The organism is Streptomyces sp. NPDC006872 (genome assembly GCF_040635845.1).
Taxonomy (GTDB): Bacteria; Actinomycetota; Actinomycetes; order Streptomycetales; family Streptomycetaceae; genus Streptomyces.
In genome coordinates, this window is record NZ_JBEYIL010000036.1 from 1 (window position 1) to 45187 (window position 45187).

Sequence of the window (45187 nt, forward strand, 5' to 3'; positions counted from 1 at the left end):
CTCCTCGTCCACGGCCGGGGCTCTCGGACCGCTCCACCGGTGTGTGGAGTCGGCTGCCCCGCGCTTGCTCTTCGATCCTGCTCCCGAACCTCCCTTCCAGGCCACGGCTCATCTGCCAGTGTTCGCATTTTTTGGGCCAGAATGGGTCGGGTGGGACCTTGCTTTCCGGTCACACGATTAGCGTCTTGATCAGGGGATTCATGCCGAGGACATCCCTGGGTCAGGGTGTGGCGACCCGCTGGCCCTCCCTGCGGTGTGGGTGTCGGACGTAATATTGCAGCCATGAACAAGCATCGGGTCATGGTCCTGGCGGTCGACGGCGTCCTGCCCATGGATCTGGGGATCCCCACGCAGATCTTCAACGCCCGTCCGAACACTCCCTACGAGCTCACCGTGTGCGGAGACACCGAGGAGGCCGTGACCACGAGCTCCGGGTTCACTCTCGGGCTGACCGCGGGTCTCGAAGCGCTCGCCGAAGCGGACACGATCATCGTCCCGGGCTTCGAGGACTTCCGTCGCCCTCCGCGCCCGCGGGTGAGGGCCGCTCTCAAGCTCGCCGGCCGCGCCGGGATACGTATCGCTTCCATCTGTACCGGTGCCTTCGCCGTCTCATCGGCCGGACTGCTCGACGGGCGCACCGTCACCACCCACTGGGCCATGGCGGATGACCTCGAAGAGCTCTACCCCCGGCTGCGCGTCGACCGCAACGTCCTCTACATCGACAACGACACCATCCTGACCTCCGCGGGATTTACGGCCGGCATCGACCTGTGTCTGCACCTGGTCCGCAAAGACCTCGGCGCAGCCGTCGCGAACGACATCGCCAGGGACATCGTCGCCGCCCCACACCGCGACGGCGGACAGGCCCAATACATCAACAGGACCCTCCCCACCCCCCAGGCCACCACGCTCGCCGACACCCGTGAACGGGCCCTGCTCCACCTCGAAGAAGAGCTCACCATCCCCCACCTCGCCGACCATGCCGGCGTCTCCCCGCGCACCCTGACCCGCCTATGGCGCCAGGAAACCGGCGTCAGCCCCCACCAATGGCTCCTGACCGCCCGTATCAACCGCGCGCGAGAACTCCTGGAGACCACCGACCTCCAGGTGGAACAGATCGCCGTCCGGTGCGGCCTCGGCAGCGGCGCAAACATGCGCGCCCGATTCCGTGGCGCCCTCGGTGTCACGCCCACGGCCTATCGCCGCACATTCCACCACCAGGTCCCTGACGGCGCGGGCCGGGCGGGCGCCGCAGGGAGGTGGTAGTCGGGGAGGCGACGCGCCGTCTCGCTCGCCATCCTGGGCTCGCTGTCCAGGACCACGGCCACCGCGGGAGCCAGGAGCGGTGCGTCGCTCAAGATGTGGCCGGGCTTGCTCGATGTATTCAGGCGTGACCGGGTAAGGGTGGACGCCGACGGCCCGGTCGCGGGCATGGCCCAGCATCCTCGGCCCGCTGCCGAGATCCGGCCCAAGGAGTACTCGGACTGCGCAAGAGGTACGGCGACACCAGACTCGAAGCCGCATACCGCCAAGGCGGTCGCGATCGGTGACGCGTCCTACCGCACCGTCAAGGGCATCCTGGTCGCCGGCGCCGAGACCGACCCGGAACCGGAGACCGGCGACGCTGGAGCCTCGGCTTTCCTGCACGGCCCCGAGGACTCGTTCGCCACCGCCGTCCCCATACGGATCCCGGCGAGGTTCATGACGGTCAGGGGTACGCCGACGCCGAGGAGGCCGACCGGTGAGCGTGTTCCCGCCAGGCATGCCAGTCCTCCTCGGTTCCGCACCGCACTGTGCATGCCTTCTCACCGTGCAGGAACCATCCGGGCGCCAGGGCCCACTACAGGGCACCATGCCTGCCGGACGCGTCACAGCATGACCCGCAAGGTCGGAGGCAAGCCGAAGGCCAGAACCAGGCGGTCCTGGCCTCGAATCTCTCTTATGAGGTCCTAACCGAGGCGTTGGACGTGGCGGTGGGTGATGAGGCAGGTGGCGAGGCCGAGGAAGGCTTCGTGGATGTCGTCGCGTCGTTCCCAGCGGATCCGCAGGCGGCGGACGCCGTGCACTCAGGCGATCGTGCGCTCGACCACATAGTGGAAGACGCCCAGGCCGCTGCCGTGTGCCTGTCCTCGTTCGGCGATGACCGGGCGAATGCCACGGGCCCAGAGCAGTCGGCGGTATTTGTCGTGGTCGGCGAGGAGCGCGTCGGGTCCGTGTCTGGGCCGGCCGACGATGCCTGCGACTGCCGGGATCTTGTCCAGCGGGGGCAGCAGCTGCGTGACGTCGTTGCGGTTGCCACCCGTCGGTGACACGGCGAGCGCGATGCCCTGGCCGTCGGTGAGGACGTGGTGCTTGCTGCCCGGTCGTGCACGGTCGACCGGGCTGGGCCCGCTTTTGGGCCCCGTCGAGCGGCCCGCACGTGGGAGGGGTCGATCACCGCCCGCGACCAGTCCAGCTTCTTCGCGGCCCGCAGCTGCTTCAGCAGCGCGAGGTGCAGTTCGTCCCGGACGCCGGCCTCGTTCCACGCGGCCAGGCGCCGCCAGCAGGTCACGCCGGAGCCGAAGGCCAGCGCCTGGGGCAGGTACTCCCACTGGATGCCGGTGTGCAGCACGAACAGAATGCCGCACAAGGCCTGCCGGTCCGGAACCCGAGGCCGGCCCTCCACCAGCTTCGGTCCCGGCTCGGGCAGCAACGGCTCGATGAGCGACCACAGTTCGTCCGACACGATCCGTGGCCGAGACTGTCGTTTCCCGCGACCAGACCAACGAGTATCCAAGCGGAACCTGGCTGTCGAGGGCGGAGTCGTGTAGCCGTGGTCGGCCAGGAGGGGTTGAACTTGTTGGACGGCCCTGGTGAGGGTGCTGCCGTTGTCTCCGACGAGCTGGGCGAGCAAGTTTCGGGTGCCGAGTTTGCGCAGGTAGAGCACGGTGGCCAACACTCTGTCGGCGGTGGTCAGCTTGTCCTTGGCCCCTGCACCGCGAGCGCGGAGGCGCTCTGCGCCTCGCTGCTGGAGCCGTCGTTGCGGGGTGACCTGAAGGATGCCGAGTGGGAACGGCTTCGGCCCTTCCTACCGGTCAGCGCCGACCCGCCGTCGGCTCCCGCCTCAAAGGGGGACGCAGCGACGCCTGTTCCAAGGTCATGCGCCGCTACCGCGAGGAAGCCGACGGGTTCAACGAGAACGCCCTGTACGGCGTGCTGTAGGACTCCGGCCGCCCGTAGACGCCCTGCAGCAGCCCGTCGAGCGGGCGCGGGTTCCCGCGCCGGGAGAGGGGCCCAACTCCTCTGCCCTGCACGGCTACTGCGAGGCCTTCGGACGGGGGAGGCGGCCAGGTCAGGACGAACGTTCCTGACCCGGCGGGGTGTTCACAACACTGCCCCTCCACATCGTCGCGTGCCGCATGGCCTGCGACCTGCATCACTCGGCCTGGGTGAGGGCCTGCCGTCTCGGTCCCGGGAGGTCACGGTGGGGTGGCCGGGGGTTCGGCCGGCGGCTGGGCCTGCGTCGCTGGGTCCGGAGCGGGAGGTGGGGGAGGGGCGGGCTGCTGGAGGAGGGCGATGTGTTCCAGGCCTGCTCTGTTGCCGGTCGGGTCGGTGAGGAAGGCGTCCTCGTGCCGCCGTCGCATGGCGCTGGTCCGGGCGTCGGAGCAGGCGGTGAGCAGGGTGGCGATGGCCGAGGCCGCGGCGGGGAGGGCGTACAGCAGGAGCGGGATCACGATCCACCACGGGGCGCCTGCCGCGGCTGCGCCTGCGGCGGCGAGGCCGGGGAGAAGGCCGGGGAGTGTCGGGGTGTTCATGGTCGGCTCCTGGAGGGGTGCGGCGAGCAGGGCGCGGGCAAGTGCCGCGGCCGGAGACTGGGGCGGCGGTGTGGGCGGTGCGGGGTGTGGCAGGCATGGTGACGGGGGCGGCGGTTAGCCGCGCAACCCCGCTGGAGGGGCAGCGCTCTTGCCTGCGGCCCGGGCGTGTTCGAGGCCTGCGAGCTGCAACTTCCTGCTCGCGCGAAGCCTTGAATCCGTATTGCCCGCATGAGTCAGAGGGTTGGCCGCCAGCCGGGCGGCCGGGTCGAAGCGTGTGGGCGAGGCGCCGGCTCGGAAACGCGCGTCCTGCCTCATCGCACTGCTCGCTCCGCAACCCCTCACCGGCCCGCCCGTGTCCTGTGCCGGCCAGTCTTGAGCGGGTGTCATCGAAAGCTGAGCAGGATCCACGGCCGGGGCGCCCCGGGTCACCGGTCCTCCATCAGGAGGTGCAGCAGCGTCACCACACCGACTCCGACCAAGCGCGACGCCGAACGGGGGGTGCTTGAAGGCCGCATGCACGGCGCCGCGACGAACGAGCAAGAGCAGCACTGTCCGCTGATCCAGCTGACCGTTCATGGACAAGGACCTCCGCAAGTCGTGACATCCGCGCAAGCTTCGGCGCGTCTGCGGATGTAGTGCGGAACGGGCCCAATGGTCAGTCGGATTGCACACCTCGCGGAAATCACACATGCGGGTGGTTTCCGCAGGTCAGACGTGCCGTAGCCGGTGAGTTGGCCACCGTCGACGGGGTGAATGAACGTGCGCCCCCTCGATGTGGCAATCACGGGCATTCCGCACGTCAGGCGGCTCATCGGCTCAGGGCTGGGGAGCGCACAACGGCTCCGGGGCTTCGTCGGCGAGTGCTGACAATCGTTCACTGCCCAAAGCGGACGACACGCGGTCAGGCTTCGATGGCACAGGACAGCCCGGACCGGGCTGTCCTCGAAGGGGGCCGCTTGGCAAGAAAATCGAACAAGCGATCTAATGCCGGTATGGACGGCATCGACTTCCCCGACGACCTGATGCAGACGCAGCACGCCTGGAACGCCACCTACCGCGCGCTCGCCGCGCCCCGGCCCCGCAACGTCACAGCGCTGCGCCGCCGCCTGCTCCGGCTTTCCGCACGCTTGTGGTGGCACCCGTACTGGACGCAGGCATCGGCGGCGGCACCGGCCGGACGGGAAGAACTGCGCCGCCGGAGCCGCGCACTGGAGCGGTAGCGGTGAACCGCGGCCGGAACACCTGACGGCACGGGAGGAGGAGATCCTCCGTGCGATCCGCCACTCCCCTCCAGCCGGGCGGCGATGCGCTTCGACATCGCAGGCCGCCAGGGCGGCCTCGTCGCAGCGGGCATCGGCGGCAGCCTCACTGGCGAGGGCGCCACCATCGCCCTCGTCGACGACCCCGTGCAGGACATGGCCTCAGCCGACTCGCCCAGCATGCGCCGCAGAACCTGGGAATGGTGGCAGTCCTCCTGCAGACCCGCCTCGAACCCGACGGCGCGATCTGCGTCATCCAGACCCGCTGGAACGAAGACGACCTCGCCGGGCGCATCCTCGCCGACGCGCAGGCTGACGAGTGGAAGATCATCGACCTTCCCGCGCTCGCGGACAGCGACACCGACCCGCTCGGCCGCAGACTCGGTGAACCGCTGTGGCCCGAACGCTTCGACGTCGAGCACCACGCCACCACCCGCCGCCGCGTCGGCGAACGCGTCTGGGCCGCGCTCTACCAACAGAAACCGCGCCCGCCGGAGGGAGGAGTGTGGCAGCGGGCCTGGATCACCGACCACCGGCTCACCACCATCGAGTTCGGCGGCCTCGACATGGCGCGCGTCATCGTCGCCGTCGACCCAGCCGGCGGAGAATCCGCGATCGGTGACGAGACTGGCATCATCGGCGCCGCGCGCGGATACGACGGCCACCTCTACGTCCTCGAGGATCGCTCCGGAAGCATGGGCGCGAACGACTGGGGCCGCACGGCCTGCCTCCTCGCACTCGCCCTCAAAGCCGACGCGATCGTGGTCGAGTCGAACTACGGCGGAGACATGGCCCGGCAGGTCCTCGCCCAGGCATGGGAGCAGCTGCGCCGCGAGGGCTCCGCCAACGGCGCTCTCATGCCCCGTGTCCTCGAAGTCACCGCCAAGGTCGGCAAGCGGCTGCGGGCCGAACCGATCGCCCAGCTGTACGAGCAGGGCCTGGTCCACCACGTCGGGGCGCACGTAGCCCTGGAGGACCAGATGGTCACCTGGGTCGTCGGCATGGACAGCCCCGACCGCATGGACGCCGCAGTCCACGGCCTGACGGAACTCGCCGACCCCGACCAGCTCGCCGCCGTCGCCGGCCACATCCACGACGACCGCCTCGGCGGACGCCGATAACCCCCGGAAAACGGCCCCATATAGGACAACGGCCCAGCCGGGGCACCCGATCGGCCTCGGCTGATGGCCTTCCGGGCCATGGGGATCATCCCCGCAAGCGCGGGGAGCAGGGCGCGAGCCAGGCCCGCCGCTATCAGGGCAAGGGATCATCCCCGCGGGCGCGGGGAGCAGTCCTCCGGTTCAGGGTCGTAACGGTCGGGCCCGGGATCATCCCCGCGGGCGTGGGGAGCAGTCTTGTGTTCCGGCGAGGCCCCCGCCGATCTCGGGACCATCCCCGCGGGTGCGGGGAGCAGGAGACGCGCCTGTCCGAGCTGGCGGTGAAGGTGGGACCATCCCCGCGGGTGCGGGGAGCAGGGTGCCTACCAACGGATGCTGACCGACCCGGCGGGACCATCCCCGCAGGTGCGGGGAGCAGGACCAGCCAGCAAAGGAGGTGCCTCGCATGAAGGGACCATCCCCGCAGGTGCGGGGAGCAGGTGACCGTCTCCCGTGACAGCGCCGGGCGCTGGGGACCATCCCCGCAGGTGCGGGGAGCAGACTGTCTGACCTGCGCCTCTATCGCTTGGAGCGCAGGGGTTCAGCCACTTTCACAAATTCCGGCAAGTGGAACATAGGAGACCTTTACCCTTGGGGCAGCGACAGCGAACTGGACACCGTACGACTTGAGCGTGCCTGGTGGAAGTTGTACGGCTGGCTGAGCTGCGGATCAGGCTTGTTTCTTCGATTTGGCCTGCTGGGTGCCGGTTTGCGTGTAGGCATATTGCATGACGAGTGGGGGAGATTCCCTCTCTGGCCTGCTGGCGCGGCTTGGGGCTGCGGCGCGGTCGGTGTGGGCGAAGCATGATCGTGATGCGGACGGCTGGCTGCCGTTGTGGCGGCACATGGAGGACAGCGCTGCCGTCGCCGGCCTTCTGTGGGACGAGTGGCTGCCTTTGGGTGTACGGCGGTTCATCGCCGCGGCGTTGCCCGATGGCGATACGGATGGTCGCAGGCTCGTTGTGTGGCTGGCTGGTGTGCATGACATCGGTAAGGCGACGCCGGCGTTCGCCTGTCAGGTCGATCAACTCGCCGATGTCATGCGGGACAAGGGTCTGGAAATGCGGTCGCGTCAGGCGATGGGGCCGGACCGGCGCCTGGCGCCGCACGGGCTGGCCGGTCAGGTGCTGCTGGGTGAGTGGCTGGAGGAGCGGCACGGGTGGGCTCCCAAGCAGACGGGGCAGTTCGCCGTCGCGGTGGGTGGGCATCACGGGGTGCCGCCGGAGAACGGTCAGATCAAGGCCCTGTACGACCATGAGGAGTTGCTGCGTACTCCTGGCCGTAGCGGCGGGGTGTGGCGGCAGGTGCAGACGGAGCTGCTCGACGCGTGCGCGGCGCACTTCGCTGTGGCGGAGCGGCTGGAGGCGTGGCGGGCAGTGAAACTGCCGCAGCCCGTCCAGGTGTTGCTGACCGCCCTGGTCATCGTCTCCGACTGGATCGCCAGTAATCCCGATCTCTTCCCGTACTTCCCGGAGGCCGGATCCCGTAGCAGTGAGGAGCGGCTGGCGGCGGCGTGGCGGGGGCTGGACCTCCCGGCCCCGTGGCGGGCGGCGGAGCCTGTCGGGGATGCGCAGGAGTTGTTCGCCTCGCGCTTCGGGCTTCCGGCGGGGGCGAAGGTCCGTCCTGTCCAGGAGGCGGCCGTCGCGTTGGCCCGGGAGATGGAGGCGCCCGGGCTGATGGTCATCGAAGCTCCGATGGGGGAAGGGAAGACGGAGGCCGCGCTGGCTGCGGCGGAGATCTTCGCGGCACGTTCCGGTGCGGGCGGCGTGTTCTTCGCGCTGCCGACGATGGCGACGGGCAACGCGATGTTCCCGCGTCTGCTGGAGTGGCTGAAACGACTGCCGAACGACGGGAGTTACCGGCACTCTGTGCACCTCGCCCACTCCAAGGCGGCTCTGAACGAGGACTTCGCCGGGCTGCTGGCCCGTGCCGGGCGGGTGGCGGCGGTCGACGTCGATGCAGCCGCACCCGCGCCGCGGCGGCTGGGGGATCCGGCGCGGTCCGCGGGCGCCGAGCTGGTGGCGCACACCTGGCTGCGGGGCCGTAAGCGGGCGATGCTGGCCTCGTTCGTGGCCGGCACCGTCGACCAGTTGCTGTTCGCCGGACTGAAGAGCCGGCACCTGGCCCTTCGTCACCTGGCGGTGGCGGGCAAAGTCGTCGTGATCGACGAGGCGCACGCCTACGACGCCTACATGAGCGTCTACCTGGACCGGGTGCTGGCCTGGCTGGGCGCCTACCGCGTGCCTGTGGTCGTGCTCTCTGCGACTCTGCCTGCTGCGCGTCGGCGTCAGCTGGTCGAGGCGTACTCCGGGGTCATCGGAGCCCAGGCCGACAGCGCTGAGGAAGAGGCGGTGTATCCGCTGCTCACCGCCGTCGCGCCGGGCGGCAGGCCCGTCGTGCGTCATCCGGCCGCTTCGGCCCGGCGCACGGACGTCCGGGTGGACCGGCTTGCCGACGGTCTGGATGTGCTGGCCGACCGGCTGGAGACAGAGCTGGCGGACGGCGGGTGTGTGCTCGTCGTCCGCAACACGGTCAAGCGGGTGCTGGAGACGGCCCGGGTGCTGCGGGCCAGGTTCGGCGACGGGGACGTCACCGTGGCGCACTCGTGTTTCGTGGACGTCGACCGGGCGGCCAAGGACAGTGACCTGCTGAGGCGGTTCGGGCCTCCTGGCAAGGCGACGGGGCGACCGACCGGGCGGCACATCGTGGTGGCCAGTCAGGTGGCCGAGCAGTCCCTCGACGTGGACTTCGATCTCCTGGTCAGCGACCTGTGCCCGGTGGACTTGCTGCTACAGCGCATGGGCCGGCTGCACCGTCACCAGCGCGGTGAGGATCAGAGCGAGCGGCCCGCGCGGCTGCGTGCGGCCCGGTGTCTGCTGACCGGTGCCGACTGGGAGGCCGACGTGCCCGTCCCGGTGCGCGGGTCGGTCGCGGTGTACGGGGCGTATGCGCTGCTGCGGTCGGCGGCGGTGCTGCTGCCCCATCTCGACGGCGGCCCGCAGCGGCCCGTGCGGCTGCCCGCTGACATCAGCCTCCTCGTCCAGGGCGCGTACGCCGAGGCTGCGGTGGGGCCGGAGCACTGGGCTCCGGTGCTGGAAGAGGCGAGGGGGCGGTTCGAGCGGCACCGGGCCGACCAGGCCGACAGGGCAACCGTGTTCCGCCTCGGCGAAGTCGGCCGCGCCGGCAGGCCGTTGTTCGGCTGGGTGGCAGCCGGCGTCGGCGACGCCGACGACACCCGTGCGGGGCGGGCCCAGGTCCGCGACAGCCGGGAGAGCGTGGAAGTCGTCGTCGTGCAGCGGCGTGCCGACGGCGCTCTCCTCACCCTGCCGTGGCTGGACCCCGACAAGAAAGGCCGCCCGCGCGGGGGACTCGAGCTGCCCCAGGACCAAGCCCCCACGGCGTTCGCCGCCCGTACAGCGGCAAGCTGCGGACTGCGGCTGCCCATCCAGTTCTCCTACGCCGAGACCCTCGACAAAGCCATCGCAGAACTGGAGCAGCTGTACGTGCCCGCCTGGCAGGGCAAGGACAGCCCCTGGCTGGCTGACCAGCTGATCCTCGCGCTCGATGAGGATTGTCAGACCCGGCTGGCAGGCTATGGGCTCCAGTACAGCCCATCCGACGGCCTGGAGGTGACCCGTGGCTGAGCGCGCTGGGAGCGGCTCGGTACGTACTTCGTTCCAAAGATCCCCGCTGACGCGGGGAGCAATGCGCTATGCCCCTGGAATCGGGACCATCCCCACGCTGATGGGGAGCAAGGCGTGCGTGTCAAAACGGCCGCCTGGTGCGGCATCAGTCCGCTGTGGGAGCTTATCCGACTCGGCCTATGACAGTTCGTGTGGCTTGTGGGGTCACGCTTCCTGCGACGAGCCAGGCTTCGCCTCTGCCCAGCGCGCCATGGGCAGGCCGGCAACCGTACTGACGACACTTGCGAGGGTTGTTGCGATCCCCCATCTGACCGCGTCGTCCCCTGGTCCTCCGAAGGGCAGCCATCTGCCCAGTAGGAGAGTCAGCCAGAAAGTGACGATGACTCCGATGATCACGGCTCCCCACCGCATCCATCCCGACACAGCTTGATGTCCTCCCCTTGAATCGTTGCCGCGAGTACGTCGATACTGTGGAGGGGCGCGTTGGGATCTGTCAAACCTCCGTTTCGGCAACCAAGTTGATGTTGTGTCACACGCTCGCCGTTGCGAGCCGTGTGACCAGCGGCAGAAGGCATCCCGTTCATGATTCCTTGTAGGTTTGGAGACGTTGCATGGTGGAGCCGCCTCAAATCGCACCGGCAGTCCGCTCCTTCGACCTGACGAACCAGCCGTGGATTGTGGTGCTCAGACGCGACGGCTCGATGGCGGAGCTGTCGCTGCGCGAGGTGTTCGCCCAATCAGATGAAGTGCGGCGTCTGGTGGGGGATCTGCCGACGCAGGAGTTCGCGCTGCTGCGGCTGCTGCTCGCGCTCGCGCATGACGCCCTGGAGGGGCCTGGCGACGTGGAGGCGTGGGCGGACCTGTGGTCCGACTCCCAGTGCTTCTCGCCGGTCACGGCCTATCTGGACGCGCATCATGAGCGCTTCGACCTTCTCCATCCGGCCACCCCGTTCTTCCAGACTGCCGGGCTGCGGACGGCGAAGGACGAGGTGTTCTCCCTCAACCGGATCGTGGCCGATGTGCCCAACGGGGAGCCGTTCTTCACCGCGCGGATGCCTACCGTGGACCGGTTGTCGTTCGCGGAGGCGGCCCGCTGGGTCGTGCACGCCCACGCCTATGACACCTCCGGTATCAAGTCCGGCATGGTGGGCGACGAGCGGGTCAAGGGCGGCAAGGTGTACCCGCGCGGCACGGGGTGGGCGGGCGGCCTCGGCGGGGTCTTCGTGGAAGGAGACAGCCTGCGCGAGACGCTGCTGCTGAATCTGGTGGCGGCCGACACCGACGCTCTGGACTTCACCGCAGACGACCTGCCCGCCTGGCGGCGGGAGCCGAGTCCTCCCGGCGGCACCGAACGCACCCCGACCGGGGTACGCGATCTGTACACGTGGCAGTCGCGCCGGCTGCGCCTGCACCACGACGCCGACGGCGTCACCGGCGTCGTCCTCGGCTACGGCGATCCGCTCACCGCACGCAACATGCACCGCCGCGAGCCGATGACCGCGTGGCGGCGCAGCCCGGCTCAGGAGAAGAAGCTGCGCCAGCCGCTGATCTACCTGCCGAGAGACCATGACCCGGCGCGAGCCGCCTGGCGGGGCGTCGCCTCCCTGGTCTCCGACCGGTCGGAGACCGCCCAAGGCGCGGAGGCCGCCCCGTACCTGCGGCCGGGGATCCTGGAGTGGGTGGCCCGGTTGGTCACCGAGGGGGAGCTGCCGCGGGACTTCTTGATCCGGGCCCGGGTCATCGGCGCCAAGTACGGGACGCAGCAGTCCGTGATCGACGAGGTCGTCGACGACCGTCTCGTCATGCCGGTCGTGCTGCTGCACCGTCAGGACCGCACGTGCGCCCGGCAGGCGATAGGAGCCGCCGAGAACGCCGATCAGGCGGTGCGGGCGCTCGGGGATCTGGCCACCGACCTGGCCCGCGCGGCCGGCTCCGAAGGGGAGCAGCGGCGATCGGCAGCGCGTGAGCTCGGTTTCACCGCGCTGGAGAATCCCTACCGCACCTGGCTCGCAGACCTCGCGGACGCCGGGGAGGCATTCGAACAGCGCCGCCTGTGGCAGCGCGAGGTACACGGCCTGGTCAGCCGCCTCGGCGACCGCCTCATCCAGGACGCAGGGGACGCGGCTTGGCAGGGCAGGACCGTCTCCGCCGCCAAGGGCGGCACGCAGTGGCTCAACGCCGGCCTGGCCGACCGGTGGTTCCGCAGCCGTCTGACCAAGGCGCTGGGAGAGCTGTCCGTATCTGACCCGCAGCCACAGGTAGGGCTGCAACGGTCCGCCATGGTCTCCCCGGACGACTCCGATCAGCCCCAGCCCGGCTCTTTCACGACCGACCCGAAGGTGCCCGCATGACCACCGCAACAGCCGCGCCGACCGTCCGCTCGCGGGTCGCCGAGCTCGCCGCAGCGCAGATCAAGAGATCGCAGGAGGGCTACCTGCGCGACAGTCCCCAGGACGTTGCCGCGCTGGCCCGCCTGCGCCGCGGCGCGGGCCGAGACGCCGCCGACCTGCCCGACCTGTGGACGCTCGTTGACACGTCGCCTCTGCACGCGCGCCTCGACGGCGTGCGTCCGCTCAGCGAGGAGGAACTCGTGCGGGCGGAGAACGCCCTGCATTCGGCTCTCACCCTGTGGGCCATGCACCAGCAGTCCCGGGGCACGCGCATGCACCGCCCCCACACCCGCGGCCGGCCGACTGGACTGGGGGCGGCCGTGCGGCGTCTGATGCCGCCGGACGGCGTGGACGAGCCAGTCCGCAAGCGTCTGGTGCGGGCCGGCACCGCGCCCGATCTGACCAGTCTGTCCCAGCGGCTGCGCGACCTGATCGTGCTGCTGCGCCGCGCGGACATCCCTCTCGACTACGGCCTGCTCGCCGGGCAGCTCTACACCTGGCAGCGGCCGGGTGGCGCCGACGCCGTCCGCCGTGAGTGGGGCCGCTCGTTCCACTCCTGGCAGGAACCGGCCGCACCAGCCCCAGCCCGGAGCACCGCCGGCACGGCCGCCCGCTCCGACGACAGCGACAAGGACGCCTCGTGAACCGCATCTTCCTGGACGTGCACGCCCTGCAGACCGTCCCGCCCAGCAACCTCAACCGTGACGACACGGGCGCGCCGAAAACGGCCGTGTACGGCGGTGTGCCGCGTGCCCGCGTCTCCAGCCAGGCGTGGAAGCGGGCCACCCGCACCTACTTCGACGACGAGCGGCTGCTCGATCCGAGCGAACTCGGCGTGCGGACCAAGAAGGTCGTGGAACTGCTCGCCAAGCGCATCACCGCGCTCGACGAATCCATCGCCGACGACACGGCCCTCGCTCTGGCCGACGAGACGGTCAGGGCCACCGGGCTGAGGACCGAGGTGCCCAAGCGGAAAGCCGACGCCGCGAAGGAGTCCGGGGAAACCCCGGCGCCCGAGGCGAAGTACCTGGTGTTCCTCAGCTCCCGCCAGCTCGACGGCCTGGCCCGCCTCGCCGTCGACGGCGCCGCCGACATCACGTCGTACCTCAAGGAGAAGGCGAACAAGGAGAAGGCCAAGGAGATTGCGGACAGTCGTCACTCCGTCGACATCGCGCTCTTCGGTCGGATGGTCGCCGACGCGGCCGACTTCAACGTCGACGCCGCCGTCCAGGTCGCCCACGCCATCAGCGTGCACCGGGTGGAGAACGAGTCCGACTACTACACGGCCGTGGACGACGAGAACACCGAGGTGGAGACCGGCGCCGGGATGATCGGCACCGTCGACTTCAACTCCGCCACGCTCTACCGCTACGCCGCCCTGAGCGTCCACAAGCTCGCCGACAACCTCGGCCAGGGCCTGCGCGACGACGAGCCGCGGACCGATCCGGTACGGCGTGCGGTCGAGGCGTTCGTGCACAGCTTCGTCGCCTCGCTGCCGACCGGGAAGATCAACACCTTCGGGCACCACACCCTGCCCGACGCCGTCGTCGTCAAGCTGCGCACCACCCGCCCGATCAGCTTCGTCGCCGCCTTCGAAGAGCCCGTCCGGGGCGACCAGGGCGGTCATGTCCGGGAGGCGTCCGACCGCCTCGCCGCCTACGTCCCCGACATCGAACGCGCCTACGGCGACCAGGACTCCACCCTCAGCTGGGTTCTGCGCGTCGGCCCCAACACCCTCAAACTCGCCGACCTCGGCACCGAGTCCGACACCTTGGGCGGCCTCGTCACGGCCGTCGGCCGAGCCGTCGCCGAACGGCTGGAGACGCCCGCATGAGCGGCGTGCTGGCCCTGCGGCTGGCCGGTCCCCTGCAGTCCTGGGGGGCCTCCTCCCGCTTCACCCGCCGCACCACCGAATCCGCCCCCACCAAGAGCGGCGTCATCGGCCTGCTCGCGGCCGCGGCTGGCATCGAACGCGGCGACGACATCGCGCTCGCGCCCCTCGCGGCGCTGCGGTTCGGCGTCCGCATCGACCAACCCGGCACCCGCATCCGCGACTTCCACACCGCGCACCACGGCGTCACCGGCAAGTCCATGCCGCTGTCGGAGCGTTACTACCTCGCGGACGCCGTCTTCGTCGCCGCCGTCGAAGGCGAGCACGCGCTGCTCGCCGAGCTGCATGCCGCGCTGAAGTCCCCCGTCTACCTGCCGTTCCTCGGCCGCCGCTCCTGCCCGCCGGCCGAACCCGTAGAGCTGGGCCTGTTCAACAACGCCCGCCTGGAGCACGTGCTCCAGGCGGTGCCGTGGCAGGCGTCCGCCTGGTATCGCAGACAGCACCGCTCCCGCATCCCGGAAGCGCTGCCCGTACTGGTGGAGGCGGCAGCCGGCGACGAGCACAGTCGCGCCGACACCCTGCGCGACCAGCCGCTCAGCTTCGCCGCCGCACACCGCCGTCACGCCCTGCGCACCGTCGTCACCACCGCGGTGCCCATGCCGCGCGTCGCGGCCGGCGCTCCGGCGCACGACCCGTTCGATGCTCTGGAGGATGAGAGCAGCTGATGTTCCTTTCCCGCTTCCGCGTGAACACCGCCCGTCCCGGCGCACGCCGCCTGCTGTCCTCGCCGCAGGTCCTGCACGCCGCTGTGATGTCGTCGTTCCCCGGCCTGCTGCCCACGGACGTCCCCGCCCCGGACGGGCCGAGGGTGCTGTGGCGCCTGGACCACACGGCTCCCGCCGAGGTGGTCCTGTACATCGTCAGCCCCGACCGCCCGGACCTGACCCACCTGGTCGAGCAGGCCGGCTGGCCGGCGGCAGCCGCGGCCGATCCCGCGACGCCCGGCTGGCAGAGCAGGCCCTACGCCCCCTTCCTCGACAAACTCTCCACCGGCGACCGCTGGGCGTTCCGGCTGACCGCCAACCCGGTCCACACCATCCGCCGCAACCCGGACGAGCCCCGCAAGATCACCGCCCACCTCACCCCCGTCCACCAGACGGCCTGGCTGATCGAGCGCCAGGAGCGCAGCGGCTTCCGCATCCTGGAGAAGGCCGACGGCACACGCCTGCTGCCCGGCGGCACGACGCACCGGGGCAAACACGAGCACCACGGCGACCGCTACGAGCTGTCCGTCCGCGACCACAACAGCCGCTCCTTCGACAAACGGCGCACGGACGACGGCAGGAAGGGCAAACCCGTCACCCTGGTCGCCGTCACCTTCGACGGCCGCCTCGAAGTCACCGACCCCGAAGCCCTGCGCCGCACCCTCACCCAGGGAATCGGCCGCGCCAAGGCCTACGGCTGCGGCCTGCTCACCCTGGCGCCCCTCGCCCCGCCCGCCCGGCAGAGACCATGACGACGATCTCCCAGCGCACCGCACTGACCCCGCGGCAGCTCACCCGCACCGCCGAGCGCACCTCCTTCGTCTACCTGGAGCGGTGCACCGTCCACCGGGACGCCAACGCCATCACCGCCCAGGACGCCGAAGGCACCACCCACATCCCGTCGGCGACCATCGGCACCCTCCTTCTGGGCCCCGGCACCCGCATCACCCACCAGGCGATGTCCGTCCTGGGAGAGACCGGCGCGGCCGTCTGCTGGGTCGGAGAACGCGGCGTGCGCTACTACGCCTCCGGACGCGCCCTCACCCGCTCCTCAGCCCTCATGGAAGCCCAGGCCCGGCAATGGGCCAACCCGCGCAGCCGTCTCGCCGTCGCCCGCGCCATGTACCGGCTGCGCTTCCCCGACGAAGACCCCGCCGGCCTCACCCGCCACGAACTCCTGGGCCGGGAAGGACGCCGCGTTAAAGACTGCTACCGCGCTCAGGCCGCCCGCACCGGCATCCCCTGGCGCGGCCGCCAGTACACCCCCGGCGACTTCACCGCCGCAGACCCCGTCAACCAGGGCATCACCGCAGCAGCCCAGTGCATGTACGGCATCGCCCACGCCGTCGTCACCTCGCTGGGGTGCAGCCCGGCCCTCGGCTTCGTCCACTCCGGACACGAACTGTCCTTCGTCCTCGACATCGCTGACCTGTACAAAACCGAGATCGGCATCCCCCTCGCGTTCGACGTCGCCGCGCAGGACGAGGAGGACGTCGGCCCCCGCACCCGCCGCGCACTGCGCGACCGCATCAACGAAACGTCCCTGCTGGAGCGATGCGTCAACGACGTCAAGCACCTGCTGCTGGCAGGAACGAGCCCGGTCGCCTCCGGCGACGACCGGGACGTCGTCACCCTCCACAGCGACGGCGGCCGCGAAGTCCCCTCCGGCTTCAACCACGACACCACCAGCGATGACGAACAGGTGAGCTGGTGACCGTCATCGTTCTCACCAACTGCCCTGCAGGCCTCCGTGGCTTCCTGACCCGCTGACTGCTGGAAATCTCCGCAGGCGTGTTCGTGGGCAACCCGTCAGCCCGCATTCGCGACGCACTCTGGCACGAGGTCCAGCAATACGCCGGCCAAGGACGCGCTCTGCTCGCCCACACCACCAACAACGAACAGGGCTTCACCTTCCGCACCCACGACCACGCGTGGCACCCCGTCGACCACGAGGGCGTCACCCTCATCCACCGCCCCGACACGAAACTCCCACCGTCAGAGGCCGCCCCGCCGACCACGGCTCCGACGGGATGGAGCAAGGCGGCCAAACGCCGACGCTTCGGAAGAACGTGAGGCGCATTGCGATGATTAGTGACGCATTGCCAGATTCAGTGAAAGTACTCAGAAACCCGTCGTCTCCGCGCTAAAGCGCCAGGTCAAACAGTCTGCTCCCCGCGCCCGCGGGGATGATCCCTGCCCAGCGACGTGATCGCGGTCCACGCCATCCTGCTCCCCGCGCCCGCGGGGATGATCCACATCACCATCGACCTCGACCCCTTCGGCGACGCTGCTCCCCGCGCCCGCGGGGATGATCCCTCGCCGAGGCCGAAAAGATCGTCGCCAAACAGCTGCTCCCCGCGCCCGCGGGGATGATCCCTCCCCGCTGATCGCGGACGATCCGGTCGTCACCTGCTCCCCGCGCCCGCGGGGATGATCCCCTTTCGGCGGAGGACGACCCTTCGAGGACGCTCTGCTCCCCGCGCCCGCGGGGATGATCCCTGGACTCACCGCGCCCGCACTGCGATCACGGCCTGCTCCCCGCGCCCGCGGGGATGATCCCGCAGCTGGCGAAGCTCCGACGTCGCTCCTGGGCTGCTCCCCGCGCCCGCGGGGATGATCCCAGGCCCGGCCGCTATGCGGCGGCGGAAGCGGACTGCTCCCCGCGCCCGCGGGGATGATCCCGACGTCCAACTCCCGTCTGGCCTCTCGCCCATCTGCTCCCCGCGCCCGCGGGGATGATCCCGCCGCCTACCGCCGCGGCCTGCGCGAGCGCGCCTGCTCCCCGCGCCCGCGGGGATGATCCCTGCCGCGGTCACCGCCGTGCAGGACGGCGCGCCTGCTCCCCGCGCCCGCGGGGATGATCCCGAGCGTCTTCGGCAGGCGGCCGACGGCGCGACCTGCTCCCCGCGCCCGCGGGGATGATCCCCACTCGCCGCACCTCGCGCACTGCCAGGTGAACTGCTCCCCGCGCACGCGGGGATGATCCCGTCAACCTCGATGCCGCCTACTGGATCGGCCTCTGCTCCCCGCGCCCGCGGGGATGATCCCGACCCGGAGATGTGCATCCTGCGCCTGGTGAACTGCTCCCCGCGCCCGCGGGGATGATCCCTGGACCGGCTGGTAACCGTGGCCGGCGGGGCGCTGCTCCCCGCGCCCGCGGGGATGATCCCGGCTCGCCCACCTGCGGGAAAGCTCCGATTCCCTGCTCCCCGCGCCCGCGGGGATGATCCCGTCTACGTGGACGCTCAGGGCGACACGGTCGACTGCTCCCCGCGCCCGCGGGGATGATCCCGCTCAGGTGTCGGCCGTGGCCGTGGCTGATGCCTGCTCCCCGCGCCCGCGGGGATGATCCCGTCTACGTGGACGCTCAGGGCGACACGGTCGACTGCTCCCCGCGCCCGCGGGGATGATCCCCGTTGCGAAGGATGCGGCGAGCCCTGCAACAACTGCTCCCCGCGCCCGCGGGGATGATCCCGGAACATCAACAACATCAAGTTCCGCACCAGCCTGCTCCCCGCGCCCGCGGGGATGATCCTGACGCCGAGGGTCCGGCTCGCCATGGTGATGCTGCTCCCCGCGCCCGCGGGGATGATCCCAGCGCTTCGTACCCGTCCGGGTCAGCGCCGCTCTGCTCCCCGCGCCCGCGGGGATGATCCCGTCGACCAGAACAGGGCATTCTGGGGCGAGCTCTGCTCCCCGCGCCCGCGGGGATGATCCCGGTGCCGTGCAGCACTGCTACTCGGCCGATGGCTGCTCCCCGCGCCCGCGGGGATGATCCCCCGCGCCCAGAAGCAGTTGCTGCCGCCGATTGCTGCTCCCCGCGCCCGCGGGGATGATCCCCGCGGGGCCCCGAGGAGAGGAGGGGAGATGTCCTGCTCCCCGCGCCCGCGGGGATGATCCCGACGCCAGGGGATCGATGCTCACGGCGTGTTCCTGCTCCCCGCGCCCGCGGGGATGATCCCTTTCCGGCGGGGCTTTTCCATGCCTGTGGCTACTGCTCCCCGCGCCCGCGGGGATGATCCCTGGGGAAGGGACGCCCCCTGATGCACTGGGAGCTGCTCCCCGCGCCCGCGGGGATGATCCCGGCCTGCCAGATGTCCCGTAAAGAACGGAGCACTGCTCCCCGCGCCCGCGGGGATGATCCCTCCGGCTACCGCAAGCACATCCGGGACAAGACCTGCTCCCCGCGCCCGCGGGGATGATCCCGATCAGCGCCTTGAGGTTCGCCGGGGTACGGACTGCTCCCCGCGCCCGCGGGGATGATCCCGACGTCAACGCCACCGCGAGGACCTTGACGCACTGCTCCCCGCGCCCGCGGGGATGATCCCCCGCGCTGCCCATGCCGTAGAGGCCGCTGAGCACTGCTCCCCGCGCCCGCGGGGATGATCCCGCGTGCTTCTCGTCGTTGCCCGTCGGCCGGCGCTGCTCCCCGCGCCCGCGGGGATGATCCCCCGCTGCCGTTCCCGGAGCGCGCGCCCAAGTCCTGCTCCCCGCGCCCGCGGGGATGATCCCCTCCCGGGGGCGTGATCCCGATGTCCTTCAGCCTGCTCCCCGCGCCCGCGGGGATGATCCCCGCGCCCAGTCCCGGGGGAGTCGTGACCGTGGCTGCTCCCCGCGCCCGCGGGGATGATCCCCGGCGCGCGCTCGAAGTCTTCGCCGAGTGCACCTGCTCCCCGCGCCCGCGGGGATGATCCCGCGCGGCACGTCGCGCTGACGCTGGCTCACTACTGCTCCCCGCGCCCGCGGGGATGATCCCATCAACGGCATGAGCAACCTCTTCTGGGCTGCCTGCTCCCCGCGCCCGCGGGGATGATCCCGGCACCGCCCCCGGCCACAGCGACATGGTGGACTGCTCCCCGCGCCCGCGGGGATGATCCCGTCCGCACGGCCGTGATGCCGTGCCCCGTCGTCTGCTCCCCGCGCCCGCGGGGATGATCCCAGCCGCGATAATCCCTTCAGACACGACAGTTACTGCTCCCCGCGCCCGCGGGGATGATCCCGGCGTGCTGGCGCGCGGCGAGAACACGGCTGACTGCTCCCCGCGCCCGCGGGGATGATCCCAGCGTCAGCGTCGCCGCCGCCCCCAACCCGCCCTGCTCCCCGCGCCCGCGGGGATGATCCCAGCGTCAGCGTCGCCGCCGCCCCCAACCCGCCCTGCTCCCCGCGCCCGCGGGGATGATCCCGGCAATCCCGGCAAGGGAGAGCAGTACGGACGCTGCTCCCCGCGCCCGCGGGGATGATCCCGTGGTGGACGTGTCGACGGTCACGGTGCCGGCCTGCTCCCCGCGCCCGCGGGGATGATCCCGGCGTCGACAAGGGCGTCATGTCCCTGGAGACCTGCTCCCCGCGCCCGCGGGGATGATCCCGGCACCGCCCAGGTACGCAAGAGGGACGACCGCTGCTCCCCGCGCCCGCGGGGATGATCCCACGACGCTGAAACCCGGGATGACACGCTGGCCCTGCTCCCCGCGCCCGCGGGGATGATCCCCTGGGTCTCTCGGCCCGCGACACCTGGGAACCCTGCTCCCCGCGCCCGCGGGGATGATCCCCGGTCTGGATCGCAGCGCCCTTGATCGCTGCGCTGCTCCCCGCGCCCGCGGGGATGATCCCCGCAAGGAGCTGAAGGAGGCCCTCGACACTGCCTGCTCCCCGCGCCCGCGGGGATGATCCCACCGAGGCGTAGGCCTCGACGGTGCGGCCGTCCTGCTCCCCGCGCCCGCGGGGATGATCCCGGGGCCTGGACGTGCGACTCGGAGTACTGGGTCTGCTCCCCGCGCCCGCGGGGATGATCCCTGGAACCAGGACCCAATCCACCTGCGGGTAGCCTGCTCCCCGCGCCCGCGGGGATGATCCCATCTCGTACGTGGCGGTCGAGCCCTGGGCAGGCTGCTCCCCGCGCCCGCGGGGATGATCCCTACTTCGACATCCACTACAACGACCCGCCCGGCTGCTCCCCGCGCCCGCGGGGATGATCCCCGCCGAGCCGCTTGTGCAGCTCATGCAGCCCCCTGCTCCCCGCGCCCGCGGGGATGATCCCGTCGCCAACACCCTCGGCCGGTACGTCCCGGACTGCTCCCCGCGTCCGCGGGGATGATCCCGTGCGCAGCGTCGTGCAGCATCATCTCCAGGACTGCTCCCCGCGCCCGCGGGGATGATCCCCCCGTCCAGTACAACGACGGCGCTTTCCCGACCTGCTCCCCGTGCCCGCGGGGATGATCCCCCGTTCTCCGAGATGCGCCGCCACAAGAAGGGCTGCTCCCCGCGCCCGCGGGATGATCCCATGGGCACGGACGAAGCCCCGGACTGGCAGCTCTGCTCCCCGCGCCCGCGGGGATGATCCGGTACCGCGCAGGGCCCCCTGTCACCTAGGACCTGCTCCCCGCGCCCGCGGGGATGATCCCCGCACGTTGAACGCGACCGCGCTGGTGAACTGCTGCTCCCCGCGCCCGCGGGGATGATCCCATCCCGCTCCGGGTCAAGCGCGACGGCCACTGCTGCTCCCCGCGCCCGCGGGGATGATCCCGGTTCAAGCGCTACTCCGAGGTCGCCCGGACCCTGCTCCCCGCGCCCGCGGGGATGATCCCGGAGGGACGTCGTTCCAGCCGCCGGGCTGGTTCTGCTCCCCGCGCCCGCGGGGATGATCCCAGGGTCTGCGGCGCGATCGCGGCGACCATGAACTGCTCCCCGCACCCGCGGGGATGATCCCAGGCCGAGCTCGCGGCCGCCGGCCGTGTTGACCTGCTCCCCGCGCCCGCGGGGATGATCCCGGACGCGCTGCCACCCGGTGACCCGGGATCCGCTGCTCCCCGCGCCCGCGGGGATGATCCCAACACGGACGACGTCAGGAACTACTGCAACCACTGCTCCCCGCGCCCGCGGGGATGATCCCGTGGACGTACGCACGACGCCCGGATTCGATGCCTGCTCCCCGCGCCCGCGGAGATGATCCCGACAACGCCGCCGCCGCGCTGACGGAGTTCAACTGCTCCCCGCGCCCGCGGGGATGATCCCGGCACCACCGACTACGTCGAGACGCAGTGCTACTGCTCCCCGAGCCCGCGGGGATGCTCCCTCCCGGTCTGGGGACCCCTGGAGACTGTCGCCCTGCTCCCCGCACCCGCGGGGATGGTCCCGGCTGGAACCACGGCTACCCGCCCTACCCCTACTGCTCCCTGCACCAGCGGGGATGGTCCCACGCAGGCCCTGAAGACCGCGCTCCGCAGACTCTGTCACTGCCCAGACCACATCGGTGGATCAAGGCCTAAGCTGGCTGCGGGCGCGGGGCCCGGTCGCCTGGAGGGGCACCCGTGAGGCACCTGCGTGAACTGCTCATCGACGCCTGGTCGTGGCTCAACTACAAGCAGACGATGGCCCACCCCAGTCGGCCGGGCCACCATGCGTTCCCCGAGCTGAACACTTCGTGGGTGCCCGCCGAGGACCTGCGCCGTCTGGCCGCCTACAAGTTCTTGGCCGCCTACGACTCCAACCAGGCCGGACAGCTCGCCTCCGTCACCGGTGACGACCACCACGGCGCAGAACGCCGCGAGTTGGGCGACCCGTCCAAACTTATCGACACCACGCTCGGCTACCTGCTGGGCACGGAGCAGACCATCGTGGTGCCCGGGGCCGAGCATCCCGGCCGGGCAGACGAAAAACCCAGCCCCGGGGCCAAAGCGGCGGCCGACCTGCAGGACAGGCTGCGCTCGTGGGCGGACAAGGAGCTGCTGCCGCTGCGTGTGCAGCAGGCCGAACGGTGCGCGGTGCGCAGCGGCGACGGCGTCTACACGCTGGCGTGGGAGCCTTCCAAGCGGCGGGTGTTGCTGCGCACCTACGACCCCGGCTGGTACTTCCCCGAGTGGGACGAGGGTGAGCAGGACGCCCAGGAGTACCCGCAGCGGGTGCACTTCGCGTGGGAGCTGCCCGCCGACCCGGTGCGCGGCCTCAAGGACCGCGTGCGGCGCATCACCTACGAGCTCGGTCCGATCGGGCCCGCCACCGCGTCCGGCCAGACCAGCGACGGCCGTGCGGTCCGTGAACAGGTGGCCGGCGCGGACGGCGACCCGGTGCTGACCGTCGGCGACGCCCTCGACCCGCTCACCGGCACGGTGACCCGCATCTACCCGTGGGCGCCGGGCAGGCCGTCGTCGACGACGTGCTATCTGATGGACGCCGAATGGCTGCTGGAGGACCTCGGCTCCGCACACGACGTGTTCAGCCTGCCCGCAGACAAGGCCGCCCACCGAGTGCGCTCCGACGGCCAGGTCCTCGACCGGCTCGACCTCATGGTGGACTTCATCCCGGTCGTGCACGTCCCGAACTCGATCCCCGACGCCGGCGAGCACTGGGGCAAGCCCACGCTGGCGACCGTGCTGCAACTGCTGGACGAGCTGCAGGCCACCGACACCGACAGCGCGTCCGCGTCATCGACCACAGGCACGCCGATCGTGGCTCTCGCCGGGGCGCGGCTGCCCATCGACCGCTCCACCGGCCAGCCGCTCCCGGTGCGTGTGGAGGCCGGAACGGTGTGGCAGCTGGCCGACAACGGCCGCATGGACACCCTGGACACGTCCGCGCAGCTCGCCGAACTCCGCAGCCGCGTCGATCACTTGCTCGACCGGCTGGCCTCCAACACCCGCCTGACGACGGCCGGGCTCGGCACCCTCGACGTGGCCAAGGTGCCGTCCGGGTACGCGCTGCAACTCGCCCTCGGCCCGCTCGACTCCCTGGTCGGCGCGATGCGTCTGGCCCGCGACCACAAGTACCAGCTGCTGCTGCGCCTGGTGCAGCGGCTGCACCAGGCCGGGCAGGAGTGGCCCGCCGGCGAGTCGCTGCCCGCCCGCTTGGTGTGGGGCGCGCACACCCCCACCGACCGCACCACCGTCCTCAACGACGTCACGGCGGGCTACGACGCCGGTGTGTTCTCCCTGGAGACCGCGGTCCGCATGCTGAAGGAAGCCGGATATCCCGTCGACGATGTCACCGAGGAGATCGAACGCCTTCAAAAGCGGGCCTTCGACCAGGCCTCCCGCCTCGCGGATGCGACCGGCGACAACAAGGCGGTGCGCGAATACCTGGGCCTGCCTGAAGCCGACCCAGTCCCTACGGTGCCGCTCGTTCAGCCGGGTCAGCTTGCGCAGGATGGGCGCTGACCAGCCCGCCCTCGGCCAAGTCACTGCGGCTGCCCGGAACTACCGGGGTCACCGGCGAGGCCGGTACACCCGGTTCCCGCTCGCCGGCCGCGCGCAGGGCTGTGGCTACACTGATCGACGGCGCGGGGGCGCTGCCGCTGGAGGACTCGATCCGCATGGACAGGCAACTCCCGACCCCCGTACGCCCGTCGGCTACCGGCGCGACGGTGCCCCCATCTTCCCCATCCTGGGCGCGGACCCCACCGACCCGTCCAACCAGCAGCTGCCGCCCACCTCGAACCAGGATCCTGCCGGGTCGCCCCCGCCGACGCTGGACCAGGAGGCGCTGAACCGGCTGCTGGCCCGCGAGAAGCAGCAGGGCGAACGCGCCGCAGTCCGCCGTCTCGTCGAGCAGCTGGGCTTCACCAAGGCCGAGGACCTGACCGCGTTCGTGACGCAGCAGCGCGACGCCCAGACGGCCGCCATGTCCGAACTGGAGCGGCGTGAGCAGGCTGCCGCCGAGGCCACGGCCGCCGCGGCGCAGCGCGAGGCGCAGGCCCTGACGCGTGAGCGCGCCGCGGTGCGCCGCGCCGTCCTCGTCGGACTCGGCGCCACCGGTGACGACCTCGCCGACGCGGAACGGCTCCTCGTCCTCGTCGACGACGCCGACGAGGACGCCGTCGCCGAGGCCGCCCAGGCCCTCAAGGACCGCCGCCCCGAGTTGTTCGGCACCACCGCCCAGGCACCGCCCGCAGCCCCTGGCGGTTCCCCGGCCGGCGGGCCGCCGCCGCGCGGTGCCAACGTGCCCAAGCCCGGTCAGGCCGGGGCCGACATGGCCCGCCAACGCGGGTTTGTGACCAGCAGCTGAACCTCCCACCGGCGGGACAAAGGCCGGATGCGCGGGGACCACGCCCCGATCTCCTTTCGTGGACGACGCCACCAGCCGGTGAGCGGACGATCACCCGCTTCGTCGCGTCCCCGGGAGGACTCATGACCGTTCAGCCGGTCACCACCACCCAGAACCTGACGGCCGACCGGTCCTGGCTCGCCAGCCTGCACGGCACCGACTCGGTCGACTCCGTCACCCTCGACATGTCCACCTTCACATCCGGCACGCACTACTCCCCGTCCACCGACACGGACATCCCCTACTCGCGGCTCCTGTCCGGCCTCCCTCTCGGGAGGATCACCGCGAGCGGCCTGTACGGGCTCTACTCCACGGCCGCCCCCGACGGCCGACAGACCCTTACCGGGTTCGTGTTCGCAGAGGTGCTGTTCGCGCCGACGCAGATCAAGGTCCCGGCCGCGCTGCTGTGGCACGGCTCGGTGAGGACCGCGAAGCTGCCGGTCGCCGTCGCCGCCGTGGCCCCGTCCGCCGTCTGCCAGATCCGGTTCGTGTAAGGGAGCCCTGTCGATGACTGTTCAGGACCTGATCAAGGACGTCACCACGGCGGACCTGACGACGTTCGCCCGCTACATCCCCTCCCCGGCCGACTTCCTGCTCACCCAGACCGTGTTCGCCAAGGTGTCGGTGCAGGACGTCATGTGGCGGATCAAGAACACCGGCCGCTACGTCAACGCTGCGAAGTACCGCAGCTTCGACGCCTCGGTGCCGTTCGCGGACCGGCAGGCGTGGCAGACGTCCACGCAGGGCATGCTGCCTGCCCTGGGCGAGAAGCTCATGGTCGGCGAAGTCGAGCTGCTGCTGCAGGAGGCGGCCCGCGGCGCTGACGCGTCCCGTCTGGAGCAGCTGCTGTACGACGACGTGGAGCGGCACGTCGAGGCCGTCAACTCCCGACTGGAGCTGGCCGCCGGCGACGTCCTCACGGACGGCAGGTTCTCCCTGTCGTCGGAGAACGGGCTCACCCTCGACGTCGACTTCGGCGTCCCGGCCGCGAACATGCCGACCGCGCCGAAGGCGTGGTCGGACCCGACCGCCGACGCCATCGGGGACGAGCTCGGCTGGATCGCCTACCTCGACTCCATCGGCGCGCCCGTGCCCGTGCTGGTCGTCACCTCGCGGCGCGTCTACTCCTACCTGGCGGGAAACAACGCCTACCGGGCCGCCTACTACGGGTCGGTGAACCCGTCGACGACCCCCACCGCATCTCTGACGCCGCAGCAGATCAACGTGGTCCGCGACAACTACGGTCTGCCGCCGATCACCCTGTACCGGGCGCAGGTCCGCGTGGACGGCACCTCCACCAAGTGTCTGCCGGACGACCGGTGGGTGATGCTGCCGCCGGACCGGGCGAAGTGGGGGCAGACCCTGTACGGCACCACAGCCGAGTCGCTGGTCCTGTCGCGGGGAAGCAACCCGCAGATCACCCGCGAGGACGCCCCCGGCCTGATCATCACCCGCGGCGGCCAGGACGACCCGGTGCAGATCTGGACCAAGGGCGCGGCCGTGGCCATGCCCGTGCTGTACGCCCCGGACTGCCACATCACTGCGAAGGTGCTGTGACATGGGGCGGCGACTGGCGGCAGCGGTGCACGTGCGGCACCCCAAGACGAACGAGCAGCTGATCCTGCAGCCCGGCGACGAACCCGACGACGACCTGGCCGGGGCCATCACGCACCCGGACGCCTGGGAACCGGAAGAGGACGACGACGCGAGCGAAGGCGAGGAGGACGCCGGCGACGGCGGCACCGAACCCGACCCCGCACCCACCCCGGACCTCGAACCGGAGGCAAAGCCCACGCGGTCCCGGACCCGCAAGCAGGCCGACGAGCAGTAACCGAGACCGGCGCGGCCCGACACCCCTGTGCGCCGGGGCTGCCGGGCCGCGCCACCATTCCGGAAGGACACCGCCCGTGGACCCCGCCGTCCTCGCCTGGCTCCTGGCACAGCTCGGCCCCGACACCGACCAGACCGACCTGCAGACCCGCTACGCACGACTCGGCTCGGCCAGAGCCGTGGCCCTGGAAGTGCTCAACGAGCGGAGGGCCAAGCTGCTTTCCGAGCCCCTGCAGCTGACCGTCAACGGCGTGGCCACCCTCGACCAGTCCAACAACCTCACCGGCCTCGAACGACAGATCGCCTCCGTGGAGGACGCGACCGGCCCCGACGAGCCGAACGGCGCGGACACCCTCGTCATCGCCCCGCTGCACTCCGCCCGTCGCCGCCGCCACGACTGGTGGCGGTAGTGGCGCACGAGTTCCAGCCGCTCACGCCCGGCGACGCCGAGACCGTGGCCGCGCGCGTCGCCGCGGTACTGGAGGACGCCTGGCAACGCCTCGCGGACCATCAGACCGCCGTCCTCGCCGCGATCGGCGACAACGCCCGCTCCCGGACAGTCGCCGACCGGCTCGCACAGTTCCAGGCCGCCATCGCCGACTTCCAACAGCGCGCCGACACCGAGGCCCGCGCGTTCGTCACCCGCCAACTGCCCCACCTGTACGAAGAAGCGGCGCGGGCCGCAGCCGCGACGGTCGGCGGGCACTTCTCGTGGACGCTCATCCACACCCAGGCCCTGCAGTCACTGGCCTCCGACTCCTACGCCGACTTCCTGCGCCGCTCCGAGGAGGAGAAACGCATGGCCGCCGCGTTCTACCGTGCCGTACGAGACGCCGCCCGCCGCGAAGTCCCGCTGCTGGCAGCCGGCCACACCACCGCCCTGCAGGCCGCGAAGGCCCTCGCCGACCGGCTTGCCGCCGAACACCAGTTCACATACGTGATCTACCGCAACGGTGCGCGCATGCCAGTGCGGGCGTGGGCCGAGGCGGCGACACTCGCCAAGTCGGCCGTCGCCTACAACGCCGGCACTCTCAACCGGGCCCGCCAGGAAGGCGTCACCATTCTCGAGGTCTTCGACGGAGCCGACTGCGGCTGGACTACCCATCGGGATCCCGACAAGGCCAACCGAACCGTGCGCACCGTCGAAGAGGCGGCCGAGTGGCCGATCTCCCATCCACGCTGCCGACGCGGGTTCGGACCCCGCCCGGATCTCGTGAAAGCGGCGCGCAACTGAGATAACGGGAGCCTCGCCGCGCTGGTGCGGCCGGGCTTGTTCAGCCTGCCCAACCCATGTCGTACACCTCGACCCCGTCGGAGTACGCGGCGAACGCGACCCACGACTGCGGCCTCCAGCAGAGTGCGCCGTGCCGACCGCCGGGCGGTGGCCAAGAGTCCGGCCGGACGAGAACCGCCGCGATCATCTCGAAGATCTCCTGCTGGCTTTTGCCTGGGAGGCTGGCCAGCGTCTCCTCCACCCCAAATGCCAGTGCTGTGACCGCATTAGGTTCGCAGGGTTGGTGGTCATGGCGGTTGGATGTGCGGTGACATCCGATCCGATCACTGGAGCTGCGGTGGCCGAGCCTGTCCAGACTCAGGACGGTGATGCTGTGGTGGTGCCCAGCCTGCCCGTGGTCGGCACGCAGTCCGTCAGGGCGCACCCGGCCCTGGTGTGCAGCTTTTCGGACACGGTGACCGCGCTCACCCGGCTGGTCGGGACAAGTACGAGCTGCGGCGGGAGCGCATTGTCGTGCTCGTCGAAGCTGTACTCGCCCAGATATACCCAGTCGCTGGCTGCGCCGATGATGCGGGCCTCCAGCTCGTAACCCGATCCGCAGGCCCGTGCGTACTGCAGCGGCAGGCCCCCTGCGCCGACCACGGCCCCCGGGATGGCCGCCAACATCACGGCCATGGTGACCACCGCGATCCAGAGGCCAGGACGTGCCTCGCGGAACTTCTGCATTTGCTGCACTGCGGACCCGATCATCAAAGCGAAGCCGACCACAGCGATCACCGCCAGGCAGATCAGCCCCGCCTCGGGGATGTAGCTGTCCCACTGAAGCCACAAGATGACGCCTGGCACCATGAGCAGCACAGTCAACAGGAGGAACGCCGACCTGGGGAATTTGTCTAAGAACTGGCCGAGTCGGCGGGGCAACCACGAATTGGTTGGCAGGAGAATCCGTGGGACCAGATAGCCGAACAAGGCGAGCAACGCGGCAGGGAGGAAAACCGACGAGGCCGCGATCTCCTGCAGCACCGGGCGAGGCATCTGACTGAGCACCAGCGCGGACCGGAAGCCGCTCGCCTCCATACGGAGCGCGAGAACTACCGCGCCGGCGAAGTAGATCAATACGGCGGATACAGTAAACACTGCTGCTGCTCCGCCCAGTAGCTCCTTCGCGGTGGCCGTCACTCCTTCGGTCGGGCCGACCTTGCTCTGGTCGAGGTTTTCCATACCTCATCTGTGTGTTGTCATGAGTGGTCGCACACGTCCCGATTTGATATGCACCCGATTGGCGAGGTAACGGTCGTTATCGGATGGCGGAGGGTGGTGGTGCTGCCTCCGGTCGCCCACCTGCCCAGCCTCGCGATGCGGCGGATCGCCGACGCGGCCCGGACGATGCCTCACACGCTGCGCTCGCTGAAGCGGGCAACAAAGACAAGAGGGCTTCCGGGAACCACTCGGAACGGGATCGCACCCCCGAGCCACCAGGAGGCCCTGCTTTCACGTGCGGAAACCGCCGCGGTCACCCGATCGAGACTCCCGTTCGATCGACAGCCTTCGAGATCGGTACGGGCAACAACCGCTTACGCGTCGGGGTGCTCCGGCAGGGCGAGCCAGTCCGACCAGGAGATCTCACGGCCGAGGAAGCGCGGCTGCTGGAACGGCCAGTCGGCGGCGATCCACTGCGGCACCAGCGCGTCGAGGTCCTGCTCGACCTTGCTGCCCACCAGCTCGTCCACCACCCACCAGGAGATCTCGCCGTCCGCGCCGGCCTTCTCCGGTGGGTCGATGTAGACACAGCCGAGCAGAGCTGTCTCCGCCGCGTCGAACAGCGCGTAGTTGAAGGACTGGTGCGCGGCGATCTCCTTCTCGTGCCGCAACAGGTCCGCCTGGTCGGCCTCGTAGGTCATGGTGGCCGCGGGCCAGCCCCAGGCCGGGCCGAAGATGGTCCACAGCCGCTCGCGCGAACCCATCACAGCCGGATAGTCGAGCGGGGTGTCCGCCTCCCGGATCGGCCGCAGGTGATGACCACCGCCCGGCAGCGGTACCCGGACGGGGTGGACGAAGTCATCGGGAAGCCAGCTCATGGCGCCCGACCGTAGCAGCGCGTGGCCGTCCGCTCCCCTGGATTCTCCCCGCATACCGCCAGGCCCTGCTCTCGTGCCGGGCAGGGCCCGCGATCACCCGATCGAGACTCCCGTTCGATCGACAGACTCCATGATCGGTATGGCAATGGCTTCTGATCCCAGGGCGGATACCTGCCGCAGTTGCTCATCGTCGGCACTCAAATCGATGGCACACGCTCAAGGTTCGCTGTCACAGGACACTGGTTGTGCCAGAAGTCTGATCAGTGCCGGAGTTCGCGTGCATCCCCAGGTCCATTAGGGCCTGGGCAGCGGTAGGTCGGGCAGCTGTGGGTGGCGCAGGTGCTGCCCGCCGTCGTAGACGTGCAGGGTGAACGTCTCCGGCTTGGGTCGGCCCGCCTCGTCGTACGCGTTCAGCACGTTCTCGATCCGCTCCCACAGTTTCACCGGGCCGCCTTCGCGCACCTCCCAACGGCCCTCGACGGGGGTGAGGGTGGCGGCGGAGCCGGTGACGACGTCGACCAGGTGCACCACCTCGCCCACGGTCGTCATCTGCGCGTTGGGCACCGCGCTCTGGGCGAGGAACCGCAGGTGGAATGCTTCCTCGGTCGCGTCCGTGATGCGCCCTGGGTCGTGCGGGGTGGTCCGTGCCTTGTCCGGTAGGCACGCGGCCCAGTGGGCGGGGTTCCCGAAGGCCGGCGCGGCGTGGGTGCGGGCGGACATGAACGACACGGTGCCGCCCAGCAGCCGGCCATCGGCGGTGCCATCGCCGTTTACGGTGAGCAGGACGCGGGCGTATCCGTAGAGCCAGCCGGAAAGGGTGAGGAGGATCTTCCCGCCCCGCCGGGTCTGCGCGAGCAGGGCCGGGGGCACGGCGCGGAAGGAGCAGGCGGCCACAATCCGGTCGAAGGACGCCTCGGGCCAGTAGCCGTACAGTCCGTCCGCCACCGCCAGGGTCGGCGTATAGCCGCAGGCGTGGAGCGCGCTCGCGGCCGTCTCCAGTCGGCGGCCGTCCACCTCGATGCTGGTGACGTCGGCGGAGCCGAGCCGTTCGCACGCGAGCGCGGTCGAGTATCCGGTGCCGGTGCCGATTTCCAGCACGGTGTGCCCCTCGGTGACCTCGGCGTCCGCCCACATCCGCACGACCAGCGACGGCAGCGTGGACGATGAGGTCGGGGCGCCGCCGTGCCGAACCTGCGGGTTCTTCCAGTCGGGCTCGTCGCCGTCGAACTGCGTGATGAGCGTGGTGTCGGAGTACGCGGCGGCCAGCCAGCGGCCGTAGTCGAGCCCGGCGGTGACCGGCTCCCACACCGTCAGCCCCTGCCCGTCGCGCTCTCCGGGCAGGTAGAAGCCGGGCACGAACCGGTGCCGCGGCACCGTCTCCACCGCCTGCCGCCAGGCCGGATCTGCGAGGACGCCGTCCGCGGCGAGGGCCTTCGTCATCGCCGCGCGCAGCCGTACGGCGTCTGTCTCAAGGTCGGCGGGCATGGTCATGGCCTGCCGCCTCCTTCCGTGCTCAGGATGTCGGCGAACGCCTCGGTGATGGCCGGCGCGTCCGGGAGCCAGCCCCACTGGCCGTTCGGATTGCACTCGATCGCGGTCCAGTGCTCCAGGCGGTCCCCGTCGCCCGTCAGGGCGAAGTCGAAGCAGCCGAAGACCAGGCCGAATGACGCCAGATAGCTGTGGAGCGCGGCCTCGATCGCGGCCGGGACCGTGATGGGGGTGTGGATCAGCTCGTCCCAGTCGCCCCGACGCCAGTCCAACGCGCCGTCCGGGGCGGCGATCTGCTGGGCGAACACCTTCTCGCCGACCACGCTCACCCGCACGTCGCCGGTCTTGGGGACCTCGGCCTGGAACAGGTGCGCGGTCACCGCGAGCGCGTCGTCGAAGGACTCCGGACCGACACGCTGGGCCCAGATCGCCCCGGTGTGACCGTCCTCGGAGCGAGGCAGGCCGCGGAACGTCTTGTAGATCACGTGTTCGTGGTCGGCGGCGAACTTCCGTGCTGCCTCGATGTCGTTGGTGACCAGAGTCGGCGGGATCGCAAGGCCCAGCTCGGCGAACCGCTGGAGCTGAGCGGGCTTGAAGTCGGCGCGGGTCACTGCGGCGGGGTGGTTGACGTACAGCGCGCCGTGCAGGTGGTTCAGGACGCCGCCGAGCCCGTGTCTGGCCTCGGCGGCGGCGAACTCGCGCTGCTGCTGGGGCAGGTGCTCGAACCGGGCGGCGTAGGGGGTGGGGCGGCGGTAGTACACCGCCGCCACCTCCCCCAGCTCCACGTCCCGGCTCGCCGTACGCAGCCGTCCGCCCCATGCCTGGCTGTCCGCACCGATGCGGAACGCGAAGGTCAGGGAGGGCCCGACGTCGGCAGGATCGACGCGTACGACGGGCACCTCACGCTCGTTCAGCGCGGCGATGACCCAGTCCGCGGTGACGTCTTCCAGCGCGGTGACGACCAGGACGGTGGAGGCCACCGGTCAGTCCGACTCGTAGTCGGTTGTCGTCCTGCGACTGCGGCTGCGGGTTCTGCCCGTCCCCGCCCCCCGACATCGATGCGGTGCCCTTCGTCCTCGACGAGCCGTGCTTGCCCATTTCGATGATCTGGCCGGCGGCGTCGGTGTAGCGGGCGGTCTGCGCGGACGCGTCCAGCGTCACCGTCGCGTACGACGGCGGACCGACCGGCAGCCGGTCCGTCACCAGCCGCATCGCCCACGGAGCCTCGGGTGCAAACGTCGCCATACGTTGTCCCTTCCCCTCAACCAGTAGCGGCCGGACGGCCGCCTGAGCAGAATCAGTGCCCACCCAGGGCCCTGACCAGTACCGTAGGGGTCGCGAACGGTGGCGGAAAGGCCACGCTCCGTATACGGAGAGCAGGGAGGGCGAGGCGCCGATGGCCAGCGGATCCGGCAACCCGCACCTGGCGCTGTGGATCGCCGCGAGTGGCCTGTCCCACGGCGAGGTCGCCCGACGGATCGCCGTGACGGGCAAAGCCCGAGGCCACAACCAGATCGCCCCGGACACGACCCGCGTACGGCGCTGGACCGACGGGGAAAGGCCCCGTCCGCCGGTCCCGGCACTGCTCGCCGACGTGCTCTCCCAGGCGGTCGGCCAGCCGCTCACGCCCGGTGATCTCGGCCTGACTGCCACCGGTCCGGTACTGGATGGCATCCAGCTCCCGCTGCTGACCGAGGCGGCCGCCCACGCCCTGGCCGGATGGACGCAGATGGATCTGTTCATGAACCGCCGCGACACCCTCAAGCTCGCCCTCGGCACCCCGCTGATCCTTGCCGTCGAACGGATGCTCGGCGGCACCGCCCGCGCGCTGAACCGCCAGGCCAAGGGCTTCGACACGGACACCGTCGCGGCACTGAAAGAAGCACCTGAACCTCACGATCAAAACCGTCGCCAGGCCAAAGGACACCTCCGGATTCGTCCTCCTGCCCCGCCGCTGGGGCGTCGAACGGTCCCTGGCCTGGATCATGAACGCCCGCCGGCATGCCCGCGACTACGAACGGCTCATCCAGCACTCAGAAACCCTCATCACCTGGGCCGCCATCACCCTGATGACACGCCGCATCACCCGCTCCAGCAGCATGAAAAGCGTTAAGACCGTCACTTTGAGCGCATGAGACTCGTCAAGAGATCCTCCTCGATGGGCACACCCTCCGTATCTCCGTGTGAAGCCTGACGCAGATGCCGACTCACCGCACGGGACACGGAAAGACATGAGCCAGAAATCCTTTAGCGAAAATATCCTTGAAGCGAGCATTGAAGGCCTCCCCTACGTTCTTCAGGGTGCTGGCACCATCGCAAAGAACCTCAAAGTCTACGGAACCGGAGTTGCGATAGCCGGAACGGTGGGCCTTAAGCAAGTTGCCGACGAAGCCCACCGCTACCTGCAAATATATTGGGACCCGGACCACATTCACCCGAAACCCAACTATTACAAGGCCGGAAGTGGCCTAGCCTCAATACCGGTAACTTAGGGCTTTGGTATCCGTTTGACCCGTTTGGGTTTGGTGGCGCCAACGATGGTGACAGCCGCAGCACATGGGCGGTCTGCAACGCGGTGGGCGGCGCGTTTGAGGGGCCAGTTGGCGACTTTGCGTTTGATGACGCGGGGGTTGGCCCGGCGGCGTCGCCGTGGCAGGAGGCGTTCGAGGAGTTCAGCGTGGGTGGCTTTGACCGCGCGGGCGAGTCGGCCGGGGGGAAAATGCCGCCTGGTCGGTGACCTGGCGGCGCACGACGCGCAGTGAGCGGGTGAAGGAGATCCGGTCGGGGTCCCGGTCGGCTTGTCGTGCGGCCTGGTGCATCAGGTGCCGGATGGCGTGGTGGACGAGCAGGAAGCCGTAAAGTTCCTGCTCGGCACCGTCAGGGTGCTACGTGTCCTTGAAGCGGTCGTCGACGGCCATCTGCTGCTCGATCTCCCGGGCAGCCCTCATCAGTTCGAGGGCCTCGCGGCGCAGGTCCTTGGCGCGTTCCCGCAGCTGCCGGACGCGCCGGCGCTGCTGCTGCGGGCTGAACTCGTTGACGTACTGCCCGCGCGGCCCCACCAGGACCCCTTCGGTCACCAACTGGCGCACCGCGGCCGCAGCCTCCTTCGTACCGATGTCGAGGCTCTGGGCGATGTCGAAGCGGGTCATGAACCGCTCGCCTGGCAGGTAGCTTCGGTGGATCACGGTTCGGATGAGCCGATAGGCGCGCTCGGTCGGGGTCATCGTGCCGACGCTGTAGAGCCGGTAGCCGTCGTGGAGGGTCACCAGCCCCTCGGTGGCGAGCTGCTCCAGGGCGGAACGGACCATGGGCGCGGACAGCTGGAGCTGCCTCGCGATCGTGGTCAGCGCGGGCAGGTGGGTGCCCGGCTCGGTGCACGAGAGCCGTACCCACCGGCGTACCGAATGCACGTCTTCGTCGCTCGCCACCACGCTGTCCGCAGCTGTCATGCCTGTGCTCCCTGTCCCCGGTGTTCCGATGCGGGATCCAGCCTGACGGGCCGCGTGACGTGGGCACCACGAAGTTGCAGGGCATTGCGTGCACCGGGCCCGGACAGGCCGGATACGTGCGGGTCCGTCGGGGTCAGCGGGCCTTGATGATCCGGCTGATCCCGTACGGAACCTCCTCCGCCACCACGAGTAGCGGTTCCAGGATCCCCTGGTATACCGGGTCCGTGTACGACGGGCTGTGCTCGGTCATCAAGCAGCCCGCCGCCTCCTCCCTGGTCCGGGGATAGGCCGCTCCCTCGTCGTCGGCGATCCCGACAACAATCCCGATCGCGGTGTCCACGCCGTCGCGCAGATCTGCCCACCGCTCCGCCATTTCCTTCCGCTCGTCACGGAAGCTGCGCTCGCGGTCGGGCAGGAAGTCGGCCGCCGACACCGACAGCGCATCGCGCAGCCGGCCAAGGGTCGGCTCCTGACACAGCTCTTCCACGGTGGAGGCCGTCAGCGACGGTTTCGCTCGGGCCACGCGTTCCAGCACGGTGATGCCCAGGACGGCCGCCGAGGCCGCGTACCGCCAGGTGAGCAGTGCCGTGTGCCGCTCGTAGTCGGAGGCGTCGCTTGCGATCTCCTCGACGGCTTCCTCGTAGTACCGGAACGGGGGCTGCTCCGTTGCGCGCAGGTCGGCCAGGTCGCGAGCGGTGTAGAGGCGGTCCCAGACTGCGACGGCCGACTGCCACTCGTACCGTGCGGTCATGTACGCCGCGTGCAACGACCGCAGCGCCTCCAACTCGATCGTCGTCAGCGTCCCCTGGTCGTCGAACGGCGGAAACCGCATGTCACTCCCCCACCTCCGCAGCACGGACAGTGATCGGCACCGTACTACCCGGCGCTGGCGCACGAGGGCCGGGCGGGAATCTCCGCAGCCTCCGACCGACACTCTGGCCGGAACACGGCGGACCGCACCGGATCCAGGGCGGCGGTTCGTGTGAGTACCTTCACCGCAGTCCGCCGACTCACTACAGTCACGTATGCCGCGCCCTGGGGGCCCTCCTCGGGGATCGGCTCCACGTCGGTCAGGAACGGGGCGTGGCCGATGCCGCCCGCGTCCCGGAACCAGACGGCCTTGTCGCCGGGCGAGGCGTCGTCGATGCTGCGGATGTGCGGGCTGCGGCGCAGCGCTTCGGCGATGCGGACGATGTCGTGTTCGGCGGCAAGTAACGGGCCCTTGTCGCGGTCGATAGCAGGATGCGCCTGAGTGCTTCAGTTGGCGATCTGAGTGATCGGATGTTCGGCTCAGCTAGGGTGTGACACTGCTCAATCGGCTGTGCCGAGGCGGGGCGCGAGGGCATCCCACAGGATCGGGCCGTCGAGGGTGTGGCTGAAGTGTGCACGGCTCCGCTGCCATGGGGTGCCGTCCATCCACGACTCCAGCCACTCGGCCAGGCTCTCGGACTCCACGAGCCAGGTGTCAGCCGCCCCGGCTGTACCGGGGGAATAGCGCAACACCAGTTCCTGCGGGCTGGTGCAGTCCACAGCGGTGTACTGCCCGGCTCCCCAGTGGAGAACCGGCAGCACGCCGCGCGGCCACCATGGCCGCCCGCCAGACCGAGAGCTGATTCGTGCCGGATAGCCGTCGACGGCTCCGAACCCGACGTTGAAGAGCGGCATCAGCCCGTGTCCCGGTCCGAATCCCCCGTCCGAGATCTCTCCGTACAGGCGGCGAAGCAGCGGAGACAGAGGCAGCCCGAAAATCTCGACGGCACGCTCCATCGCCGTGTCCGTGACCGTCAGCGCAAGCCGACCATGTGCAGCGTGCTCCGCCCATGCGACAAGCCGCCGGAGCAGGTTGTCCTCATCAGCAGGTCGGGGTAGCTCAGGCATGCGGAACATCATTTCCGGGCCTCTCGGCCTCGGTCCAGAGAGTTTCCGCCTCACCGCTGTCATCGACAGGCAGCGCTCAGTCCGCCAACCCAACCACTCAATCGCTAACTGGAGCGCTCCTTACCGTGTTGGCGGGTTGATTCCGGTCCTTCGTACGATCGGGAGACCCAGGGGCCTGGGTGTGGCTTTGGAGCGCTCATGCCGTGGTTGTGGCTTTGACTGATTGGTCGCCCAGTGCCCCGCGACGACACGGCCACTCATTGGGATAAGCGAATAGAGATCGCTTTGTAAGGACACGTCGGCGTGGTCGTCTGCAGGGACCAGTCAACCGATCGACGAGGGAGGCTCGGGTGCCCGAGCTCTGGGCGGGGACGGATGCCGGCAAGGCCGCGCATCACTGCACGGTGATCGACACGGATGGGTCGAAGGTGCTCTCGCGCCGGGTTCCCAACAACGAGCCCGAGCTCCTGGAGCTGATAGGCGACGTCCTCGCACTGGCCGAGGACAGCCCGGTGACCTGGGCGGTTGACCTGAATGCCGGCGGCGGCGCTCTGCTTATCGCTCTCCTGGCCAGCCATGGTCAGCGGCTCCTCTACATTCCTGGCCGAACCATCCACCACGCCTCCCGTGGCTACCGCGGAGACGGCAAGACCGATGCGAAGGACGCCTACGTCATCGCTGACCAGGCACGGATGCGCCGGGATCTGCAGCCTCTGCAGGAGTGGGACGAGATCGCGGTGGACTTGAAGATCCTCACCGCTCGCCGCTACGACCTCGCCGCCGACCGCACCCGCGCCATCAACCGGATGCGAGCACAGCTCCTGGAGTACTTCCCTGCCTTGGAACGGACCTTCGACTACGCCGCATCCAAAGCCGCCCTCATCCTGCTGACCGGTTACCAAACACCGGCCGGCCTGCGCCGGATTGGACCGAGTCGGCTCGCGGCCTGGCTGAAGAACCGCAAAGTCCGTGGCGAGGCCATGGCCGATGCGGCGGTCGCCGCGGCGCAGGCCCAGCACACCGCCGTGGCCGGGGAGAGCACAGCCGCCACCGTGGTGAACACCCTGGCCCGGTCGGTCCTGGCTCTGGACGAAGAGATTGCCGCCATCGACGCACGCATCGCGGCCCGTTTCCGAGAGCACCGGGATGCCAAGGTGATCCTCAGCGTGCCTGGCATGGGCCCGTTGCTGGGGGCGGAGTTCATCGCCTGCACCGGCGGGGACATGGACGCCTTCGGCAGCGCGGGCCGCCTCGCCGGAGTCGCCGGTCTCGCACCGGTCCCGCGGGACTCCGGCCGCATCAGCGGCAACATGCGTCGGCCACACCGCTACCACCGTCGGCTCTTGCGGGTCCTCTACCTCTCCGCCCAGATCGCCGCCCGCTTCTGCCCTATCTCGACGGCCTTCTACGACCGCAAGCGAGCCGAGGGCAAGAGCCACAAGCAGGCGATTCTTGCCCTCGCCCGCCGCCGCCTCGACGTCCTATGGGCACTCATCCGCGACCAACGCCAATGGACAGCCCAGCCACCAGTACCGGCACTGGCCGCCGCATGAAGCGCATGCCTCCCTCACGGTGATGCGGATCCCGAATCTTCCCCAGGGCCGCTCGTCGTGCCGCGGAGGGGCTTGTGCTGACGGGCCTCGGTTGCCTGGTCACGAACGTACGGGTCGGCGTCCGCTGCCAGCTGGTCGAGCACGGACGAGGTCGCGGGGTCTGCGGGCTCCAGGGCGGAAAAGTGGCCCAAGGCGATCGCGACCCAGGCTCGGACACGGGGGTTGTCGTCGTTCGCGAGCAGGCGGATTTTCCGCAGTGTTCTGGGTTGCTGGAGGAAGCCGAGGGAACTGAGGGCGGAGATTCGCACCTGCGGGGAGGGATCGTCCAGCAGGTTCAACAGCAGGTCGATGGCTGCCGGCTCTGTTCCGTGACTGCCGAGTGTGCCCACGACCGCGCTGCGGATTCCTTCGTCTGAGTCCTGCGCAGCGTGGGCCAGCAGATTGAGATCAGAGGGTTCGGGGACGAAACCGAGCAGCCAGATCGCCGACCTGCGAAGGTCCTCATCGTTGCCAACGGCGCAGGGCAGGAGGATTTCGCGCGCGGTGGCTGGATCTTCCTGCGCGAGTACGTAGAGCGTCGTTGAGAGCGAGTCCTGGTCGTCACCCAGATTGCGGGAATAGGCCCGCAACAGGGCGGCTAGGGACGTGCGGCCGGCAGTCTCGGCAAGAATCCGAGCGAGGACATGACGGGCGTACCAGTTGCCTGCTTCCACGGCTGCCGCGAGATGCCCCTCCACGTGCGGAATCAGCTCCCGCCGCTGGGCAGCTACGAGCTCCTCTTCGATTCCTGCAAGGTCATCGAGGTCGCAGTCCGGATCCATGAGGCCGGCCGCCAGCTCATCAAGGCGCAGGGTGAGATCGCACGCTGCCCGTTGGTCTTCCAATCCGTCCTCCTCGTAATCCTTCAGACCGTACCGAGCTGCCCCAGCGGGCCTCCAGCGGGGCCCCTGCTTCTGCCGAACGAATTGTCCAACAGGCCTCTGACAACAGCGTTCGGGGCGGCCGACTCACCCAGCCGCCCAGACCCTCCCTACGTCTCCACAGGACTCCGTGACCTTGACAAGAACGATTGGGAATCAGTCACACAAGCGGGTGCCGGGCTCGCGGTCGGCGTCAAATCAGTAGTCGAGGTCGAGGTAGTCGATGTCGTTGAGGGTGACGTCGGAGAGTCCTGTGGCGCGGCTTCCGCCGTCTTGGAAGTACACGTCTTTGAAGCCTTCGGCGATGATCGCGCGCATCTCCTGGTCGCCGGCGCCCGATTCGCGGGCGTCGAAGAGGCGTTGTGCGTAGGCCGGGGGGAGGTGCACGGTGAGTCGCCGGAAGCGTCCGTCGTCGGTCGTGCCGACCGGTGCGGTGTACCCGAAGCGGGCCCTCGTCTCCACCGTGATCCCGGTCGCGGTGGCGGCCTGCTTCTGCCGGCGCTTGCGGACCTGCGGCTGCCACCGCTGCCGGACTGCGTCGTCGATCCGGTCCGTGATCGCCTTGGGCGGGTGCTTGCGTTCGCCCTTGCGGTAGCGCTCCACCGACCGCTGGCTGACACCGAGCTCCGCCGCGACGGCCTTGGTCGTCTTGAGCTGCTTCATCAGGAAGTTGATGCGGCCCTGGAGGGTCTTGGGCGGCTGGCGGGTGAACGATTCCCGGTCGGCGCGCTCGATGGCGTCGTCGATCTCTGCCACGGTCTACTCGCCTTCGTCCAGGACGGCGTCGCCGCCCTTGATGTGGCGGGCCGGGTTGTAGCCCTGCTCCATCAGGTCGACCGCCCACAGCATCGACTGGACGCCCTCAAGCTTGGCCAGGCCCGGCGTGGGCCCGAGGCGGAACCCGCCGGGCTGCGGCTTGCCGGACGCCGCGTACGGCAGGAAGTCCAGCGGACTGTCGCCCGGTGAGGGGTAGACGACGCAGTCGGACAGCACGGCGAGCGGGAACAGGCCTGTCATCCGGGACATGTTCAGCAGTTTGCGGTGCATGTTGACCCGGGCCTTGCTGATGACGGCGGCGCGGATGTCGGGGCGCCAGGTCGGGCGTTCCAGGGCCGGCCACCGCTCGCCCTCCTTGTAGTGCTTGCCCTGGGGGCGCTCGCGGAGCTTGCCGACGCCGCCCTTGACCGTGGCCTTGATGGCGGCAAGTACGGCGGCCAGGGCCTCGTCGTTCTGCTTGTGCTGCTCCATCGCGGCGAGGAAGGCTCGGTCGTCCAGGTCCCGGGTGACGCCGAGGTCGGCGAGGGTGTCGACGTAGGCGGTCTTGAGGCGGTCGTGCCAGGGGTCCAGGTAGGCGCCGGTCTCGCGGCGCAGGTAGGCCTCGATCGGGTGGACGTCGTAGCCGAGCTCCTGGGCGTAGGCGACGGTGTGCGTCTGGTACCAGGCCGGGCCCGTCGGGCGGCTGCCGTCCGGCGTGAACGGGCTGGGCAGGCGCGGGTCCAGCTCGATGTGGCTGAGGTCGACCAGCCAGCTCCCGGGGATCTTCGGGTTGAACTTCGGGTTGTGGAAGTGATCCGGGGCGGACAGGCCGACGACCAGGCGGGCCGCGGCGGCGAGGAAGGCGGTGTTGAGGTCGAGGCCGACCGCGAAGGGCAGGGTGCACTCCTCATCGGTGAGCAGGTCCACCGACCGCACCCACTGGTACGCCTCCTCATTGAGGAACCCGCCGGTCCAGCCGGAGTTCACGACCACGGGGTGCTCCGGGGTGGCCTCCGGCGGCGCCGGGTCCATCGGTTCCGTCCCCAGCGAGCCCGCGTTGTAGCCGGACACCCAGTTCCCGGTTGCCGGGTCCTGCACGGCCTTCGTCGGCGGGCGCAGCGCCGTCATCAGCTCCAGCCCGGACACGGCCGTCGACCCGCGCGGGGTGATGACACGGGTCGCGTACATACCGAGGACGCGGGCGATGTCGGCCGCATCCATGTCCGTGACGCCGGGCCAGGACCGCTCATCGAGGGCGTCCCAGGACAGGATGGCGAGCTGCACGCACTGCCGCTCGCGGCCCTGGGCCTTGCGGTAGATCCGCGCCCATGGGCCGAACCCGCGCTGTGTGAGCTGCCACTTCGCCTTCGCGACCTGCTTGACCACCGGGTGGTCGTCGGGCAGGCGCAGGGAGCGGCGCTGCTCGTGGCCCTCCAGGCGCTCCGGGAGCCCCAGCTTCACGGCGGCCGCGGCGGTGAGCACGATCAGTGGGTCGGAGTCCTTGCCGTACCGGTTCAGCTTCGCAGCCCCGAGGCCGGACTCGCGCAGCGTCCACTCCACCAACTCCACCACGGTGGTCGCGGGGCAGTCGAGCACGATGCCGCCCGTGCCGTACGCGGACCCGTCACCGTCCAGGACCGCGAGCGGGCCGTGCGGGAACCGCGGATCGGCTGCGGGCTGAGCTGCTTTCTTCGCGGCCGGGCGGCGCGATGCCGCGGCCGGCCGGGTGGCGGGACGTGCCGGTCCGGCGGCTGGAACGGTGGGAGCCTGCGGGGCGTCTGCCGTCTCCCCCTCGGACGCGGCCGGTTCACTGGACGCCGCCGGTGCCGTCGCGGCAGTCGAGGCTGCACCGTGTGCGGGATACTTCGCGGCCCACCCGTTCAGCAGCCGCTGGTAGGCATCAAGGCGCGGCGACTTCGGCTCCGAGCGGCCGTTCTCCCAGTTCTTCACCGACTGGGTCGTCGTCTTCAACGCGGTGGCGAGGCGGGTCTGGGTGATGCCGGCGGCCTCACGAAGCCGGGCACGCTCCGCCGGAGGCGGGAGATGCGGCTCCTCGTTCAACAGAGCGTCGACGGACGCGAACAGCTCTTCCTCAGACGCCATTCCCTGCACCTTCACATCAGGACCCGATACTGCTTAACCAAAAACTTAGCCCACTCCTTAACCTTCCTGTGCCCATTCCAACCCCAGCGCGGCGAGCGCGGCGAGTTTGTCGACGGTGAGCTTCGCGCGGCGGCTTTTGCTGTTGCTGAGGAACACTCCGAGTCGGACTTCTGCCCCGTCCTCCAACTGCTCTGTGTGGCCTCTGGGGACGGTCACGGAGCCCTCCCGCGCCTTGTACTGCGCCAGGGCTGCAATACCCCGTTCGAAGGCTCCAGAGGCGCCCTGGGGGGCCTTGGCGGGCGTTTCCTGCTCCGGTGGGAGCGGTACGACACCAAGTTGCTCCAGGCGCTCGCGCTGCCCGTCCATCAGTGAAGCCCACACCGCCGGTTGGCGCTGTTTCGCGGCCCATCGTCCGATGTCCATGCCGTGGATGGTGACGCCGGGTAGGACGTCGGCTGGGCCTTCTTCGTCGCGTACGAGTTCGCGTAGTGCGGCGTAGTGGCGTTGCTAGTCCGCCGGCCATGCCGGGTTCCAGTCCTCGTCCACGGCTTCCAGCGCCGTCTTCCACTCGGGGTGGTCATCCAGCGCACCTGGACGCCGCAAATTCGCGAGCCACATCCCCAACGGCCTGTCCAGCGCGCTGGCGGTCCGGGGTGCGCAGAGGGTCCAGTGCTGGTCGTAGTACGCCTTGGCGGCTTCCAGATTTTCCTGGAACCGCTCATCCGCTACGGACCAGACCATGCCGAGCCGCTCCAGGCGCTGCGCGCGCTGCCCGTTCATCTCCCCGGCTCCGTAAGCGCGTCGTTGTTCCGCCACCCACTGTCCTAGGGGTGTCGCGCCCTCGCGGTGTCCGTAGGGCACCCTCGCGTTCCCGACCCGTTCGACGTACGTCTTCAGCTTCGCCCAGCCGCGGGCCCAGTCCTGGCGTTCGGTGTCGATGACGTTGAAGGACACCCAGTCCGCGACCATCACCGGGTCGCGCGGAGCGGCGAAACGGAGCAGCAGGCGAGATTCGTCCTCGCCTTCCTCGGGCGGCGTACCGATGTGCTGGGACGGTTGCGCGACGTCCTTCTGGGGCTCCTGCGGAATCGCCAACAATTCCACGGCCTCTTCATCATGAGCCCGTAGACCTTCGAGAACCTTCACCAAGGGCCGATACGATCCGGAGGTGAACATGTCTTCCGGCTTTTCCCCGGGCTGGAGAAATACCGGCACGATCAGAGAGGCTAGCTTGCCCTGTCCGGGCTTCTGACGCAAAGCGCGCCCGATGGCCTGGACGATGTCATGCGGCGCGCCCTTGGGATCCAGGAGAGCCACGGAATCCACGGCGCGAATATCAACGCCCTCACCCAATACGCGGCAATTCGAGAGAATGGCACGCAGTGCCGTGGTGCCGAATTTGCCCAGGACTCCGCGCCGGCGTTCGGGTACGTGCTCGCCGCAGAGCCAGTCGGCCCAGATCTGAGCCGGGTACCGCTCAGGCTGGTCGGCGTGCAGCTTGGCCGCAACCCGCTCCAGGCCCTCCGCGTACGCCTGTGCCTCGATGGTGCGGTGGTGGAAGGTGATGCACGTCGACAGGTCGTGCTGCGCCATTGTGTGCAACAGTGCGGCCTGCAAGGCCCCGAGCCGCTGACCCCGAACCTCCTCGCTGCGCCGCTCCTCGCCCATCAGCCGCTCGGGCGTGACGACCGGGTCCTGGAGCTCCAGGACGATGATCTGGTAGCGCGCCAGCAGCCCGCGCGACACCGCTGACGCGAGCGAGAGCTTGTAGAGGACGGGCCCGAAGACTCTCTCGTCGTCCATGGAAGCCGCCATCTCCCGCGGCAGCCGGTCACGAACCCCCTCAGCGACCTCCCGGTTCAGCCGCTCTTCCCAGATCCGCGGCGTCGCCGTCAGGTACAGCCGGCGCACCGATGGAATGACCCCCTGGTCGTGCACCGCGGCCCAGGCCTTACCCATCGAGCCACTGGTCCTGTGGGCCTCATCAACCACCGTCAGGTCCATGAGAGACAACTGCTGCCCGTAGACGCCCTCGAACGCCTCGGAAAGGACACCGAGGCTGGCGTACGTCGCAAAGATGGTGACCGGCCCCTGCCCATGCCACAGGGCGAGCTGCACCGGATTCGTGGTGCTCCGGACCTTGAGATTCCACAATTCCGGGTCGTCCTGGAGAGAACACACCGCGACCGCCGGACCCGCGTGCCCGGCGGCATTCCACGCCTGAACCGTCTGGGACAGCAAATCCAGCGTCGGCACCAGAACGAGAATGCGCCCCTTGGGCGCGAGCCGCTTTGCCGCCGCAGCCGCGATGATGGTCTTTCCCGTTCCGCACGCGGCGTGTACCTGTCCGCGCAGGCCATTCACGGGAATCCCGCCCGGCGGGATATCGAGACCGCGCACAATGGCGGCAACGGCCTCGATCTGGTGGGCACGTAGTTTCACGGCCATTCCCGTGTTCTCCTTTTCGCGGAATGATGCGCGTATCAGAATGGAGATTCCCGGAGCGGCGAAGGGCCCAGGGGTGATGCTGCCTGTTTCCAGACTCTACACAGTGCACAAGCATGATGCATCACTCTTGCGTCAACTTCCGCACTCTAGGGTGACACATGGCTGATTCCCGCCTTCCAGTGACCGGTCGGGGTGTATGCTCGTGAGGTTCGGTGGGATTGCGTACGGGCAGTTGAGAACGGGGGAGGGGTTCGGGTGGAGCGCAGCGGAGCCCGTCACTACGGTGGGGCCGGCACTTCGTCAGGCCGACGATCTGTCACATGCGTTGCAGAGGTGGTAGCTGGGAATCCCAGACCCTACACAGTCCCACACATGATGCACCTCCCCTTGCCGCCAGCCCAAGCGACCGCGCTTGCGCGGGTGCCCCAATTCGCGCTTGCGCGAATTGGTTTCATTTCAGAATTCCGTTTACGGAATTCCATTCCCGCGTTTACGCGGGAATTCAAATTGCGCTTGCGCAATTCATGCACTATGCAGCGCGCCAGCGCTGCATATCCCGCGGAGCGGGATATGCAG

At 69.8% G+C, this 45187-nt stretch carries 35 protein-coding genes, 5 pseudogenes and 1 CRISPR repeat array; of the genes and pseudogenes, 25 read left to right on the forward strand and 15 right to left on the reverse strand.

The window, feature by feature from the left end:
- Positions 1 to 282 precede the first annotated feature (282 nt).
- On the forward strand, positions 283 to 1266 hold the full coding sequence (locus ABZ725_RS50535; RefSeq protein WP_358809131.1) for a helix-turn-helix domain-containing protein: 984 nt from the start codon (positions 283 to 285) through the stop codon (positions 1264 to 1266).
- Positions 1267 to 1466: 200 nt separating this feature from the next.
- Positions 1467 to 1745, forward strand: a pseudogene (locus ABZ725_RS50540) (IS21 family transposase); the annotation flags it as partial.
- 204 nt (positions 1746 to 1949) lie between these two features.
- Here ABZ725_RS50540 and ABZ725_RS50545 read toward each other — a convergent pair.
- A pseudogene (locus ABZ725_RS50545) lies at positions 1950 to 2728 on the reverse strand (IS5 family transposase).
- Between the two features lie 48 nt (positions 2729 to 2776).
- Positions 2777 to 3010: pseudogene (locus ABZ725_RS50550) on the reverse strand (ISAzo13 family transposase); the annotation flags it as partial.
- A gap of 35 nt (positions 3011 to 3045) precedes the next feature.
- Here ABZ725_RS50550 and ABZ725_RS50555 point away from each other — a divergent pair.
- Positions 3046 to 3201 (forward strand): hypothetical protein, encoded by a 156-nt coding sequence (locus ABZ725_RS50555; protein ID WP_358809132.1) that lies wholly within the window; start codon positions 3046 to 3048, stop codon positions 3199 to 3201.
- Between the two features lie 257 nt (positions 3202 to 3458).
- Here the strand turns inward: ABZ725_RS50555 and ABZ725_RS50560 are convergent, their stop codons facing one another.
- The gene (locus tag ABZ725_RS50560; RefSeq protein WP_358809133.1) at positions 3459 to 3794 is read right to left on the reverse strand and encodes a hypothetical protein; all 336 of its coding nucleotides are present in this window, start codon (positions 3792 to 3794) and stop codon (positions 3459 to 3461) included.
- 992 nt (positions 3795 to 4786) lie between these two features.
- Between ABZ725_RS50560 and ABZ725_RS50565 the strand changes: the two genes are divergently transcribed.
- From ABZ725_RS50565 to ABZ725_RS50645, 17 genes are all read left to right on the forward strand, one after another.
- The gene (locus ABZ725_RS50565; RefSeq protein WP_358809134.1) at positions 4787 to 5014 is read left to right on the forward strand and encodes a hypothetical protein; all 228 of its coding nucleotides are present in this window, start codon (positions 4787 to 4789) and stop codon (positions 5012 to 5014) included.
- A gap of 239 nt (positions 5015 to 5253) precedes the next feature.
- Entirely contained in the window at positions 5254 to 6174 is a 921-nt protein-coding gene (locus tag ABZ725_RS50570) for a hypothetical protein (RefSeq protein WP_358809135.1), read from the forward strand.
- 764 nt (positions 6175 to 6938) lie between these two features.
- Positions 6939 to 9854, forward strand: coding sequence for a CRISPR-associated helicase Cas3' (gene cas3, locus ABZ725_RS50575; RefSeq protein WP_358809136.1), 2916 nt, complete (start codon positions 6939 to 6941; stop codon positions 9852 to 9854).
- Positions 9855 to 10465: 611 nt separating this feature from the next.
- The gene (gene casA / locus ABZ725_RS50580) at positions 10466 to 12205 is read left to right on the forward strand and encodes a type I-E CRISPR-associated protein Cse1/CasA (RefSeq protein ID WP_358809137.1); all 1740 of its coding nucleotides are present in this window, start codon (positions 10466 to 10468) and stop codon (positions 12203 to 12205) included.
- Complete coding sequence (gene casB / locus ABZ725_RS50585) at positions 12202 to 12888, forward strand: type I-E CRISPR-associated protein Cse2/CasB (protein ID WP_358809138.1); 687 nt, start codon at positions 12202 to 12204, stop codon at positions 12886 to 12888. Before casA ends, casB begins: the two co-directional genes overlap by 4 nt.
- The gene (gene cas7e / locus ABZ725_RS50590; protein ID WP_358809139.1) at positions 12885 to 14078 is read left to right on the forward strand and encodes a type I-E CRISPR-associated protein Cas7/Cse4/CasC; all 1194 of its coding nucleotides are present in this window, start codon (positions 12885 to 12887) and stop codon (positions 14076 to 14078) included. The genes casB and cas7e overlap by 4 nt, the downstream gene beginning before the upstream one ends.
- A complete protein-coding gene (gene cas5e / locus ABZ725_RS50595) occupies positions 14075 to 14800 on the forward strand; it encodes a type I-E CRISPR-associated protein Cas5/CasD (protein WP_358809140.1) in 726 nt (241 codons plus the stop codon). Before cas7e ends, cas5e begins: the two co-directional genes overlap by 4 nt.
- Positions 14800 to 15591 carry a type I-E CRISPR-associated protein Cas6/Cse3/CasE gene (gene cas6e, locus ABZ725_RS50600; protein ID WP_358809141.1) on the forward strand — a complete coding sequence of 264 codons (792 nt, stop codon included), beginning with the start codon at positions 14800 to 14802 and terminating at the stop codon, positions 15589 to 15591. The genes cas5e and cas6e overlap by 1 nt, the downstream gene beginning before the upstream one ends.
- Complete coding sequence (gene cas1e / locus ABZ725_RS50605; RefSeq protein ID WP_358809142.1) at positions 15588 to 16553, forward strand: type I-E CRISPR-associated endonuclease Cas1e; 966 nt, start codon at positions 15588 to 15590, stop codon at positions 16551 to 16553. The genes cas6e and cas1e overlap by 4 nt, the downstream gene beginning before the upstream one ends.
- 56 nt (positions 16554 to 16609) lie before the next feature.
- Entirely contained in the window at positions 16610 to 16912 is a 303-nt protein-coding gene (gene cas2e / locus ABZ725_RS50610; RefSeq protein WP_358809165.1) for a type I-E CRISPR-associated endoribonuclease Cas2e, read from the forward strand.
- A 92-nt stretch (positions 16913 to 17004) separates the two neighbouring features.
- A CRISPR array of direct repeats spans positions 17005 to 22033; the repeat unit is 29 nt; unit sequence CTGCTCCCCGCGCCCGCGGGGATGATCCC.
- A 113-nt stretch (positions 22034 to 22146) separates the two neighbouring features.
- Positions 22147 to 23988: a hypothetical protein gene (locus ABZ725_RS50615; RefSeq protein WP_358809143.1), complete on the forward strand. Its 1842-nt coding sequence runs from the start codon at positions 22147 to 22149 to the stop codon at positions 23986 to 23988.
- Positions 23978 to 24835 carry a hypothetical protein gene (locus ABZ725_RS50620; protein WP_358809144.1) on the forward strand — a complete coding sequence of 286 codons (858 nt, stop codon included), beginning with the start codon at positions 23978 to 23980 and terminating at the stop codon, positions 24833 to 24835. The genes ABZ725_RS50615 and ABZ725_RS50620 overlap by 11 nt, the downstream gene beginning before the upstream one ends.
- A gap of 122 nt (positions 24836 to 24957) precedes the next feature.
- A complete protein-coding gene (locus ABZ725_RS50625; RefSeq protein WP_358809145.1) occupies positions 24958 to 25368 on the forward strand; it encodes a head decoration protein in 411 nt (136 codons plus the stop codon).
- A gap of 13 nt (positions 25369 to 25381) precedes the next feature.
- Positions 25382 to 26431, forward strand: coding sequence for a major capsid protein (locus ABZ725_RS50630; RefSeq protein WP_358809146.1), 1050 nt, complete (start codon positions 25382 to 25384; stop codon positions 26429 to 26431).
- 1 nt (position 26432) lies between these two features.
- Complete coding sequence (locus tag ABZ725_RS50635) at positions 26433 to 26705, forward strand: hypothetical protein (protein ID WP_358809147.1); 273 nt, start codon at positions 26433 to 26435, stop codon at positions 26703 to 26705.
- Positions 26706 to 26781: 76 nt separating this feature from the next.
- The gene (locus ABZ725_RS50640; protein WP_358809148.1) at positions 26782 to 27114 is read left to right on the forward strand and encodes a hypothetical protein; all 333 of its coding nucleotides are present in this window, start codon (positions 26782 to 26784) and stop codon (positions 27112 to 27114) included.
- Positions 27114 to 27938, forward strand: a complete 825-nt coding sequence (locus tag ABZ725_RS50645; RefSeq protein WP_358809149.1) for a hypothetical protein — start codon at positions 27114 to 27116, stop codon at positions 27936 to 27938. The genes ABZ725_RS50640 and ABZ725_RS50645 overlap by 1 nt, the downstream gene beginning before the upstream one ends.
- Positions 27939 to 28295: 357 nt before the next feature.
- Here the strand turns inward: ABZ725_RS50645 and ABZ725_RS50650 are convergent, their stop codons facing one another.
- From ABZ725_RS50650 to ABZ725_RS50670, 5 genes are all read right to left on the reverse strand, one after another.
- Positions 28296 to 29159 (reverse strand): hypothetical protein, encoded by an 864-nt coding sequence (locus tag ABZ725_RS50650; RefSeq protein WP_358809150.1) that lies wholly within the window; start codon positions 29157 to 29159, stop codon positions 28296 to 28298.
- Between the two features lie 353 nt (positions 29160 to 29512).
- Complete coding sequence (locus ABZ725_RS50655; RefSeq protein WP_358809151.1) at positions 29513 to 30016, reverse strand: N-acetyltransferase; 504 nt, start codon at positions 30014 to 30016, stop codon at positions 29513 to 29515.
- A gap of 294 nt (positions 30017 to 30310) precedes the next feature.
- Positions 30311 to 31507 carry an ATP-grasp peptide maturase system methyltransferase gene (tgmC, locus tag ABZ725_RS50660; protein WP_358809152.1) on the reverse strand — a complete coding sequence of 399 codons (1197 nt, stop codon included), beginning with the start codon at positions 31505 to 31507 and terminating at the stop codon, positions 30311 to 30313.
- A complete protein-coding gene (tgmB, locus tag ABZ725_RS50665; protein ID WP_358809153.1) occupies positions 31504 to 32484 on the reverse strand; it encodes an ATP-grasp ribosomal peptide maturase in 981 nt (326 codons plus the stop codon). Before tgmB ends, tgmC begins: the two co-directional genes overlap by 4 nt.
- Positions 32405 to 32749, reverse strand: coding sequence for a putative ATP-grasp-modified RiPP (locus ABZ725_RS50670; RefSeq protein ID WP_358809154.1), 345 nt, complete (start codon positions 32747 to 32749; stop codon positions 32405 to 32407). Before ABZ725_RS50670 ends, tgmB begins: the two co-directional genes overlap by 80 nt.
- A 632-nt stretch (positions 32750 to 33381) precedes the next feature.
- Between ABZ725_RS50670 and ABZ725_RS50675 the strand changes: the two are divergent.
- Positions 33382 to 33639, forward strand: a pseudogene (locus tag ABZ725_RS50675) (transposase); the annotation flags it as partial.
- Positions 33640 to 33735: 96 nt separating this feature from the next.
- Positions 33736 to 33996: a hypothetical protein gene (locus tag ABZ725_RS50680; protein ID WP_358809155.1), complete on the forward strand. Its 261-nt coding sequence runs from the start codon at positions 33736 to 33738 to the stop codon at positions 33994 to 33996.
- 393 nt (positions 33997 to 34389) lie between these two features.
- On the opposite strand, the gene ABZ725_RS50685 is transcribed toward ABZ725_RS50680, so the two are convergent.
- Positions 34390 to 34953, reverse strand: a complete 564-nt coding sequence (locus ABZ725_RS50685; protein WP_358809156.1) for a GntR family transcriptional regulator — start codon at positions 34951 to 34953, stop codon at positions 34390 to 34392.
- Between the two features lie 133 nt (positions 34954 to 35086).
- Positions 35087 to 35785, reverse strand: a complete 699-nt coding sequence (locus ABZ725_RS50690; RefSeq protein WP_358809157.1) for a hypothetical protein — start codon at positions 35783 to 35785, stop codon at positions 35087 to 35089.
- A 251-nt stretch (positions 35786 to 36036) separates the two neighbouring features.
- Between ABZ725_RS50690 and ABZ725_RS50695 the strand changes: the two genes are divergently transcribed.
- Positions 36037 to 36168, forward strand: coding sequence for a hypothetical protein (locus tag ABZ725_RS50695; protein WP_358809158.1), 132 nt, complete (start codon positions 36037 to 36039; stop codon positions 36166 to 36168).
- Positions 36169 to 36264: 96 nt separating this feature from the next.
- Here the strand turns inward: ABZ725_RS50695 and ABZ725_RS50700 are convergent, their stop codons facing one another.
- Complete coding sequence (locus ABZ725_RS50700) at positions 36265 to 36525, reverse strand: hypothetical protein (RefSeq protein ID WP_358809159.1); 261 nt, start codon at positions 36523 to 36525, stop codon at positions 36265 to 36267.
- A gap of 656 nt (positions 36526 to 37181) precedes the next feature.
- On the opposite strand from ABZ725_RS50700, the gene ABZ725_RS50705 reads away from it, so the two are divergent.
- Entirely contained in the window at positions 37182 to 38384 is a 1203-nt protein-coding gene (locus ABZ725_RS50705; RefSeq protein WP_358809160.1) for an IS110 family transposase, read from the forward strand.
- A gap of 14 nt (positions 38385 to 38398) precedes the next feature.
- Here ABZ725_RS50705 and ABZ725_RS50710 read toward each other — a convergent pair whose 3' ends face one another.
- The 4 genes and pseudogenes from ABZ725_RS50710 to ABZ725_RS50725 form a co-directional block, all read right to left on the reverse strand.
- The gene (locus ABZ725_RS50710; protein ID WP_358809161.1) at positions 38399 to 39268 is read right to left on the reverse strand and encodes a HEAT repeat domain-containing protein; all 870 of its coding nucleotides are present in this window, start codon (positions 39266 to 39268) and stop codon (positions 38399 to 38401) included.
- 234 nt (positions 39269 to 39502) lie between these two features.
- Positions 39503 to 40060: an XRE family transcriptional regulator gene (locus ABZ725_RS50715; protein ID WP_358809162.1), complete on the reverse strand. Its 558-nt coding sequence runs from the start codon at positions 40058 to 40060 to the stop codon at positions 39503 to 39505.
- Between the two features lie 3 nt (positions 40061 to 40063).
- Positions 40064 to 42163, reverse strand: a complete 2100-nt coding sequence (locus tag ABZ725_RS50720) for a helix-turn-helix domain-containing protein (protein WP_358809163.1) — start codon at positions 42161 to 42163, stop codon at positions 40064 to 40066.
- 57 nt (positions 42164 to 42220) lie between these two features.
- Positions 42221 to 44611: pseudogene (locus ABZ725_RS50725) on the reverse strand (Helicase associated domain protein).
- A 372-nt stretch (positions 44612 to 44983) separates the two neighbouring features.
- On the opposite strand from ABZ725_RS50725, the gene ABZ725_RS50730 reads away from it, so the two are divergent.
- On the forward strand, positions 44984 to 45187 hold a 204-nt coding region (locus ABZ725_RS50730; protein ID WP_358809164.1), incomplete at its 3' end, for a hypothetical protein.

What these genes read in the sequence shown, in the direction of transcription:
- ABZ725_RS50690 (WP_358809157.1), bottom strand. Translation starts at nt 35,785, where the DNA reads ATGCGGTTTCCGCCGTTCGACGACCAGGGGACGCTGACGACGATCGAG.
- ABZ725_RS50565 (WP_358809134.1), top strand. Translation starts at nt 4,787, where the DNA reads ATGGACGGCATCGACTTCCCCGACGACCTGATGCAGACGCAGCACGCC.
- cas3 (WP_358809136.1), top strand. Translation starts at nt 6,939, where the DNA reads ATGACGAGTGGGGGAGATTCCCTCTCTGGCCTGCTGGCGCGGCTTGGG.
- ABZ725_RS50685 (WP_358809156.1), bottom strand. Translation starts at nt 34,953, where the DNA reads ATGACAGCTGCGGACAGCGTGGTGGCGAGCGACGAAGACGTGCATTCG.
- ABZ725_RS50650 (WP_358809150.1), bottom strand. Translation starts at nt 29,159, where the DNA reads ATGGAAAACCTCGACCAGAGCAAGGTCGGCCCGACCGAAGGAGTGACG.
- ABZ725_RS50670 (WP_358809154.1), bottom strand. Translation starts at nt 32,749, where the DNA reads ATGGCGACGTTTGCACCCGAGGCTCCGTGGGCGATGCGGCTGGTGACG.
- casB (WP_358809138.1), top strand. Translation starts at nt 12,202, where the DNA reads ATGACCACCGCAACAGCCGCGCCGACCGTCCGCTCGCGGGTCGCCGAG.
- ABZ725_RS50625 (WP_358809145.1), top strand. Translation starts at nt 24,958, where the DNA reads ATGACCGTTCAGCCGGTCACCACCACCCAGAACCTGACGGCCGACCGG.
- ABZ725_RS50655 (WP_358809151.1), bottom strand. Translation starts at nt 30,016, where the DNA reads ATGAGCTGGCTTCCCGATGACTTCGTCCACCCCGTCCGGGTACCGCTG.
- ABZ725_RS50720 (WP_358809163.1), bottom strand. Translation starts at nt 42,163, where the DNA reads ATGGCGTCTGAGGAAGAGCTGTTCGCGTCCGTCGACGCTCTGTTGAAC.
- cas5e (WP_358809140.1), top strand. Translation starts at nt 14,075, where the DNA reads ATGAGCGGCGTGCTGGCCCTGCGGCTGGCCGGTCCCCTGCAGTCCTGG.
- casA (WP_358809137.1), top strand. Translation starts at nt 10,466, where the DNA reads ATGGTGGAGCCGCCTCAAATCGCACCGGCAGTCCGCTCCTTCGACCTG.
- tgmC (WP_358809152.1), bottom strand. Translation starts at nt 31,507, where the DNA reads ATGACCATGCCCGCCGACCTTGAGACAGACGCCGTACGGCTGCGCGCG.
- cas6e (WP_358809141.1), top strand. Translation starts at nt 14,800, where the DNA reads ATGTTCCTTTCCCGCTTCCGCGTGAACACCGCCCGTCCCGGCGCACGC.
- ABZ725_RS50635 (WP_358809147.1), top strand. Translation starts at nt 26,433, where the DNA reads ATGGGGCGGCGACTGGCGGCAGCGGTGCACGTGCGGCACCCCAAGACG.
- ABZ725_RS50680 (WP_358809155.1), top strand. Translation starts at nt 33,736, where the DNA reads ATGAGCCAGAAATCCTTTAGCGAAAATATCCTTGAAGCGAGCATTGAA.
- ABZ725_RS50535 (WP_358809131.1), top strand. Translation starts at nt 283, where the DNA reads ATGAACAAGCATCGGGTCATGGTCCTGGCGGTCGACGGCGTCCTGCCC.
- ABZ725_RS50630 (WP_358809146.1), top strand. Translation starts at nt 25,382, where the DNA reads ATGACTGTTCAGGACCTGATCAAGGACGTCACCACGGCGGACCTGACG.
- cas1e (WP_358809142.1), top strand. Translation starts at nt 15,588, where the DNA reads ATGACGACGATCTCCCAGCGCACCGCACTGACCCCGCGGCAGCTCACC.
- ABZ725_RS50560 (WP_358809133.1), bottom strand. Translation starts at nt 3,794, where the DNA reads ATGAACACCCCGACACTCCCCGGCCTTCTCCCCGGCCTCGCCGCCGCA.
- ABZ725_RS50620 (WP_358809144.1), top strand. Translation starts at nt 23,978, where the DNA reads ATGGGCGCTGACCAGCCCGCCCTCGGCCAAGTCACTGCGGCTGCCCGG.
- ABZ725_RS50570 (WP_358809135.1), top strand. Translation starts at nt 5,254, where the DNA reads ATGGTGGCAGTCCTCCTGCAGACCCGCCTCGAACCCGACGGCGCGATC.